The 56402-nt window shown below is 69.6% G+C and carries 55 protein-coding genes and 4 tRNA genes (2 of these 59 running past the window's edge); 42 read left to right on the top strand and 17 right to left on the bottom strand.

Annotated features, from left to right (window positions below):
* Positions 1 to 983 carry the 5' portion of an HRDC domain-containing protein gene (locus J2Y42_RS14935; protein ID WP_309860087.1) on the bottom strand. The gene continues 214 nt to the left of window position 1, outside the view, so only the first 983 of its 1197 coding nucleotides appear in the window; its start codon is at positions 981 to 983; its stop codon lies beyond the left edge, outside the window.
* Complete coding sequence (locus tag J2Y42_RS14930; RefSeq protein WP_309860085.1) at positions 976 to 1587, bottom strand: DUF3000 domain-containing protein; 612 nt, start codon at positions 1585 to 1587, stop codon at positions 976 to 978. The genes J2Y42_RS14935 and J2Y42_RS14930 overlap by 8 nt, the downstream gene beginning before the upstream one ends.
* A 100-nt stretch (positions 1588 to 1687) precedes the next feature.
* Between J2Y42_RS14930 and J2Y42_RS14925 the strand changes: the two genes are divergently transcribed.
* On the top strand, positions 1688 to 2911 hold the full coding sequence (locus tag J2Y42_RS14925) for an alpha/beta fold hydrolase (protein ID WP_309860083.1): 1224 nt from the start codon (positions 1688 to 1690) through the stop codon (positions 2909 to 2911).
* On the opposite strand, the gene zapE is transcribed toward J2Y42_RS14925, so the two are convergent.
* A complete protein-coding gene (gene zapE / locus J2Y42_RS14920) occupies positions 2908 to 3960 on the bottom strand; it encodes a cell division protein ZapE (protein ID WP_018191275.1) in 1053 nt (350 codons plus the stop codon). The genes J2Y42_RS14925 and zapE overlap by 4 nt on opposite strands.
* Before the next feature lie 138 nt (positions 3961 to 4098).
* Here zapE and J2Y42_RS14915 point away from each other — a divergent pair, with 138 nt between their 5' ends.
* From J2Y42_RS14915 to J2Y42_RS14880, 8 genes are all read left to right on the top strand, one after another.
* A complete protein-coding gene (locus tag J2Y42_RS14915) occupies positions 4099 to 4998 on the top strand; it encodes a sulfurtransferase (protein WP_309860080.1) in 900 nt (299 codons plus the stop codon).
* A 34-nt stretch (positions 4999 to 5032) separates the two neighbouring features.
* On the top strand, positions 5033 to 5467 hold the full coding sequence (locus J2Y42_RS14910) for a SufE family protein (protein ID WP_309860078.1): 435 nt from the start codon (positions 5033 to 5035) through the stop codon (positions 5465 to 5467).
* Positions 5468 to 5982: 515 nt separating this feature from the next.
* Complete coding sequence (locus tag J2Y42_RS14905) at positions 5983 to 7896, top strand: alpha/beta hydrolase (protein ID WP_309860076.1); 1914 nt, start codon at positions 5983 to 5985, stop codon at positions 7894 to 7896.
* Between the two features lie 89 nt (positions 7897 to 7985).
* Positions 7986 to 8564, top strand: coding sequence for a hypothetical protein (locus tag J2Y42_RS14900; RefSeq protein WP_309860074.1), 579 nt, complete (start codon positions 7986 to 7988; stop codon positions 8562 to 8564).
* Between the two features lie 640 nt (positions 8565 to 9204).
* Complete coding sequence (locus J2Y42_RS14895) at positions 9205 to 10479, top strand: ammonium transporter (protein WP_309860072.1); 1275 nt, start codon at positions 9205 to 9207, stop codon at positions 10477 to 10479.
* 102 nt (positions 10480 to 10581) lie between these two features.
* Positions 10582 to 11826 (top strand): ammonium transporter, encoded by a 1245-nt coding sequence (locus J2Y42_RS14890; RefSeq protein WP_309860070.1) that lies wholly within the window; start codon positions 10582 to 10584, stop codon positions 11824 to 11826.
* Positions 11750 to 12223, top strand: a complete 474-nt coding sequence (locus J2Y42_RS14885; protein ID WP_396427164.1) for a type II toxin-antitoxin system PemK/MazF family toxin — start codon at positions 11750 to 11752, stop codon at positions 12221 to 12223. The genes J2Y42_RS14890 and J2Y42_RS14885 overlap by 77 nt, the downstream gene beginning before the upstream one ends.
* Before the next feature lie 47 nt (positions 12224 to 12270).
* A complete protein-coding gene (locus J2Y42_RS14880) occupies positions 12271 to 12561 on the top strand; it encodes a hypothetical protein (RefSeq protein WP_309860065.1) in 291 nt (96 codons plus the stop codon).
* A 69-nt stretch (positions 12562 to 12630) separates the two neighbouring features.
* Here the strand turns inward: J2Y42_RS14880 and J2Y42_RS14875 are convergent, their stop codons facing one another.
* Genes J2Y42_RS14875 through J2Y42_RS14865 form a run of 3 tightly spaced genes read right to left on the bottom strand, consistent with a single transcriptional unit; the run spans position 12631 to position 16698 of the window.
* Positions 12631 to 13179 carry a hypothetical protein gene (locus tag J2Y42_RS14875; RefSeq protein ID WP_309860063.1) on the bottom strand — a complete coding sequence of 183 codons (549 nt, stop codon included), beginning with the start codon at positions 13177 to 13179 and terminating at the stop codon, positions 12631 to 12633.
* Positions 13176 to 15185: a primary-amine oxidase gene (locus J2Y42_RS14870; protein WP_309860061.1), complete on the bottom strand. Its 2010-nt coding sequence runs from the start codon at positions 15183 to 15185 to the stop codon at positions 13176 to 13178. The genes J2Y42_RS14875 and J2Y42_RS14870 overlap by 4 nt, the downstream gene beginning before the upstream one ends.
* A gap of 10 nt (positions 15186 to 15195) precedes the next feature.
* Complete coding sequence (locus J2Y42_RS14865; RefSeq protein WP_309860059.1) at positions 15196 to 16698, bottom strand: APC family permease; 1503 nt, start codon at positions 16696 to 16698, stop codon at positions 15196 to 15198.
* A gap of 197 nt (positions 16699 to 16895) precedes the next feature.
* Here J2Y42_RS14865 and J2Y42_RS14860 point away from each other — a divergent pair, with 197 nt between their 5' ends.
* From J2Y42_RS14860 to J2Y42_RS14850, 3 genes are read left to right on the top strand one after another with little or no spacing between them, the layout of a single operon-like run.
* Complete coding sequence (locus J2Y42_RS14860; protein ID WP_309860058.1) at positions 16896 to 18395, top strand: APC family permease; 1500 nt, start codon at positions 16896 to 16898, stop codon at positions 18393 to 18395.
* Positions 18392 to 19066: a helix-turn-helix domain-containing protein gene (locus J2Y42_RS14855; RefSeq protein ID WP_309860056.1), complete on the top strand. Its 675-nt coding sequence runs from the start codon at positions 18392 to 18394 to the stop codon at positions 19064 to 19066. Before J2Y42_RS14860 ends, J2Y42_RS14855 begins: the two co-directional genes overlap by 4 nt.
* 49 nt (positions 19067 to 19115) lie before the next feature.
* Entirely contained in the window at positions 19116 to 19568 is a 453-nt protein-coding gene (locus tag J2Y42_RS14850) for a hypothetical protein (RefSeq protein ID WP_309860053.1), read from the top strand.
* An 18-nt stretch (positions 19569 to 19586) separates the two neighbouring features.
* Here J2Y42_RS14850 and J2Y42_RS14845 read toward each other — a convergent pair whose 3' ends face one another.
* Together J2Y42_RS14845 and J2Y42_RS14840 are read right to left on the bottom strand one after the other, a co-directional pair.
* Positions 19587 to 20024, bottom strand: a complete 438-nt coding sequence (locus J2Y42_RS14845; RefSeq protein ID WP_309860051.1) for a hypothetical protein — start codon at positions 20022 to 20024, stop codon at positions 19587 to 19589.
* Positions 20025 to 20120: 96 nt separating this feature from the next.
* On the bottom strand, positions 20121 to 20510 hold the full coding sequence (locus tag J2Y42_RS14840; RefSeq protein ID WP_309860049.1) for a hypothetical protein: 390 nt from the start codon (positions 20508 to 20510) through the stop codon (positions 20121 to 20123).
* Positions 20511 to 20604: 94 nt separating this feature from the next.
* On the opposite strand from J2Y42_RS14840, the gene J2Y42_RS14835 reads away from it, so the two are divergent.
* Positions 20605 to 20982 (top strand): hypothetical protein, encoded by a 378-nt coding sequence (locus J2Y42_RS14835; protein WP_309860047.1) that lies wholly within the window; start codon positions 20605 to 20607, stop codon positions 20980 to 20982.
* 157 nt (positions 20983 to 21139) lie between these two features.
* Here J2Y42_RS14835 and J2Y42_RS14830 read toward each other — a convergent pair.
* Positions 21140 to 21215: transfer RNA gene (locus tag J2Y42_RS14830), tRNA-Val, on the bottom strand.
* Between the two features lie 169 nt (positions 21216 to 21384).
* Between J2Y42_RS14830 and J2Y42_RS14825 the strand changes: the two genes are divergently transcribed.
* The 3 genes from J2Y42_RS14825 to J2Y42_RS14815 all read left to right on the top strand — a co-directional run bounded on the left by J2Y42_RS14825 (position 21385) and on the right by J2Y42_RS14815 (position 21693).
* Positions 21385 to 21457, top strand: a tRNA-Gly gene (locus J2Y42_RS14825).
* A 67-nt stretch (positions 21458 to 21524) separates the two neighbouring features.
* Positions 21525 to 21595 (top strand) — tRNA-Cys (locus J2Y42_RS14820).
* A 26-nt stretch (positions 21596 to 21621) separates the two neighbouring features.
* Positions 21622 to 21693: transfer RNA gene (locus J2Y42_RS14815), tRNA-Val, on the top strand.
* Positions 21694 to 21796: 103 nt separating this feature from the next.
* Here J2Y42_RS14815 and J2Y42_RS14810 read toward each other — a convergent pair.
* From J2Y42_RS14810 to J2Y42_RS14800, 3 genes are all read right to left on the bottom strand, one after another.
* The gene (locus J2Y42_RS14810) at positions 21797 to 22150 is read right to left on the bottom strand and encodes a DUF952 domain-containing protein (protein WP_309860045.1); all 354 of its coding nucleotides are present in this window, start codon (positions 22148 to 22150) and stop codon (positions 21797 to 21799) included.
* A gap of 77 nt (positions 22151 to 22227) precedes the next feature.
* On the bottom strand, positions 22228 to 23472 hold the full coding sequence (locus J2Y42_RS14805) for an FAD-dependent oxidoreductase (protein WP_309860043.1): 1245 nt from the start codon (positions 23470 to 23472) through the stop codon (positions 22228 to 22230).
* A gap of 62 nt (positions 23473 to 23534) precedes the next feature.
* Positions 23535 to 24128 (bottom strand): GNAT family N-acetyltransferase, encoded by a 594-nt coding sequence (locus J2Y42_RS14800; RefSeq protein ID WP_309860041.1) that lies wholly within the window; start codon positions 24126 to 24128, stop codon positions 23535 to 23537.
* Positions 24129 to 24329: 201 nt separating this feature from the next.
* Between J2Y42_RS14800 and J2Y42_RS14795 the strand changes: the two genes are divergently transcribed.
* The 3 genes from J2Y42_RS14795 (at position 24330) to J2Y42_RS14785 (ending at position 28110) form a co-directional block, all read left to right on the top strand.
* A complete protein-coding gene (locus tag J2Y42_RS14795; protein WP_309860039.1) occupies positions 24330 to 25403 on the top strand; it encodes an alkene reductase in 1074 nt (357 codons plus the stop codon).
* A gap of 104 nt (positions 25404 to 25507) precedes the next feature.
* Positions 25508 to 27490 carry a threonine--tRNA ligase gene (thrS, locus tag J2Y42_RS14790; protein ID WP_309860037.1) on the top strand — a complete coding sequence of 661 codons (1983 nt, stop codon included), beginning with the start codon at positions 25508 to 25510 and terminating at the stop codon, positions 27488 to 27490.
* Complete coding sequence (locus J2Y42_RS14785; protein ID WP_309860035.1) at positions 27478 to 28110, top strand: HIT domain-containing protein; 633 nt, start codon at positions 27478 to 27480, stop codon at positions 28108 to 28110. The genes thrS and J2Y42_RS14785 overlap by 13 nt, the downstream gene beginning before the upstream one ends.
* Before the next feature lie 79 nt (positions 28111 to 28189).
* Here the strand turns inward: J2Y42_RS14785 and pdxY are convergent, their stop codons facing one another.
* Together pdxY and J2Y42_RS14775 are read right to left on the bottom strand one after the other, a co-directional pair.
* Positions 28190 to 29041, bottom strand: a complete 852-nt coding sequence (pdxY, locus tag J2Y42_RS14780) for a pyridoxal kinase PdxY (RefSeq protein ID WP_309860033.1) — start codon at positions 29039 to 29041, stop codon at positions 28190 to 28192.
* 28 nt (positions 29042 to 29069) lie between these two features.
* The gene (locus J2Y42_RS14775; RefSeq protein ID WP_309860031.1) at positions 29070 to 30380 is read right to left on the bottom strand and encodes an aminotransferase class I/II-fold pyridoxal phosphate-dependent enzyme; all 1311 of its coding nucleotides are present in this window, start codon (positions 30378 to 30380) and stop codon (positions 29070 to 29072) included.
* Positions 30381 to 30483: 103 nt separating this feature from the next.
* Here J2Y42_RS14775 and pdxS point away from each other — a divergent pair, with 103 nt between their 5' ends.
* The 12 genes from pdxS to J2Y42_RS14715 all read left to right on the top strand — a co-directional run bounded on the left by pdxS (position 30484) and on the right by J2Y42_RS14715 (position 41602).
* A complete protein-coding gene (gene pdxS / locus J2Y42_RS14770; protein ID WP_018191241.1) occupies positions 30484 to 31389 on the top strand; it encodes a pyridoxal 5'-phosphate synthase lyase subunit PdxS in 906 nt (301 codons plus the stop codon).
* Positions 31390 to 31391: 2 nt separating this feature from the next.
* Positions 31392 to 32006: a pyridoxal 5'-phosphate synthase glutaminase subunit PdxT gene (gene pdxT / locus J2Y42_RS14765; protein WP_309860029.1), complete on the top strand. Its 615-nt coding sequence runs from the start codon at positions 31392 to 31394 to the stop codon at positions 32004 to 32006.
* Positions 32003 to 32527, top strand: coding sequence for an AAA family ATPase (locus tag J2Y42_RS14760; RefSeq protein ID WP_309860027.1), 525 nt, complete (start codon positions 32003 to 32005; stop codon positions 32525 to 32527). Before pdxT ends, J2Y42_RS14760 begins: the two co-directional genes overlap by 4 nt.
* Before the next feature lie 77 nt (positions 32528 to 32604).
* Positions 32605 to 33369: a YebC/PmpR family DNA-binding transcriptional regulator gene (locus J2Y42_RS14755; RefSeq protein WP_158864487.1), complete on the top strand. Its 765-nt coding sequence runs from the start codon at positions 32605 to 32607 to the stop codon at positions 33367 to 33369.
* Positions 33370 to 33384: 15 nt separating this feature from the next.
* Positions 33385 to 33975 (top strand): crossover junction endodeoxyribonuclease RuvC, encoded by a 591-nt coding sequence (gene ruvC / locus J2Y42_RS14750; RefSeq protein ID WP_309860365.1) that lies wholly within the window; start codon positions 33385 to 33387, stop codon positions 33973 to 33975.
* On the top strand, positions 33972 to 34580 hold the full coding sequence (gene ruvA, locus J2Y42_RS14745; RefSeq protein ID WP_309860024.1) for a Holliday junction branch migration protein RuvA: 609 nt from the start codon (positions 33972 to 33974) through the stop codon (positions 34578 to 34580). The genes ruvC and ruvA overlap by 4 nt, the downstream gene beginning before the upstream one ends.
* Positions 34577 to 35614, top strand: coding sequence for a Holliday junction branch migration DNA helicase RuvB (gene ruvB / locus J2Y42_RS14740; RefSeq protein ID WP_018191236.1), 1038 nt, complete (start codon positions 34577 to 34579; stop codon positions 35612 to 35614). Before ruvA ends, ruvB begins: the two co-directional genes overlap by 4 nt.
* A 56-nt stretch (positions 35615 to 35670) precedes the next feature.
* Entirely contained in the window at positions 35671 to 36093 is a 423-nt protein-coding gene (yajC, locus tag J2Y42_RS14735) for a preprotein translocase subunit YajC (RefSeq protein ID WP_309860021.1), read from the top strand.
* Positions 36094 to 36155: 62 nt separating this feature from the next.
* Complete coding sequence (gene secD, locus J2Y42_RS14730; protein ID WP_309860019.1) at positions 36156 to 37886, top strand: protein translocase subunit SecD; 1731 nt, start codon at positions 36156 to 36158, stop codon at positions 37884 to 37886.
* Positions 37886 to 38905, top strand: coding sequence for a protein translocase subunit SecF (gene secF, locus J2Y42_RS14725; RefSeq protein WP_309860017.1), 1020 nt, complete (start codon positions 37886 to 37888; stop codon positions 38903 to 38905). Before secD ends, secF begins: the two co-directional genes overlap by 1 nt.
* 9 nt (positions 38906 to 38914) lie before the next feature.
* A complete protein-coding gene (locus J2Y42_RS14720; protein WP_309860015.1) occupies positions 38915 to 39283 on the top strand; it encodes a rhodanese-like domain-containing protein in 369 nt (122 codons plus the stop codon).
* Between the two features lie 69 nt (positions 39284 to 39352).
* Positions 39353 to 41602 (top strand): bifunctional (p)ppGpp synthetase/guanosine-3',5'-bis(diphosphate) 3'-pyrophosphohydrolase, encoded by a 2250-nt coding sequence (locus J2Y42_RS14715; protein ID WP_309860014.1) that lies wholly within the window; start codon positions 39353 to 39355, stop codon positions 41600 to 41602.
* Here the strand turns inward: J2Y42_RS14715 and J2Y42_RS14710 are convergent.
* The 3 genes from J2Y42_RS14710 to J2Y42_RS14700 all read right to left on the bottom strand — a co-directional run bounded on the left by J2Y42_RS14710 (position 41589) and on the right by J2Y42_RS14700 (position 44434).
* The gene (locus tag J2Y42_RS14710) at positions 41589 to 42221 is read right to left on the bottom strand and encodes a type IV toxin-antitoxin system AbiEi family antitoxin (protein WP_309860012.1); all 633 of its coding nucleotides are present in this window, start codon (positions 42219 to 42221) and stop codon (positions 41589 to 41591) included. The two genes, J2Y42_RS14715 and J2Y42_RS14710, sit on opposite strands and share 14 nt — an antisense overlap.
* Positions 42222 to 42353: 132 nt before the next feature.
* A complete protein-coding gene (locus J2Y42_RS14705) occupies positions 42354 to 43583 on the bottom strand; it encodes a DUF349 domain-containing protein (RefSeq protein ID WP_309860011.1) in 1230 nt (409 codons plus the stop codon).
* Between the two features lie 77 nt (positions 43584 to 43660).
* Positions 43661 to 44434, bottom strand: a complete 774-nt coding sequence (locus tag J2Y42_RS14700; RefSeq protein ID WP_309860009.1) for a peptidylprolyl isomerase — start codon at positions 44432 to 44434, stop codon at positions 43661 to 43663.
* A gap of 141 nt (positions 44435 to 44575) precedes the next feature.
* On the opposite strand from J2Y42_RS14700, the gene J2Y42_RS14695 reads away from it, so the two are divergent.
* From J2Y42_RS14695 to aroB, 11 genes are all read left to right on the top strand, one after another.
* On the top strand, positions 44576 to 45916 hold the full coding sequence (locus tag J2Y42_RS14695; protein WP_081630431.1) for a replication-associated recombination protein A: 1341 nt from the start codon (positions 44576 to 44578) through the stop codon (positions 45914 to 45916).
* 174 nt (positions 45917 to 46090) lie between these two features.
* A complete protein-coding gene (rpsD, locus tag J2Y42_RS14690; RefSeq protein ID WP_018191226.1) occupies positions 46091 to 46714 on the top strand; it encodes a 30S ribosomal protein S4 in 624 nt (207 codons plus the stop codon).
* A 151-nt stretch (positions 46715 to 46865) separates the two neighbouring features.
* Positions 46866 to 47249 (top strand): DUF948 domain-containing protein, encoded by a 384-nt coding sequence (locus J2Y42_RS14685; RefSeq protein ID WP_309860005.1) that lies wholly within the window; start codon positions 46866 to 46868, stop codon positions 47247 to 47249.
* A gap of 57 nt (positions 47250 to 47306) precedes the next feature.
* The gene (locus tag J2Y42_RS14680; RefSeq protein WP_309860004.1) at positions 47307 to 47498 is read left to right on the top strand and encodes a hypothetical protein; all 192 of its coding nucleotides are present in this window, start codon (positions 47307 to 47309) and stop codon (positions 47496 to 47498) included.
* A 45-nt stretch (positions 47499 to 47543) separates the two neighbouring features.
* On the top strand, positions 47544 to 50198 hold the full coding sequence (alaS, locus tag J2Y42_RS14675) for an alanine--tRNA ligase (protein ID WP_309860002.1): 2655 nt from the start codon (positions 47544 to 47546) through the stop codon (positions 50196 to 50198).
* Between the two features lie 6 nt (positions 50199 to 50204).
* Complete coding sequence (gene ruvX, locus J2Y42_RS14670) at positions 50205 to 50672, top strand: Holliday junction resolvase RuvX (RefSeq protein ID WP_026307193.1); 468 nt, start codon at positions 50205 to 50207, stop codon at positions 50670 to 50672.
* Position 50673: 1 nt separating this feature from the next.
* A complete protein-coding gene (gene mltG / locus J2Y42_RS14665; protein WP_309860001.1) occupies positions 50674 to 52398 on the top strand; it encodes an endolytic transglycosylase MltG in 1725 nt (574 codons plus the stop codon).
* Entirely contained in the window at positions 52391 to 53659 is a 1269-nt protein-coding gene (locus tag J2Y42_RS14660; protein ID WP_309859999.1) for a shikimate dehydrogenase, read from the top strand. The genes mltG and J2Y42_RS14660 overlap by 8 nt, the downstream gene beginning before the upstream one ends.
* A 282-nt stretch (positions 53660 to 53941) precedes the next feature.
* Positions 53942 to 55150: a chorismate synthase gene (gene aroC / locus J2Y42_RS14655; protein ID WP_309859996.1), complete on the top strand. Its 1209-nt coding sequence runs from the start codon at positions 53942 to 53944 to the stop codon at positions 55148 to 55150.
* A gap of 4 nt (positions 55151 to 55154) precedes the next feature.
* Entirely contained in the window at positions 55155 to 55673 is a 519-nt protein-coding gene (locus J2Y42_RS14650; RefSeq protein ID WP_309859994.1) for a shikimate kinase, read from the top strand.
* A protein-coding gene (aroB, locus tag J2Y42_RS14645; RefSeq protein ID WP_309859992.1) for a 3-dehydroquinate synthase crosses the window boundary here: on the top strand, positions 55670 to 56402 show its 5' portion. It continues 347 nt past the right edge of the window; only the first 733 of its 1080 coding nucleotides appear in the window; its start codon is at positions 55670 to 55672; its stop codon lies off the right edge, out of view. The genes J2Y42_RS14650 and aroB overlap by 4 nt, the downstream gene beginning before the upstream one ends.

Below are 56402 nucleotides of genomic sequence, written 5' to 3'. Positions count from 1 at the left end.
TCGTCCGAGACCGCCGTCAGCGCCGTGCGTGCGGCCTTCAGCCGGGCGTCGGCGTCCGGGTTGCGGTCGGACCACGCCCGCGGCGGGGGCAGTGTGTCGCCGTTGCCGCGCAGCACGGGGAGGTCGTCGGTGGTGCGCCCCGCCTCGATGGCCGCCCACCAGCGGTCGATCTCGGTGCGGCTGGCACGGCCGGTGAACTCCCGCATCGCCGCGAGGGCGCGCTTCGACTCCGGCATCGCCTTGGCGGCGGCGGTCAGCGAGGCGTCCGGCACCAGGCGGCCGGGCGCGGTGTCGATCTCGCGGGCGAGCGCATCCCGCGCCTGCCACAATTCGCGCGCGACGGCGAGGTTGCGGATGCCGCGGATCGAGTGGATGCCCGACAGTCGCCGCCACGGCTCGTTGCGCACGGGCACGAGGTCGCGGACCAGCTCGTCGGCGAACTCCTGGTGCGCGATGTCGGTCTTGCCCGCCTCGTCGAGGAGCGCCGCGATGGCATCCCGCAGGTCGGGCAGCAGCTGCACGTCGAGGGCGGCGTAGTCGAGCCACGGCTGGGGGAGCGGACGCGTCGACCAGTCGGCCGCGCTGTGCTCCTTCGCCAAGTGGATGCCGAGCAGCTCCTCGACGACCGTCCCGAGCCCGACGCGCGGCATCCCGAGCAGACGTGCGGCGAGTTCCGTGTCGAAGACGATCGACGGGTCGAGGCCCACCTCGCGGAGGCAGGTGAGGTCCTGCGTCGCCGCGTGCAGCACCCACTCGTCGTCGTGGATGGCGTCGTTCAGCTCGTCGAACCGTCCGACCGCCGGCGGGTCGAAGAGGAAGGTGCCCGCTTCGCGCCGGAAGACCTGGATGAGGTAGGCCCTCTGTGAATACCGGAAGCCGCTCGCACGCTCGGCGTCGACGGCGACCGGGCCGGTTCCCGCGGCGATGCGCTCGACCGCCGCCAGGTAGTCGGCACGGGTCTCGATGACCGTGTATTCAGCCACGCGGCGCCTTCCTGGGCGTGGCCGCCCGGGCGCTGAGCAGGCTCACCCCCTCGCCGGTCGGGGGGAGGCCGGCGAGCATGCAGAGCAGCTCGCCCCATCCCTCGACGTGGGCGGAGACGTCCGCCTCGAGCGGGCTCCACGAGGCGCGCAGCTCGATCTGGGAGCCGTCGCCCTGGGCGGCCAGCTCGCCGAAACCGGTGGAGATGATCTTGGTGGCGGTTCCGCTCGCGGCCGTGTAGTGCGCGTGGCGCGCATCCAGCGCATCCACCAGCCACGACCAGGCGACATCGGCGAGGAACGGGTCGAGCCCGATGTCGGTCTCGAGCGGCGCCTGCGCGAAGCAGACGATGCGGAACGGGCCGCCCCACGCCTCCGGCTCGTCGGGGTCGTAGAGCAGGATGAAACGGCCGGTGCCGAGGTCCGAGTCGCTTCCGTGCCGTGCGGGCCGGACGTCGGCCGCGAGCGCGACGGAGTACGGCGCCAGCTGCGCGGGCGCGGGGATCTCCTCGATCACGAGCTCCGGACGCGACACTGCGGTGCGGATGGACTGCAGCGCCGTGGCGAACTCCGCCGGGTGCTGCGGTGGGGATGTCGGTGTCGGCACGCTTCGAACACTAGAAGCCTTTCGCGTCCGGCGGCAGTAAGGCACGCCGCCTGGGGAACTCCTGAGTCCGCGTGCAGGCCGCCGCCGGTACGCTGCCGTTATGGCGGCAGGCGGCTCGGATTCGGCGTGGGGCAAGGCACTCGGAACGGCGGCGTTCGTCGCGGGAGGGCTGGTGGTCGGCACCGCCCTGATCGCCGGATGGGCGACGGCCCGCGTCGCGCGCACCGTGATCACGCCGGTGCGGCGCCGGCCGCAGAACCAGACCATCCGCTCGTTCGACGAGAGCGTCGGGACGGTGACCCTGCGGGAGACTCCGGACGCGACCATGCCCGGGCGCCTCGGCCTCTGGTGGGGCGGCGACACCGGCTACGCCAAGCTCGGCGGGCTCATCGAGCGTGCTGACGGCTCGGTGACGCGCGAACTGGAGCGCGTGGAGTTCGGCGAGCTGCGTGCGGGACGCTCGCGCATCAGCGGCTACTACTACCTCCAGCCCGGCGAGCTCGGGCTGCCGGTCACCTCCGTCGAGATCTCGACCGAGCTCGGCGAGGCGCCTGCCTGGGTGTTCCCGGCTCCGGAAGACGCAGGCGACGAGCGCTGGGTCATCCAGGTGCACGGCTGGGGCGCCAGCCGCCAGGAGGGCCTCCGGGCCGTGCAGGTGTTCCACGACGCCGACTTCACCTGCCTGCTCGCCTCCTACCGCAACGACGGGGATGCGCCCGAGAGCGCCGACCGCCGCTACGGTCTGGGCGGGACGGAGTGGCGCGACATCGAGGCCGCGATCGACTACGCGGTGTCGCAGGGTGCGCGATCCGTCGTCCTCATGGGCTGGTCGATGGGCGGCGCCGTTGTGCTCCAGACGATCACCCGGTCGCCGTCGGCGCAGCACGTCGCCGGCATCGTGCTCGAGTCTCCCGTCATCGACTGGATCGACACCCTCGGCTACCAGGGCAACCTCCTGCACCTCCCGGACATGATGACCCGCGCTGCCATGCGCCTCATCGAGTCGGAATGGAGCGGCCCGATCACGGGTCAGGGCGCGCCGATCGACCTCCGCAGCATGGACTTCGTCGCCCGGGCCTCCGAGCTCAGCCTGCCGATGCTCATCCTGCACAGCGACGACGACGGGTTCGTGCCGTCCACCGGGTCGCGTGCGCTCGCCGAGGCGCGGAGCGACATCGTCACGCTCGTGCCGTTCGACGTCGCGCTCCACACCAAGCTGTGGAACTACGACGAGGCCAAGTGGACGGGCGCCATCGCCGAGTGGCTGGGCGCGAACATCCCGGCCGAGGCTCCCGCCGCCGCTACCGCATCCAGCGCTGACTAGTCGTGCGGTGGTAGCTCGCCCGCGGTGAGGGCGATCATGCGCGAGGTCGAGCGCAGGTACTTCTTGCGGTAGCCGCCGCCGAGCATCTCGTCGTCGAAGACATCGCTGAGCGGAACGCCGGACTGCACGATCGGGATCTCGGCGTCGTACACGCGGTCGATGAACGCGACCAGACGCAGGGCGGCCATCTGGTCGTGCAGCACCTCCACATCCCGGAGGCCGATCACATCCACGCCGTCGATGATCTTGATGTAGCGCGAGGGGTGGACGGTCGCGAGGTGCGCGATGAGGTCCTGGAAGCCGTCGCTCGTCACGGTCTCGCCGCGGCCGGCCAGCGCGGTCACGACGCGCTCGTACTCCGCCGGTTCCACCGTGATGGCGCTGCCGGTGGTGTCGCGGCGGCGGTAGTCGAGGCCGTCGATGCGGACGGTCTGGAAGTTCGACGAGAGCGACTGGATCTCGCGCAGGAAGTCGCTCGCCGCGAACCGGCCCTCGCCGAGCGCGTTCGGCGGGGTGTTGCTCGTGGCGGCGATGCGCGTGCCCGAGGCGACCAGCTCGCCGAGCATCCGGGTCATCATCATCGTGTCGCCCGGGTCGTCGAGCTCGAACTCGTCGATGCAGATCAGGGTGGACCCGCGCAGCAGGTTGACGGCGCCCGCGTAGCCGAGCGCGCCGACGAGCGCGGTGTACTCGATGAACGTGCCGAAGTACTTGGGGCCCGGAGCCTCATGCCAGAGCGCCGCGAGGAGGTGCGTCTTGCCGACGCCGAACCCGCCGTCGAGGTAGACGCCCGGCTTCATCGCCTCCACCTTCTTGCGGCTGCGGCTGAACAGGCCCGCCGGGCGCTGCGGCTCCCACGTCTTCGCGAACAGCTTCAGAGTGGCGACGGCCTCGGACTGCGACGGGTAGTCGTGGTCCGGGCGGTACGAGTCGAACGTCGCGTGCTCGAACTGCGACGGCGGCACCAGGCTCTCGGCGATCTCCGCACCCGTGATCTCGGGGGAGCGGTCGGCGAGACGGGGGAGGGCGCCGGTCTGTTCGAGGGTCATGGCGGGTTCTGCACCTTTGTGTCGAAGTCTTACCGCGGCTGTTCCGAGCCGCTTACGCTGGACGTAGATTCCAGCTTGTCGCAGGCCTCCCAGCCTAGTCCTGCGCCACCGACCGATTCCCTGGAGGGCATCACAGACATGACCATCGAGACCGACCCGTCGCCCGAGTTCGCCGGCTACGCGCACCCCGAGCGCCTCGTGAGCACCGACTGGCTCGCCGCGCACCTGGGCGAACCGGGACTCGTCGTGGTGGAGTCGGATGAGGACGTGCTGCTGTACGACACCGGGCACATCCCCGGGTCGGTCAAGATCGACTGGCACACCGACCTCAACGACCCGGTGGTCCGCGACTATGTGAGCCCGGAGCGCTTCGCCGAGCTGCTCGGATCGAAGGGCATCGCCCGCGACACGACCGTCGTCATCTACGGCGACAAGAACAACTGGTGGGCCGCCTACGCGCTGTGGGTGTTCACGCTGTTCGGGCACGAGGATGTGCGCCTCCTCGACGGCGGCCGCGACAAGTGGATCGCCGAGGGCCGCGAGCTCACCCGCGAGGTGCCGCAGCCGGCCCCGGCTGAATACCCCGTGGTCGAGCGCGACGACACCGTCGTGCGCGCCTTCAAGGACGACGTGCTCGCCCACCTCGGCCAGCCGCTGATCGACGTCCGCTCGCCCGAGGAGTACAGCGGGGAGCGCACCGAGATCCCCGGGTACCCGACCGAGGGCGCCCTGCGCGCCGGGCACATCCCGTCGGCGAAGTCGGTGCCGTGGGCCCGCGCTGCCGCTCCCGACGCCACCTTCAAGCGGCGGGCGGAGCTCGAGGAGGTCTACCTCGACGGCGCTGGGCTGAAGCCGGGCGACGACGTGATCGCGTACTGCCGCATCGGCGAGCGTTCCAGCCACACCTGGTTCGTGCTCACCCACCTGCTCGGGTTCGAGAATGTGAAGAACTACGACGGCTCGTGGACGGAGTGGGGTTCGGCCGTGCGCGTCCCGATCGTCACGGGGTCCGAGCCCGGCGAGGTGCCGACCCGCTGACCGTGCGCGGCGCAATCGGACGTAGCCTTAAGGGATGACCGAACTGACGGGAACCCTCGCCGAGATCCGCGACGACTTCCAGGCGCTGGAGCAGAACGACCGGCTCCAACTGCTCCTGGAGTTCTCCGACGAGCTTCCCGACCTGCCCGAGCGCTACCGCGACCACCCGGACCTCCTGGAGCGCGTCGAGGAGTGCCAGGCGCCGGTCTACATCTTCGTGGAGGTCGACGGCGACGGGATCGTGCACCTCTACGCCACCGCGCCGGCGGAGGCTCCGACGACCCGCGGCTTCGCCTCCATCCTCGTGCAGGGCCTCGCCGGTCTGACCGCCGACGAGGTCCTCGCGGTGCCGGACGACTTCCCGCAGACCCTCGGCCTCACGCAGGCGGTCTCGCCGCTCCGGCTGCGCGGGATGTCAGCCCTCCTCGGCCGCGCCAAGCGGCAGGTGCGCGAGAAGCTCGCCGCCTAGGAGTGTCACTGCGCTCGCCGAGCACATCGGCAGCATCCTTCGCGCCCTCCATGGGGAACCACTGGTCGGTCGCGCGCTCTATTGCGGCCACGATCGGATTCGCGCTCGACCGGAACTGATACGGTCTGCGAGAAATACCGATTGAAATGTTGGAGCGCAGATGGTCAGGGCTGTCGGGGTCGATACGGCCATGTTGAGGGCGGGGGCGGCGTCCTTGGAGGGGGCTGTGATGGGCCGTCGCCCGTCGGCGATGGAGGGGATGGGTTTCGGGTCGCCGGTGGGCTTAGCTGCCGTTGAGCGGTTCGAGTCGTATTGGGTTCCGGGTCAGACGGCCGTCGATGATCTGATCGGGACGTTGGCCGGGGCTCTGGAGCAGGCTGCCGCGTCGTATGAGCGGCGCGATGCCGAAGATGCCCAGAGCCTGACGGGTCGTGGGGGTCAGTTCGTTGGGTTCTAGGGCGGAGGACTGGTCGCCGGTCGGGTTCGAGGCGGATCCGACGCCGGGTGATCGGGAGATGGTGGAGGCGCTGGGCACCCATCTTCGGACGTGGTCGGAGCGGTTGGATCGTCAGGCGGAGGTGTCCCGGAACGTGCTGGACACCCGTCTGGGTGCGGCGTCGTGGTCGGGTTTGGCCGCGGACGTGTTCTCGGACAGGTTGCGTTCGTTGACGGCGTCGGCCTCGGATGCCGCTGCGCGGCATGCTGAGGGGGTTGCGGCGGTGACCCGGTGGTCGGGGTCGATGGGGCTGGCGCAGAGCGACGTGGATCGGGCGTTGCGGGACGCGGAGGACGCGTTGGCGGACCTGGAGCTGGCGCAGGAATCGGTGGCCGCGCTGGGGGTCGAGCATGCCGCCCTGCTGTCGGCGCTGAGTGCGCTGCAGAAGGCATACGCCTCCACCGAGAAGCCGCCGCCAGGCAAGAGCGCACCCTCGGCCGGGGATGTCTCGGTTGCCCGCCGGCGGGAGCAGGAGGCCAGCGCCGACCTCACGACGGCGCGGTTCGCGGTCGAGGACGCGCAGGAGCGGCTGGAGGATGCGAAGCGTCGAGCCCGGGATGCGAAGCGTGAGTATGACGCGGCCGAGAAGGTGTTCGCGGACGCGCTGGATGCTGCGTTGCACGGTGCACTGACGACCGTTGCGAAGCCCGAGCTGCAGGCGTTCGCGTCGATGGTCGGAAAGCTGTCGAAGATCTCACCGACGGCGAGCGTGAACGCCACCCTGATGGACACGCTGAAGAGCCTGACGCCCCAGGAACTGGCCACCCTGGTCGCCGACGACCCGCAGCTCCTGCAGCAGTTCTGGCAGCACCCGCCGTCCCCGGACCAGGTCGCCAAATGGTGGTCGGGCCTCGGGCCCGAGGCGCAGGGTGCGTTTGAGGTGGCCGCGCCGGCGGTTCTGGGCAATCTGGCGGGGTTGCCGTACGCGGTGAGAAACCGCTGCAACCGCTCGGCCTATGAACAGGCGCAGCTGCATCCGGGCAGTTTGACGCCCCAGCAGCGAAAAGTGCTGGCCGCCCTCGGAGATGTGCTTGCCGATTCGTCAGCGTCGCTAGTCTGCTTCAACCTGGGCGCGCCAGTCCCGATGGTCGCCGTCGGATACGGCGATCTCGACACGGCCGACACGGTGACCTGGGCGGCACCCGGCATGCTCTCCGACGCCGCCGACGCGACCAAAGGGTGGTCGCGGTCCGCGAAGAACCTGTACACCCAGCAGAACCTTGTCGACGATCGCACGCATGGGGTTGTGGCCTGGTTGGGATATGACACCCCGGACCTGGTGACGGTGAACAATCCGGCGGCAGCGCAGGACGGTTCATGGCGATTCGCGAACGAGCTGGACGGCACCCACGCCACTCGCGCCGCCAAGCCCGCGTACGTATCGGTGGTGGCGCATTCGTATGGCACGACGATGGCGGCGGATGCGTTGACCCGCACCAAACATCCCGTCGACTCGTTCACGATGCTCGGATCTGCCGGAATCGACACGCAGGTGGTGACGTCGTTGTCGGACCTGCACGTGAAACAAGCAAGTGGTTCTGCTGCCATCTACACGACGGCGGCCGAGTTGGACTATCTTGCTCCCTTCGGGTCGACGGTCGGAGGTCGCGCCGAACCGAACCCGGAAGCGGCCTTCTCTCCGGCAGCCGCCGCCGCGAACGCGGTATTGGCGATGCCGCCAAAAGTCATGGGCGGCGCGCAATCGTTCTCCTCCGAAGGCGCCGTCCTCCCCGGCGGTGACGTGCTGGAACCGACGAAGGGTCATAGTGCGCTTGGCGGGACCCCGGACGAGAACGACCCGAACCTGATGAACGGGACAGCACCCGTCGGCCACGGATACCTCGATCTGAAGACAGAGTCGCTGCACAACGCCGCCTATACGACGATCGGGTTGCCCGGAGAAGTCGTGGGCGGATTAAGGCCCACCGGATGAGCGGTGTCTCAGGATCTCTGGGCTCTGTTGCAAGACGGTCAGCCGTGGTCGCCGTCGCAGTACTAACCGTGTCGTTGTTAGGAGGATGTATGTCTGTTCCCGCTCTGAGTGACCCTGTCCCGCACAGCCCGGACGGTCCGGAGAAGACCATCACGCAATTGCTGACCCAGTGGGAGAACCTCACCAACGCCGCGATCGCGGCCACCGGGCACACCGAGGGCTGGTTCCGCGGCCCGATCCAAGACAAGAAGCCATGGGACCCGGCCGCCGAAGACGTGAGCCTGGCACCGTGCGCCACAACAACGTCGGACGACGCTTCTCAGGTCTCTGCAATTGTTACCCACGTCGCATTCGAGCATGATCCGCATCCCATCGCGGATAAGCTCACGGCGTACTGGGAGAGCCAAGGCTTCACCGTCACCCGAACCATTGACTGGACCTCTCCCTCGGGCAAGACAAGCGTTGAGCTGCGCGCGGAGCGGTCTGACGGGGTCTTTTACGGTCTCACCGCCACGACGGAGCAGGTAGGAATCGATGTACTGACGGAGTGTTCCGCGGATCAATCGATCCATGAGTGGGCCCGTGAGCGATCTCTACGTGACCTGAACGCGCCGTCGCCGTCGCCGTCGGCCAGCACGGAGGTCGACGACCATGGGTGGCCGTGGTGATCTTCGCCGGGCGGGAGTGATCCGCGGCAGGCGGTTGCCTGGTGACGTCGTGAGGAGATGCGGCGTCGCGGTCGCAGTGATCGTGGTGGTATCCCTGTTCGGAGCGTGCGCGTCTGTTCTGCTCTGCGTGATCCTGTCCCGCACAGCGCGAGTGGTCCGGAGAAGACCATTGCGGAGTTATTGATTCAGTGGGCTGGCCTCACGGACGCCGCGATCGCCGCCATCAGGCCCAAGGTCGGCTGCATGGACGACACACCGTTGAAGAGCGAGCAGTGGACCCGGCGGGATCGACCGTAGGCCTGGCACCGTACGCCACGACCACCTCGGACGACGCATCCCAGGTCACAGCTGGGCACGCGAGCGGTCGGTGCGTGACCTCAACGCGCCTTCCACTCCACAACCGCGGCACCCTCCGACACCCCCGCGCCTCCCGGCCGACTCCCTACGCCGACCGAGCACATCGGCAGCATCCCGAAACACAGTGTTTACACACCGCCGGGATGCGTAACAGTCGCGAAACACGAGCATCCCTCTCACGAAACCTCTCGCATCGAGACTGGCTCCACCCCGAAAGCGCCCCCCACCCGGATCGGGATCGCGTCACCCCGCGGGGCTATGCACAGAGAGGTAGACAATTCGCATGGTGCTCCACACAGCAGCGGACTACGCGGAGGCAGGGACGGTCAACGCCCTCTGGCTCCTTGTCGCCGCAGCCCTCGTCCTGCTGATGACCCCCGGTGTCGCCTTCTTCTACGGCGGCATGGTTCGGGCCAAGAGCGTCATCAGCATGATGATGATGAGCTTCGGCGCGATGGCCCTGGTCGGCGTCCTCTGGGTGCTCTACGGCTACGGTCTCGCCTTCGGCCCCGCCTCGATCCCCGGCGTGCTGGGAACCCCCGACTGGTTCCTGTCGAGCCTGATGGGCAAGGACGGGATCACGCCCGACCTCGGCGGTCTCGCCTTCGCCGGCTTCCAGGCCACCTTCGCCATCATCACCGTCGCGCTGATCTCCGGCGCGATCGCCGACCGCGCCAAGTTCAGCTCCTGGATGGTGTTCGCGGGCATCTGGGTCACGGTCGTCTACTTCCCGGTCGCGTACTGGGTCTTCAACCTGCAGCACGGCTGGATCGCCGCGGGCCTCCACGTGAACGACTTCGCGGGGGGCACCGCCGTCCACATCAACGCCGGTGCTGCAGGTCTCGCCCTGGCCCTGGTGCTCGGCAAGCGCGTCGGCTTCCAGAAGGGCATGAACAAGCCCCACAACGTCCCGCTCACCCTGCTCGGCGCCGCCCTGCTGTGGTTCGGCTGGTTCGGCTTCAACGCCGGGTCTGAGGCCGCGGTCGACGGTGTCGCAGCGCTCGCCTGGGTCAACACCCTCGCCGCTCCGGCCGCCGCGACCATCGGCTGGCTGATCGTCGAGAAGATCAAGGACGGCAAGCCAACGTCCATCGGCGCCGCATCCGGTGCCGTGGCCGGTCTGGTCGCGATCACCCCGGCCTGTAACATCCTCACGCCCGGCTGGGGAATCGTCCTCGGCCTCGTCGCCGGTGCGGTCTGCGCCCTGGCCATCGACCTGAAGTTCCGCCTCGGCTTCGACGACTCGCTCGACGTGGTCGGCATCCACCTCGTCGGCGGCATCATCGGAACCCTGTGGATCGGCGTCTTCGGCTTCACCCACGTGGACGGCGACGCGGAGAAGCCGTTCTCGAGCCTCCTCTACGGCGGCAGCTTCCAGCAGCTCGGTGTGCAGGCCCTCGGCGCCTTCGCAGTGCTGATCTACTCCTTCGTCCTGGCCTACGCGATCGGCTGGGTCATCCAGAAGACCATGGGCTTCCGGATCAAGAACGAGGACGAGCTCGCCGGTGTCGACACCGTCGTGCACGGCGAGGAGGGCTACTCGCTCGAGACGGTCTGATCGAACCGTCACTCGACCGCAACGGACGGGGCGTCGCCGGAAGGCGGCGCCCCGTTCTGTCGTCGCTAGGGTGAGTGCAGGCATTTTCGACCGAGGGAGCCCATGGCACACGCCACGCCGGATCAGGTGGATGCGCTGCTGCTGTTCTTCTGCGGCGCGCTGGTGCTGCTGGCCGCGTTCGGCCTGGCGTTCTTCGCCGGCGGCATGGCCGGCCGCGCCCGGGCTGCCCGGGCGCTGCGGTTCGTACTGGTCGGCGCGGCCGTCGTCGTGCTGCTCGCCGTTCTGAGCGGGTATGGCATGATCGTCGGCGACCCGCTCATCCCGCATCTCGTCGGCCGTCCGGACGTCGGGCTGGCGTCGATGGCCGGCCCGGACGCGGCCGACGCGTCGCCCTACCCACTCGCCCGCGCCGGATACGTGATGGCCGTTCTGGTGCTCTGCACGGCGATCGTCGGGGTCGCGGTCGCCTCGCGGCTGACCCTGCGGGCGTGGATCGTGTTCACGGTGCTCTGGTTCCCGGTGGTGGTCGTGCCGGTGGCGTACGGCGTCTTCGCCCTCAACGACGGCTGGGCGGTCGCCGGGCTCAAGGTCGTGGACTTCGGGGGGTCCCTGGTGGTGCTCGCCGCGGGCGGGAGTGCTGTCGGCATCCTGCTCGCCTGCGGTAGGGGTGAGCACCTGCCGACGCATGCGAGCCGGCCGTCCCTGGTCGCGATCGGCGGCGCCCTGGTCTGGGTCGGCTGGCTGGGTCTGATCGTCGGTTCGGAGGGCGCCCTCGATGCGTACGCGCCACTGATGGCCTTCGGCGGGTTCCTCGCGTCGGCGACCGGAGTCCTGATGTGGATGCTCGTGGATGCGGTGGTGCTGCGCCGTCCGACGCTGACGAGCGCGGCGTGCGGGGCGCTCGCCGGTCTGGTCGCTGCCACCGCCGCCTCGGGTGTGCTCACGCTCGGCTGGGCGATGCTCGTCGGCGCGCTGTCCGCCCTGGCGTGTGCCACGATGGTCGACCTGGCCGCCCGCGCCCGTTTCGGGCCGGCCCTGACGCTGTCCGTCGTGACGATCGTCGGAAGCCTGGTGGGACTCCTGTTCCCCGGCCTGTTCGCGATCGGCGGCGGCATGGTCGACAGCGGCAACTTCGACCTGTTCATTGCCCAGGGGATCGCGGGGATGTCCGTGCTGCTCTACGCGACGACCGTCTCTCTGCTGCTCGCCCTCGCCTTGCGGTTCACGGTCGGGCTCACGCGGGTCCGCTATGGTGCCGTTCGTGGCATCCGTGAGAAGCGTCCTGTCGGCCCTGGGCGCACTGTTCCGTCCGTCGCGAGCGGATCGGACTCCGAGCCGGCCGGCTGAGACCGTCCAGGTCGATCCGTCTCGGCTTGGCCGCATCCGCACGTCGTACAACCCCAGCCTCGACGGCGACGCCGACCCCGGCGAGATCGTGTGGACGTGGGTGCCGTACGAGGAGGCGGACGGCCGCGGCAAGGACCGCCCGGTGCTCGTGGTCGCCAGCGAGCCGTCCGGTTCGGTGCTCGCGGTCGCGCTGACCAGTCAGGAGCATCCCGGACGCCCGGAGTACCTGCCGATCGGCTCGGGGGAGTGGGACGGACGCCACCGCCCCAGCTTCGTCCGGCTCGACCGGGTGTTCCGGGTGCAGCAGGGTGGCATGCGCCGCGAGGGCGCTGCACTCGATGCGCGCCGGTTCGACACCGTGCGCCGGGCGCTTGCCTCGCGTTACGGCTGGCGGTGAGCCGGTGGGCTGACGGGCAGCCGATAGGACGCTCCCCACTGACGGCCATGACCATCCAGACCTTGAGTGCGAAGAGCACCCGCCGCGTCGCGCGGGAGACCGGCATCCCGACCATCACCCGGGCGTGGGTCGACAACGAGACGGACCACCATCTCGTCCTGTTCGCCACCTGGGATCACCTGCACGGCTGGTACGACCGTCGCACCGGCGAGGCGGAGGAGCAGACCGCGGACGACGACGTGAAGCACCTGCCGTCGTGCTTCCGCCAGGACGGCACACTGCTCATCGAGCTCGAACCGTTCGTCGACGACGGCCGCTGGCCGACGCTGCGGACCTGAGCGCGCCGACATTCGTGCCGAATGTGCGTTTTGGGGGCGTCTTTCCGCACATTCGGCACGAATGTGGCGCTACACGAGCAGCGGCAGCGACATCAGCGCGACGGAGGCCGCCCCGAGTGCCGCCTCGGCGCGCGGGAGGAGCGGAAGCCGCCGGCGGAACACCAGGAGCCCGGACGCCACCGCGAAGGCGAGCGCGGCGACTCCCAGCGCCGCGATGACGTTCACCCCGTGGGCGGAGTGTCCGCCGCCCGCCGCAGCGTGGTGCGCACCCGCCGCGACGATCAACCCGCCCATCAGGATCGCCTGCAGCGCGCGGTGCAGCGCCATCGCCCGAGCGGGATGAGCCGGATGCGCCGCCTGCGCGTCACCCGCCCCGCGCCGCCCCGCCGGCCACAATCGCAGCGCCACAGCCGTCGCGACCCCCGTCGCCACCAGCAACGCGGCCCACACCACGGGAGCTACGAGGGGATGCGGCAGCAGCATCGTGTCCGCCATCGCCGCGAGCATGGCGAGCATCCCGAACCACGCAAGCGGGGAGCGGCGGTCGGCACTCCCCGCCACGCAGCATGCCCCCAGCGTCGCCGGGAGCATGCTGCCGAGGTGCAGGGCCTCGATCATCCGTGGTGCGGGTGGTCGCCGTGGCCGCCGTGGGCCTCCCCGTGCCCGTGGTGCCCCGGCGCGCAATGCGAGGGTGCCTCCGCCGGCACGTTGAGGGCGGGGTTCCGGCCGAAGAAGCCGTACGGCTTGAGCGTGAACTTGGCGTAGTCGACCGGCATGACCGGCCAGTCCTCCGGGCGCGGGAAGTGGGTCGGCCCGAAGGTGTGCCAGAGGACGATGTCCTCCCCGTCGAGCGGCCGGTCCGCCGCCATGTAGGCGGGCAGTCCGTCGCCTCCCGGGTTCTGGTTGACGAACTCACCGGCGGGGTAGCGCTCGTCGCTGGCGTACTGCGTCACCCACAGCTGTTTCGTCGTGAACGCGGCCCGGGCGGTGACGGTGGCGGAGGGGTCGGCCATCAGCGTCGGGTTCTGCTCCGCGTGGAGCACGTATCCGGTGGGCCGGCCGAGCCGGTTGGTCTTCTCCGTGTTGACGATGTGCCAGGTGCGGCCGACGGACGCGTCCGCCTCCCGTGCGCCGTCCGCCTCGCTCAGGATGCGCGTGGCGCGCTTCGTGAAGGCGTTGCCGTACGGGTTGCTCTCGCTGACCGGCAGGCGCACCGCATCCACCTCTTCCACGGCGTTCGCCAGCCCGTCCACCATCATGTCGAGCCGTGCCGAGAACAGGTGCTGGTGGTAGGGCGCACCGAGCCCGGGCGCCACCTCGCTCGCGGTGGCCGAGCCCTCGACGTAGGACGACGTGAAGAGGATGCCGGTGAGCTTGGCCTCGCATTCGATCGTGCCGTCGAGGTACAGGTACCAGTAGAAGCCGTAGTCGTAGTTGCCGACCGTGGTGAAGAACGAGATCACGAGCCGCCGCGACCGTCGCACCTCATTCGCCGAGGTGAACAGGTCCGTGTGCTTCCAGAGCGTCCCGTAATCCTCTTCGTGCATGCAGATCGCGTTCTCGATCGTCTTCGGCCGGCCGAACTCGTCGGACAGCACCGCGTCGAAGTAGCGGATCTCGCCGAGGCAGTCGCAGCCGAGTGTCAGCGAGTTCGCGAACCGGCCGAACAGGTATTCGCCGGTGTCGAAGTAGTTCTGCCAGTACCGCGTCGGGGAGGGGTCCGCATAGGGCACGACCATTTCGGCGATGGATGCGCGGTAGACCACCGGACGCACCTCGCCGCCCTGGTCGGGGTCGGCGAAGCCGAGGTTCCGCAGGATGAGTCCCTCCCGGGCGTCGAACCCGAGGGAGAACGACCAGTTCGCCCAGGTGACCGTGTCTCCGTCCACCGCGAAGCTCGGTCCCTCCGGCTGGGTGATCGAGATCGGCTTGAGCGTGTCGAGCGGGGCGGGGCGCTCCGACTCCAGGTGGAAGTTGCCCGGCTCCTCGGGGACGGGGAGTTCGAACGCGTCGACCACCTGGGTGACCTCTCGGGCGATGACGTCGACGTAAGCGCACAGCCCGTCCACCGGGTGCGCCCACGGGTGGTCCTCGGCGTGGTCCATCCGGAAGGCGAAGACGCGGATGATCCGTCGGCCCTCCTCGCCGGGGATGTCGTACGAGCCGGGGGAGAGGGGAGCGTAGACGACCTGCTCGCTCACCAGCCCGCGCTTCTCGAGGGCCGCCAGCCAGCCGGCGTCCGCGGCGAGGATGCCGCCGATCGCCTCGAACTCCTCCTCGAGGATGGGCACCTGGCCGCGCGAGCCGTCGATCGGCACGAGCGCGATGACCTCGTCGCGGGTGAGGGAGACGGCGGCGTCGACGCTCTCGCCGGTGGCGACGTCGAGCAGCAGGATGCGCGCCTCGCGGTCCGGCGTCGGTGCGTCGCCCGCCACCGCGGCCAGCACATCCGCCTTGTCGGGCTCCAGCAGCCCGACGTAGACGAAGCGGGTCGTTTCCGTCACGGCACCGGCCGAACGGAGGATGCGCGCCACGGCCTCGATCTCGGCCGCCGTCAGGCTGGAGAGCGGACCGGGAGTAGTCGTGTCGTCGTCGGGGAGGGTCAGGGGCAGTTCGGTCGTCATGTCAGGTCTCCTAGGCGCTGATGGTGTCGATGATGTTCTCGTAGGCGGCGCGCTTGCTGCGGCGCAGGATGAGTGCCTGCACCACGCCGATCACGGGGACGGCGAGCATGGCGGCGAAGAAGGCGATGGACAGCGGGCCGACCACCGGGGTGCCCTTCGCATCCACATCGCCGATGAGCAGGGGGAAGTTGTCGACGATGATGAGCGTCACACCGATCAGACCGAGCAGGCCGATGACGGGGGCGATCACCGTGCGCCAGAGTCCGGCTCCGGTCTTCTTCCGGGCGAAGTAGACGATGACGGCCAGGCAGGTCAGCGCCATGAGCACGACGATCGCCAGGGTCGCGATGCCACTGAACCAGGTGAACACCTGCAGCACGGGGTCGAGGCGGAACAGCGCGAACGCCACGATCAGGACCGCCGCGGTCGCGGTCTGCACCAGCGACGACACGTACGGAGACGAGTGCTTGCCGTGGACGCGCCCGATCGCCGCCGGGAACACCGACGCGTTCGACATCGAGTGCTGGTAGCGCGTGACCACGTTGTGGAACGAGAGCACGCAGGCGAACAGGCTCGTGATCAGGAGGACGTTGACGATGACGCCGCCGACGGATCCGAGGTAGTGGACGGCCGTGTTCACGATGAAGCCGCCCGTGTCGGCCGCGACCACATCCACGATCTTCGCGGGGCCCCATCCCATCACCAGCGCCCAGGAGGCGAACGTGTAGAAGACGCCGATGGCGATGACCGCGATGTAGGTCGCCCGCGGGATGGTCTTCTCCGGCTCCTTGGCCTCGTCGCGGAAGATCGCGGTCGACTCGAACCCGATGAAGCCGGCGAGCGCGAACATGAGCCCGATGCCGGGGGAGCCCGACAGCACGGTGCTCGGCTCGAACGGCACGAGCGACAGGCCCGCCGCGCCGCCCGTCCCGATGATCACGAAACTCAGGACGATGACGATCCCGACCTCCGCGATGAGCAGGATGCCGAGCACGCGGGAACTCAGCTCGATGTGCCGGTAGCCGAGGACTCCGACCAGCGCGATCATCGCGAGGGAGTAGACGTACCAGGGGATGTCCGGGCCGTGCAGCGCAACGACCGACGATTCCAGCGTCGCGCCCAGGTAGCCGTACACCGCCACCTGGACGGTCGTGTAGGTGAGCAGCGCAAGATAGGCGGCGGCGAGGCCGAGCGGGCGCCCCATCCCGTAGCCGACATAGGTGAAGAACGCGCCCGGTCGGGGGATGAACCGGCTCATCGCACTCAACCCGACGGCGAAGAACAGCAGGATGACGGCGCCGATCGCGAACATGCTCGGCACGCCGGCGCCGTTGCCCAGCAGCACGGCGACGGGGAAGCCGCCGCCGATCACGGTGAGCGGCGCCGCAGCGGCGACCACCATGAACACGATCGAGCCGACGCCGAGCCGGCCGGAGAGCTGGCGCGCGGCGCCGGGACCACGGATGGCGATCGGATCGCCGAGCAGAGCCTGAGGCTCCTGTGCAGCCGTCATGGGTTCCTCCAGGGGGGATGAGAGGGCGGGTGCCGCCAGTCTCGCGAGACGGTGTTGCGCGGTCGTTCCGCCGCTGTGAAGAGTCCGCGCTCGCCGAATGGGACGGACCGAGTCGCATTCGGGGGTCACCTGCCCGTGACGCCGACGAAACGCGGACGCAACACGCCCGCCGTAGCCTCGCGGGCGAGGAGCACACCGTGACAGCACAGCCCCCCGTGACGGCCCTGAGCCGAGCGATCGCCGACCCGACACCGGTCGACGGCCTGGCTGCGCGCTCGCCGATGGCCGGTCTCGACCGCCGCAGTCTCGGTTTCGTGGATGTGCTGGCCCAGTCGGTCGGCGCCGTCGCGCCCTCCGCTGCCGCGGCCACCTGCCCTGTGCTCGTCGCCGCGCGTGCCGGATCGGGCACGCTGCTCGCGTTCCTCCTTGCGGGCGTGCTGATGGCGCTTGTCGCGTACGCCGTCAACCAGTTCACCCGGCGGATGGCCGCCACCGGCTCCCTCTATACGTTCGCCGCACGCGGCCTGGGGGTTCGGGCCGGGTTCGCGACCAGCGCCGCAATGATCGTCGGCTACGGATTCGTCGCGATGTTCGCCCTGCTGGGCGCTGCCTACTACGGGCTGACGCTGCTCGCTCATGCCGTCCCGGGTGTGACCGGCTCGCGCGGGCTGGTGCTCCTGCTGCTGGCCGGGTTCGGTGCCGTCTGCCTGCTGGTGCTGTGGCGTGGCATCCGGCTGTCGACCCGGGTCACGCTCGTCATCGAGCTGCTGTCGATCGCGGGCATCCTGGTGCTGATCGTCGTGCTGCTCGTCCGCGTGCCCGGCTCGTCGTTCGCGGCCGTCGCGCTGCCCCGCTCGGTCGGCATCCCGGAACTCGCTGCCGGAACGACCGTCGCCGTCACCGCCTTCGTCGGCTTCGAGAGCGCTGCGACCCTCGGCGTGGAGTCGCGGCGACCGTTCGCGACCATCCCGCGCACCATCCGCTGGACCGTGATCGCGGCGGGACTGCTGTACCTGCTCTCCGCCTACACGCAGCTGGCGGGTTTCGAGGCGCTCGGCGGCGACCTGGTGGCCAGCGACAGCCCGGTGAACGACCTGGCGGCCCGTGCGGGGGTCGAGTGGATCGGCCTGCTGTTGGATGCTGCGCTCGCCTGCTCCTTCCTGGCCTGCGCCCTGGCCTCGACGACGGCGCTCGCCCGCGTCCTGTTCTCCCTCGGCCGCGAGGGGATCGCGCCGCGCGCCCTCGGGCGCACGCATCGCCGCTTCCGGACCCCGTACGTCGCACTGGCGGTGGGAGTCGCGGTCGAGGTCGCCATGCCCGCTGTCCTCGTGCTGGCCGGAATGGGGGCGTGGCAGGCCATGGGCGTCGTGGTCGTGTGCGCCGCGGCCGGGTACATGACCGCGTACGCGCTCGTCTGCGTCGCGACGCCGTTCTTCCTGCGCCGGATCGGCGAGTTGACCGCCGGTCCTGCCGTCGCCGCTGCGGTCGCGGCCGCGGGTCTCGTGGCAGCCCTCGCGCTCGACCTCTGGCTCGAGGCTTCCGGCGACCGCGCCCTCGCCGTCCTGCTGCTGGCCGGGGTGGCGGTCGTCGCGTTCGCGCTGTGGGCGCTGTGCCGGCGCCGGAGGCCGGACGCGCTTCGGCGCATCGGCCTGTACGACGAGCCGACGATGGGGGACGTGCTCGGCGGGGCGCCATGAACGCCATCCCAGAGCTGAGCGGACGACAGCCGGGCGCGGTGCACAGCGCGTTCGCGGTGCTGGAGGAGGTCGCGCGTGCGGGGCCCGGGATCACCGCGCAGCAGTTGTCCGCGCGCTTGGGCCTGCCGCGGGCGACGGCGTACCGCATCCTGAATCTGCTGGTGCAGGACGAGTACCTCGTGCGCATGCCCGACCTCCGCGGCTTCGCCCTGGGCCGCAAGGTCGCCGAGCTGGCCGATGTCGCTCACGCGCAGGATGCGGCAGCGACCGCGCGCGAGGCGGTCGCCGACCTGCGCGGGCGCATCCGCGGTGGCGTGCACCTGGCCGTCTACCGAGCCGACCGGGTGGTGCCCGTGGATGTGGACCCGGACTTCCCGCTCTCGGACCCCAAGCGCATCCAGTCGGACCTCAGCGTCTCCGCCCTCGGCCGGCTCCTCTTGGCGGAGCAGGCCGCGCGGGCCGTGCCGTCACCCACCCGGTTCACGACGCAGGAGGGCGAGCTGGTCCCGGGTTTCGGCTGCCTCGCCGTCCCGGTGCGCGGCGACGACCAGCGCCTGGTCGCCGGCCTCGCGCTGGCGCTCCCTGCCGCGCGCCTGGCGGACCGCGACGGGCTGGTGTCGCTGGTCGCCGACACCGCGGTACGGCTGGGGCCGCTGCTCAGCCGGGTGTGAGCCGGGGTCGCTGGTAGCCTTCGGGAGCAGATTCTTACGGGAAGGCAGCATGACATCGCGCGATACCGATCACCAGAGCGCCGACGTGACCTGGTCCCAGCCGGTCCTTCAGATCGCCTTCGTGCTGTTCGTGATGACCGTGTTGGTGATCGCCGGGATCTTCCTCGCGGTTCGCACCATCAGCGGGCAGCCCGGGCCACCGGTGTGGTTTGCCGCTTTGTGGTTCCTTGCGCTCGGCTGGAGCATGTACTGGTGGCTTTTCCGAGTCGCGTTCCGGGTCGAACTCGTCGGCCGCACCCTGAACTGGCGAGCGCCGCTTCGGCGCGGCAGCATCCCCGTGGATGCGATCGAGCGCGTTGGGCGATACGTCGGTGCGTCGTCCATGTGGGTGCTGCGGGGGACTGGGCACGCATCTGTCGTGGTTCCCACCCAGCGCCGAGACTTCACGCCGATGCTCGAGGCGCTCAACCGACTCAACCCGACGGTTCCCGACCACCTGTAGTGCGTCGGCGCGCGCTGCTCAGCTCACGCCGCCGATGATCGCGAAGATGGAGAGGATGAGGATGACCATGTCTAGCCAGACGAAGGCGATGGACAGCGCCGCGATCAGGAGCACGACGAAAGCAAGCTCCACGATCCGCCACGCCAGGCTGGTCGAATCCTTCGCGAGTTCGAGGGAGAAACGGCGGAGCATCAGCCCGGAGCAGGCGAGAGGAGCCGCCATCGCGGTGAGCAGATACCCGGGCGGGGCGACGAACGCGGCGATCTCGCGGTTCGGCACGAGCGCCAGACCGACGGGACCCAGGAGTGCGAACGCGGCCGCGAGGAAGAGTTGCCCGTGCCCGGCCCACCATACGGTCCGCGCGAATGGCGGCATGCTCGCCGGTGGCCGGCGTCGATACCAGCGGACCTTCGCGGTCGGCTGTGCCGCGAGCTCGGAATCCGCTTCAGTGGTCATCGCAGCAGCCACGCGGTGAGCGATCGCGGCGACCTCGGGCAGACTCTCATCGAGACCCATCCTGCTGGAGAAATGCACACGCGTCCAGCGCCCGCTTCACCAGCTGATGTCGTCCAGCTCCGTCCGGAAGTCGACGAATTCGGTGGACTCGCCGTGGGCGATCTCGACCGTCGTCCAGGCATGGGCCGGTAGGTGCCGCTGGATCGCCCGGCCGAGCGGCAGGAATTGGGCTTTCGTGGCGCTGTCGGGCACGACGGCACGCACAGTGAGGTCGCAGCTGTCCGTGTCGACGACCGCCTTCGCTGAGACGACGGTCGCGGAGGTCACGAGCGGCTGGTCGGCGAGCCAGCGGGTGAAGGGCTCGGCGATGGCTTCGCAGTCACGAGGAACGGCGGTGTAATCGCCGAGCTGGCATCCGGACAGGGCGCACGCGAGCGACGCCGCAAGCACAGTGGCACCGGCGACCCGGCCACGAAATCCATTCATCGATGTCCCCCATCGAACAAAGTACCGGGGGATCGGGTGGAGACACGAATGGCCCGGCGCGGGGACGAGCGATAGCGTCTGGAGGATGAGTAACGTGCCCTCACGTCGATCGAACGCGGAACTCAATCGTGCCCGCGCGGCCGCATTCATCTTCGGAGCCGCAGCCGTCGTCCTCGTCGTCCCGGCCGCGTCCGCGTACGGGGAGTGGCAGCATGCGCTCCGCTACGGCTGGCCCGGCCCCTACCGGAGCAGCATCGCCGAGGCCAACGGTGGCGAGACGATCTTCAAGGCGCAGGTTTGGGGACTCATGTCGCTCGTCGTGCTTGCCGGAGCAGCTGTTGCTTCCGGGTTCGCGGCCCGCACGGCCGGGCAGCGGGTGTGGCTGGTGGTTCTCACCGGAGTGATTGTCACGGTGGCAGCGCTCGCGGTCGTCGCGGTGCTGCTCACACCGCCGCTCGCATCATCCGGGTGATTCAGTACCTGCGGGGCGGGCGCGGAAACCGTCGACGTTCATCCCGAACGCGTGCGGCCGACGTCGCTATACGCACGCGGTGTCGCGAATGCGGGCACTCGACGGGGCCAGCCCAGGACAAGAAATGAAAAACCCCCGGCGGACCGGGGGTTTTCTCTGGTGGGCGATACCAGACTCGAACTGATGACCTCTTCCGTGTGAAGGAAGCGCGCTACCAACTGCGCCAATCGCCCGTGTGCTGCGAGATTCGATACTAGCCGACTCCGGCGCCCCGATGCACATCGACACGAAGCACCCGAACGCGGCCGTAGGCGACACACCCGGCGGGCGTAATCGGTTTTGTCTTGCGCCTCCGGATCGGCTAGAGTCTTTCAAGTGCCGCAGGGAACTGCGGGGCGAAATGCGGATGTAGCGCAGTTGGTAGCGCATCACCTTGCCAAGGTGAGGGTCGCGAGTTCGAGTCTCGTCATCCGCTCGAGTCGGCCCGGTCTTCGGATCGGGCCTCTCAGGTACGGTACGGGTTTTTCCGTGTTGTGGCGTTCGGTGGATTGGCCGAGAGGCGAGGCAGCGGCCTGCAAAGCCGTATACACGGGTTCGAATCCCGTATCCACCTCGATCCTGAGCTTCGCGTTCAGGCTCGGGCGATTGGCGCAGCGGTAGCGCGCTTCCCTGACACGGAAGAGGTCACTGGTTCGATCCCAGTATCGCCCACAGAGAGAAACCCCCGGATTTCCGGGGGTTTCGTCGTTTCTGGTCCGCTATGCCGACAGAGACGGCTGCGGAGTTCAGGCGCAAACAGGATCGCGGGCGGAGTTCAATTCGTCCAGTGAAATGTGCCATCTGCGTCGAACCCAGCCGCGCGAACGTCTGTCACCCAGGCCGGTCGGATCGATCCGTAGATGTGAGGGAACAGTTCGCCCTCCCCACCGTCTTCCTCGATCACTTCGACGTTGTCGGCGCGGACGAGCTCCTCGTCGATAACCAAGACGCACAACTCCGAGGGGTCGTCGGCGTGAAGAGCCTCTGCCACTCGCGCCAACTGATGCGCATAAGAGGCGTGGATGAAACCGACTTCGTCAATCGACGCTCCGCGTGTCGACGTGCGATATTCGCCTGACTGTAGAGCCGAATCCCAGTCGGATCGATGTGCCAGGTGCAGGAAGGTCACACCATCAGCTTGGCACTGGAAAGGTCTAGGTAGGGCGCAGCCCGAGAACCGCGCAGGCACCACGGCTGCCTAGCCCGCTATCGCCCGGCAACCACCGATCTCGCCGCCCGCAGTCCCGAGTGCAGGGCGCCCTGGATCGACGGGGACTCGCGGTGATCGCCCGCGAGATGCAGGCCGGGGCCGATGCGAGTGGGCGACGAGCGCCGCAACGGCGGCGGCAGAGAGGGGAGCGCGTGCGGGACGTCGTCACGACGCAGGAGCCGCCACGATGACGAGGCCGGGCCGTACAGCCGTGCGAGCTGGGCACGCACGTCGGCCTCGCTCGCTGCGCTGCCAGGAGTCAACAGGCAGGTCGCCTGCACGAGGTGGTGGCCGGGCGGCGCCGCCTCCGGGATCGTGGCGGAGATCGCCAGTGCGTTGACGATCGGGCCTTCGCGACTCCCATCAATCGTCAGCAACCCGGAGACCGGAGCTTCCTCCGCCGCGAACCACCAGGTCTGCAATCCCCGAGTGGATGGCGCAGGCACGTCCACGAGTCCTTCGACTGCGTCCGCCGCCACAGCCACGACGACGTCGCGTGCCCGCAGTGTGTGCTCGCCGAGCGCATCCACCTCCCATCGATCGTCGCTCCGCCGCAGCCGGCTCACGGCGCGGCCGAGCCGGATGTCCGCTCCCGCCGCACGAGCGCGCGACGCGACTGCGTTCGGGAGCGCGGCGATGCCGTCGCGGGGCAGGCCCGCGGCGGCCGGGAGGAACGATCGGGCGAGCAGGCGCACGTACGTGTCTGACGTCGACTCCCACGAGTCGGCGAGAACTCCCGCGAAGAAGGGCGACAGCACCTCGGTGCGGAGCGCGCCGGTCAGGCCGGCCTCGTCCCAGCCCCGCCCGACGGTGCGATCCGGCCGCGCGACCGTAGCGCGCGGACGGAAGACCATGGGACCGAGCCACCGGGCGAGCCCGACGAGGTCGCGTGGTGTGACGAGACCGCTGGCGAGTGTCGCCGGAATCAGGCCCGGATGCCGAAGTGGATGCGCGAGGGTGGCCATCGAGCCGTCCGTGCGACGGACGCTGACCGCCGTCGGGAACGCCGCGACGGAGAGGCTGTCGACGTCCACCGCCGCACGGACCGCCGGGTACGCGGTGTTCAGCACATGGAAGCCGCGGTCGAGCGTGAAGCCGTCGACGCGGTCGGTCCGTTGGCGGCCGCCGACACGGTCCGAGGACTCCAGCACGACCACCTCGCGGCCCTGGGCGGCCAGCTCGGCGGCACATCGCAGCCCCGCGAGCCCGGCACCGATCACGATCACGTCATGCGTCCGCATGTGCCGAGTGTACGAGCGCATGATCGACGGTGAGCGCAGAGACCTCGTCGCAGGTGCCGGTGTCAGCCCGCCGACGGCGGGACCGTGATGCGCATCACCGTCTTGCTCTTTCCGATGTGCCGCTCGAAGGTGAACCCCGCCTTCTCGAACATCGCCCTCGTGCCGTTGTGGAGGAACGACGACGACGTTCGCTTCCCGGGTGCGAGCTCGTTGGGGAACGACACCACCTCGCCGCCACCGGCCTGTCCGATCAGTTCGAGCGCCCCATCCAGTGCCTCTCGCGCCACCCCGATACGACGGTGGTCGCGGTCGACGAAGAAGCACGTGATGCGCCACGGCGCGGGCCGGGTCTCGCCTGCGTCGTACTGCTTGCGGTGATAGATGTTCGGCAGTTCGGCGGGACTTCCGTATTCGCACCAGGCGATCGCATCGTCACCATCGAAGACGAGTGCTGCGTGGGCCACGCCCTCCGCCACGAGCCGCCGCTTGAAGGTCGGACCGTCGTACTCGCGCTTGACGGTGTTCTCCGTGTCGCCGTGGAAGTACGAGCAGTAACACCCGCCCCACACGCCGTTGTGCTTCTGCGCGAGCGCCAGCCACGCCGGATACGTCTCCAGAGTCAGCGGCTTGATCGCATGTCGAGCGGTCGCGGTCATCCGGAACCTCCCTCGTCCACCTCCGTCAAGTGTGACGGGACCGATTCCTGCGCACCAGGGGTACGCATTCCGCGTGAGAGTCTCCTGGGCGACGGAATACGTCGACGAGAACGCCCGTTGCCGCCAAGGTCGCGCTCCGACCGCGCACCTGCTGACCCCGACCCGGTCTCACGCATCCGCACCCCGAAAGGCATCCCCTCAATGGATCTGTTCTCTCCCGTCTCGCTCGGAGACCTCCACCTTCCCAACCGCGTCGTGATGGCGCCCCTCACGCGCACCCGCGCGGGCGAGGCGGGCATCCCGGGGCCACTGGTGGCGGAGCACTACGCGCAGCGGGCGAGCGTGGGTCTGATCATCTCCGAGGGCACCTATCCGAGCCACGAATCCCGCGCGTACCCGGGCCAGCCGGGCATCGTCACGGACGAGCAGATCGCCGGGTGGCGTGCAGTCGCCGACGCGGTGCACGCCCGAGGCGGCCGCATCGTCATGCAGCTGATGCACGGCGGCCGGGTCTCGCATCCACTCATCACCGACACCGAGCGCGTCGTCGCCCCGAGCGCGGTCGCGATCGACGGCCAGGCCCGCACCGCCGCGGGTAAAGTCGCGTACCCGGTGCCGCACGCACTCACGACGGAGGAGCTCGCCACGGTTCGGGATGAGTTCGTCGCCGCGGCGGAGAACGCCATCGCGGCCGGCTTCGACGGGGTCGAGCTGCACGGTGCGAACGGCTACCTGCTGCACCAGTTCCTCTCGCCGGTCTCGAACGTCCGTGCCGACGAGTACGGCGGTTCTCCGGAAGCGCGCGCTCGGTTCGTCGTCGAGGTCGCGAGCGCGGTTGCCGCGGCCGTCGGCGCCGGGCGGGTGGGCATCCGCCTGTCGCCGATGCACAACATCCAGGATGTGTTCGAGACCGACCTCGCCGACGCGACCGCAACGTATCGAGCCGTGGTCGACGGGATCGCCCCGCTGGGCCTGGCCTACGTGAGCGTTCTGCACGGAGAGCCGACCGGCGAACTCGTGCAGGACCTCCGACAGCGTTTCGGCGGCCCGTTCATCGTGAACAGCGGGTTCGGCTCGATCACGACGCGAGACGAGGCGACCGCACTGGTCGAGGACGCGCACGCGGACGCTGTCGCCGTCGGCCGCCTCGCGATCGCCAACCCGGACCTCGTGGAGCGATGGAAGGGCGAGCACCCGGAGAACCAGCCCGACCCGGCCACGTTCTACGGAGACGGTGCCGAGGGCTACACCGACTACCCGCGCCTCAGCGCGTAGGTGCGGACCGCGCGGCGGACCAGCGGCCGCCGGTCATCGGCTCCTCTGCGCACCCGGCTAGAGTTGGAGGGTTCCCAATCGACCCACGAACAAGGAGTGGACAGGTGGCCGACGGCTTCGAGCTCTTCACCGACCGTTCCGTTGTCGCGATGCGCGTCAACGGTGAGCTGAAGGACCTCGCGACCACCGTCACGACGACCGACGAGGTCGAGCCGGTCACCATCGACTCGCCCGACGGCCTCAGCATCCTGCGCCACTCGACGGCGCACGTCCTCGCGCAGGCCGTGCAGGCCGTGAACCCGGAGGCGAAGCTGGGCATCGGGCCGCCCATCACGGACGGTTTCTACTACGACTTCGACGTGCTCGAGGCGTTCACCCCGGAGGATCTGAAGGCTCTCGAGAAGGAGATGGCGCGCATCCAGCGGGCGGGCCAGCGCTTCGTCCGTCGCGTCGTCACCGACGAGGAGGCACGCGCGGAGCTCGCCGACGAGCCGTACAAGCTGGAGCTCATCGGCCTCAAAGGTGGCGTCCAGCACGGAGACACCGCCGCCTTCGACGAGAGCGAGTCGGTCGAGGTCGGCTCCGGCGAGCTGACCATCTACGACAACGTCGACCCGAAGACGGGGGAGACGGTCTGGAAGGACCTCTGCCGCGGTCCGCACCTCCCGAACACCCGCATGATCGGCAACGGCTGGGCGCTCACCCGCGTCGCGGCCGCCTACTGGCGCGGCAACGAGAAGAACAAGCAGCTGCAGCGCATCTACGGCACCGCCTGGGCGAGCAAGGAGGAGCTGCGCGCCTATCAGACCCGCATGGAGGAGGCCGCCAAGCGCGACCACCGCAAGCTCGGCGCCGAGATGGATCTGTTCAGCTTCCCCGACGAGATCGGTTCGGGCCTGGCGGTGTTCCACCCGAAGGGCGGGATCATCCGCAAGGAGATCGAGGACTTTATGCGCGACCGGCTCATCGCCAACGGCTATGAGCTCGTCAACACACCGCACATCACCAAGGCGCACCTCTTCGAGACCAGCCAGCACCTCAACTGGTACAAGGAGGGGATGTTCCCGCCGATGCACCTCGACGAGGAGCGCGACGCGGAGGGCAACATCACTCGGCAGGGCCAGGACTACTACCTGAAGCCGATGAACTGCCCGATGCACAACCTGATCTTCCGCGCCCGAGGCCGCAGCTATCGCGAGCTCCCGCTCCGGTTCGCCGAGTTTGGGACGGTGTACCGGTACGAGAAGTCGGGCACCCTGTCGGGGCTGACGCGCGTCCGCGGCCTCACTCAGGATGACGCTCACATCTACGTGACGGAAGACCAGATCAAGGACGAGGTCGCCCGCCAGCTCGAGTTCGTGCTCGAGACCCTGCGCGGCTACGGCCTCACCGACTTCTACCTGGAGCTCTCCACCAAGGACCCGGACAAGTACGTCGGCAGCGACGAGAGCTGGGAGACCGCGACGGAGACGCTGCGTGAGGTCGCGATCGAATCCGGTCTGGAGCTCGTGGACGACCCGGGCGGGGCGGCGTTCTACGGACCGAAGATCTCGGTGCAGGCGCGCGACGCGATCGGCCGCACCTGGCAGCTGTCGACCGTCCAGCTGGACTTCAACCAGCCGGAGCTGTTCGAGCTGGAGTACAACGCGGCGGATGGCACGCGCAAGCAGCCGGCGATGATCCACCGGGCGCTGCTCGGCTCGATCGAGCGGTTCTTCGCGATCCTGCTGGAGCACTACGCCGGCGCGTTCCCGGTCTGGCTGTCGCCGGTGCAGGTCGTGGGCATCCCGGTCGCCGACCAGTACGCGCCGTTCCTCGACGACGTGATCTCGCGGCTCCGCGCCCGCGGCGTGCGCGCCGAGGTCGACCACTCCGACGATCGCATGCAGAAGAAGATTCGCACCCACACCAAGGCCAAGGTGCCCTTCCAGCTGATCGTCGGCGAAGAGGATGCGTCGGCGGGCACGGTCAGCTTCCGGTTCCGCGACGGCACGCAGCGCAACGGCGTGACCGTCGACGAGGCGATCGAGCGGATCGTCGAGAGCATCCGCTCGCACGAGCTGGTCGACACGGCATGGCACGACTGAACCTCGACTCGTACGGGACGTCCGACGACCCGAACGGAGCCGGCGCGGCCGACGGGGCGATCCGGGACAGCGTGGACGCTGATCGCGTCCGGGTCGACGACCCGTCGTACCTCGTCGGCGTCCCGGACGAGTTCCAGCGGCTCTGGACCCCGCACCGGATGGTCTACATCCAGCACGGCCAGCAGCCGGGCAAGGACGACTGCCCGTTCTGCGTCGCCCCGAGCATGAGCGACGAGGATGCGCTGATCGTCGCACGCGGAACGCACACGTACGCGCTGCTGAACCTGTTCCCCTACAACAGCGGCCACCTGCTCGTGTGCCCGTACCGCCACATCGCCACGTACGACGAGGCGACGCCGGAGGAGGTCGCCGAGATCGGCAGCCTCACCCAGACGGCGATGCGCGTCATCCGTCAGGTGTCGAAGAACGACGGCTTCAACATCGGCATGAACCAGGGCGAGGTCGCTGGCGCCGGGATCGCGGCGCACCTGCACCAGCACGTGGTGCCGCGCTGGGCTCAGGACGCGAACTTCCTGCCGATCATCGCCAAGACGAAGGCGCTGCCCCAGTTGCTCGGAGAGGTCCGCGCGGCCATCGCAGACGCCTGGCCGCGTCCCTAGCCGACAGCTCCTGAGTTTTTCGCCGTTCTAGCGGCGATCTGCGCGAAAAACTCAGGAGCTGTTGGTGCGGGGAGGCGGGTCAGCGCACGCGCGTCACCGCGAACTGCTCGCGCGGGTTGGCGTACGAGTCCTGCGACTCGACAAGCTGCAGTTCGCGCTCGCCCGACTCCAGGGTGCGCGTGAGCAGGTCGAACACGCTCGACACGGTCTTCCGCAGGGCCAGCTCCGCGTCGCCGGTCCGCACGTAGTGCGCGGTGAACAGCGCGGCGGTGACATCGCCCGAGCCGTTGGCCTTCATCGGGAGGCGCGGCGTCTGCACGATCCACGCGCCCGCGTCGTCGACGGCGAGCATCTCGATCGTGTCGGCCGGAGCATCCGGTCGCTCGACACTCGTCACCAGCACGGTCTTCGGGCCCATCGCGCGGGCCGCATCCACCGATTCCAGCGTCGACTCGAGGGTGTCGGGCGACGTCTCGGTCAGGAACCCGAGCTCGAACTGGTTCGGCGTGATGATGTCGGCCACCGGCACGACGCGCTCCCGCAGCAGCACCGGGATGGCCGGAGCGACGAAACAGCCGGACTTCGCGTTGCCCATCACCGGGTCGCAGGCGTAGACCGCGTCCGGGTTGGCCGCCTTCACGCGGGCGACGGCGTCGATGATGACGTCGCCGATGCCCTCGCTGCCCTGGTAGCCCGAGAGCACGGCGTCGATCTGGCCGAGCACGCCGCGCTCCTCGATGCCGGTGATGACGTCGCGGACGTCGTCGGGGGAGATGAGCGGTCCGCGCCACGCGCCGTAGCCGGTGTGGTTGGAGAAGTTCACCGTGTAGACGGGCAGGACCTCGACGCCGATGCGCTGCAGCGGGAAGACGGCGGCGGAGTTGCCGACGTGACCGTAGGCGACCGCGGACTGGATCGAGAGGATCTTCATCCTTCGATCCTCTCACCTGATCCGGGGCTCAGCGCGCCGCATCCACCAGGTCGTCGAGCAGTCGCGCGCTCTCCTCGGCGGCGAGGTCGTGCACGGTCAGGCGCAGGTGGTGCGACGGGTCGGGATGCTCGGCGAGCTGGAACTCGTCGCCGGTCCGTGCCAGCCAGCCGCGCCGCATCAGGCGTTCCGCCACCGTCCGTGCCTGCACCGGCAGCTCGACCCACAGGTTGAGCCCGTCCGCCGCCTCGGCGGGGAGCCCGCGCGCGGTCAGCTCCGCCGCGAAGGCGCTGTTCCGCTCGGCGTAGTGCCGGCCCGCGTCGGCGATCTCGGCGAGAGCCGCCTCGTCGGTCAGCTGGGCGAGCACGAGCCGCTGCAGGATGTGACTGACCCAGGTCGTGCCCGGGCTCAGCCGGAAGGCGAGGCGCTCGGCCGTCTCCGGGTCGGTGGCCGCGACGGCGAGGCACATGTCCGGCCCCAGGAACTTCGACACCGAGCGGATGAGAGCGAAGCGCCGGTGCCCGGGGCCGATCAGCGTCTCGTAGCGCCGCTGCGAGAGCATCGAGAAGTGGTCGTCCTCGATGACGAGCACGTAGGGATGGTCGGCGAGCACCGCGCGGAGTTCGGCGGCGCGTGCGGGGGAGAGGGTCGCGCCGGTGGGATTCTGGGCCCGCGGCGTGCAGATGACGGCACGGACGCCCGCCGCCAGCGCCGCACGCAGGCCGTCCACGGTCATGCCCTCCGCATCCACCGGAACCGGGACGGCCCGATACCCGCCGAGCCGGACGGTGTGGATGCTCGCCAGGAAGCACGGATCTTCCAGGGCCACGGCGTCGTCGCGGAGCAGCGCCTGGGCGAGCAGACGCTCGACCGCATCCACCGCCCCGTTGGTCACAGTGATGCGCACCGTCTGGTCGGGAAGGTCGTCGCGCACCCAGGCGAGCGCGCGCTCTTCGAGGGCCGGGTCGATGACGGGCTCGCCGTAGAGGACGGGTCGTCCGATGGCGCCGGCGAGCGCCGCGGACGGCTGGGGGATGCGGCGCGGGTCCGGATTGCCCGTCCCGATGTCGCGGAGGACGCTGTCCTGCGCGTAGCCCTCCTGCGCGACCGCCTCGACCCCGGCGATCACGGTGCCCGCCCGGCCGCGCGCCGTGACGACGCCGGCCTGCGCCAGCAGACGGTAGGCGGCGACGGCGGTGTTGCGGTTGACCTGCAGCTGCGCCGCGAGTTCGCGCACCGGCGGCAGGGCGTCGCCCCGGCGCAGTGCACCGCGCTCGTGCAGCGCGCGCACGCTCGCCGCGATCTCCGACGCCGTGGCGCCGGTGATGCCGTTTCCGTTCATTACGCTCCCCGCCGGTGGTCCCGCGGTCGAGTCTATCCAGCCGCGGGCGGGATGCTATCGTTCGGCATAGGCCAAAACATTCTTTGTTCCGCACGAGAGGGCGATGATGACAGACAACGTACAGGGCAGCGCGACCGGATCGAGCCGGGTCAAGCGCGGCCTCGCCGAGATGCTGAAGGGCGGCGTCATCATGGACGTCGTCACCCCCGAGCAGGCCCGCATCGCCGAGGACGCCGGCGCGGTCGCCGTCATGGCGCTGGAGCGCGTTCCCGCCGACATCCGCGCCCAGGGCGGCGTGGCCAGGATGAGCGACCCGGACCTGATCGAGGCCATCATCGCCGAGGTGTCCATCCCCGTCATGGCGAAGGCCCGCATCGGCCACTTCGTCGAGGCCCAGGTGCTGGAGGCGCTCGACGTCGACTACATCGACGAGTCCGAGGTGCTCTCGCCCGCGGACTACGTCAACCACATCGACAAGTGGCGCTTCACCGTGCCGTTCGTGTGCGGCGCGACGAACCTGGGCGAGGCGCTCCGTCGCATCAACGAGGGCGCGGCGATGATCCGCTCGAAGGGCGAGGCCGGCACCGGCGACGTCTCCGAGGCGACCAAGCACATCCGCAAGATCACCTCCGAGATCAACGCTCTGAAGTCCATGACCAAGGACGAGCTGTACGTCGCGGCCAAGGAGCTGCAGGCACCGTACGAGCTGGTGGCCGAGATCGCCGAGACGGGCAAGCTCCCGGTCGTTCTGTTCACCGCAGGCGGCGTGGCCACCCCGGCCGACGCGGCGATGATGATGCAGCTGGGAGCGGACGGCGTGTTCGTCGGCTCGGGCATCTTCAAGTCCGGCAACCCGGAGCAGCGCGCAGCGGCGATCGTCAAGGCGACCACGTTCTACGACGACCCGAAGGTGATCGCGGAGGTCTCCCGCGGTCTCGGCGAGGCCATGGTCGGCATCAACGTCGGCGACCTCCCCGCTCCGCACCGTCTGGCCGAGCGCGGCTGGTAAGCGTGACCGGAACGACGACGCGGGTCGGCGTCCTCGCCCTGCAGGGGGATTTCCGCGAGCACATCGCGGTCCTGCGTGGCCTGGGCGCCGACGCCGTGCCCGTACGCCGAGCGTCCGAGCTGGAGGAGATCGACGGCCTGGTGATCCCGGGCGGCGAGTCCAGCGTCATGGACAAGCTCTCCCGCGCATTCGGCGTCGCGGAGCCGTTGCGCCAGGCCATCTCCGACGGTCTGCCCGTGTACGGGACGTGCGCCGGGCTGATCATGCTCGCCGACCGCATCCTCGACGGCATCACCGGTCAGCAGAGCCTGGGCGGCCTGGACGTGTCGGTGCGGCGCAACGCGTTCGGCTCGCAGGTGGACTCGTTCGAGACCGACCTCGACATCCCGGCGGTCGGCGATGAGCCGATGCACGCGGTGTTCATCCGCGCGCCCATCGTCGAGAGCGTCGGCGAGAAGGCGACTCCGCTCGCCCGCGTCGCCGACGGCCGTGTGGTCGCGGTCGAGCAGGGCAACCTGCTCGGTACGTCGTTCCACCCCGAGATCACCGGCGACACCCGCTTCCACGAGTACTTCCTCGGCAAGGTTCGCGCCGCCGGCTCCCTGCGCGCCGCGTGAAACTGATCGTGCTGCGCGGGCCGTCGGGCTCGGGCAAGTCGACCGTCGCCCGCCTGCTGCGCGATCGGTTGGGCACGGGGATCGCGCTGGTCGAGCAGGACTACCTCGGGCGGACCGTCCTCGGCCGACGCATGACCGACGATGGCGCGAACGCCGGGCTGATCGAGGCGCTGACCCGAGCGGCGCTCGCGGCCGCTCCCGCGGTGGTGCTGGAGGGCATCCTCACGTCGGCGCGCTATGGAGACGTCATCGAGCGGCTCCGCAGCCTCCCCGGTGTGGAGTCGTGGTTCTACGCCTTCGACCTCCCGTTCGAGGAGACCGTCGCACGGCATGCGACGCGGGCGAAGGCCGGGTCGTTCGGGGAGGACGAGTTGCGGCAGTGGTGGGCGGGGAGCGACCCGTTGCGCGGGCCGGCCGGGTGGATGCCGGAGCAGCTGATCGGTCCGGCGTCGTCCGCGGCCGACACCGCCGACCGGATCGTCGCGGACGCCCGGCTGTCACCGGGCAAGTTGCTCCCGTAGCGGGCGTCGTGCGGGAGCGGGGCGGGCAGTCGTCCTACAATGGTCAGGATCTTCAGACGTGAGACGAGGGAGCACCAGTGTCCGGGCATTCCAAGTGGGCAACGACCAAGCACAAGAAGGCGGTGATCGACGCCCGCCGCGCGAAGTCCTTCGCGAAGCTGATCAAGAACATCGAGGTGGCGGCGAAGACCGGCGGTGCCGACCTGTCGGGTAACCCCACGCTCGTGGATGCGGTCCAGAAGGCCAAGAAGACCTCGGTCCCGAACGACAACATCGACCGCGCCATCAAGCGCGGCGCCGGCCTCACCGGCGAGTCGATCGACTACACGACGATCATGTACGAGGGCTACGGCCCCGGCGGCGTCGCCCTGCTGATCGAGTGCCTCACCGAGAACAAGAACCGTGCGGCGGCCGAGGTCCGGACCGCGATGACCCGCAACGGCGGCACCATGGCCGACCCGGGCAGCGTCGCCTACAACTTCCACCGCAAGGGCGTCATCGTCGTGCCGCACGCCGACGGTGTGGATGAGGACACGGTCCTCGCCGCCGTGCTCGACGCAGGCGCGGAGGAGGTCACCGACCGGGGCGAGAGCTTCGAGGTGCTGACCGAGGCCTCCGACCTGGTCGCGGCGCGCACCGCGCTGCAGGAGGCCGGCATCGACTACGACTCGGCCGACGCCGAGTTCGTGGCGACCGTCAACGTCGAGGCCGACGCCGAGGTGGCCCGCAAGGTGTTCCGTCTCATCGACGCCCTCGAGGACTCCGACGACGTGCAGAACGTGTACACGAATCTCGACATCAGCCCTGAGGTGCAGGCACAGCTCGACGAAGACGACGAGTAGGTCGCGGCCGTGACGATCCGGGTGCTCGGCATCGACCCGGGTCTGACGCGCTGCGGTGTCGGGATCGTCGACGTGCAGGCGGACCGTCGCGCCACGTTGGTGGATGTGACGGTCATCCGCACCCCGCCGGGCATGGCCCTGGAGGAGCGGCTCCTCGCGGTCGGCACCGGCATCGAGCGCCTGCTCGACGAGCACCTGCCCGCCGTCGTCGCGATCGAGCGCGTGTTCGCACAGCACAACCTGCGCACCGTGATGGGAACCGCGCAGGTCAGCGGCGTCGCCCTGCACTCGGCGGCGAAGCGCGGCCTCCCGGTCGCGCTGCACACGCCGAGCGAGGTGAAGGCGGCGATCACCGGCTACGGCTCCGCGGACAAGCGGCAGGTCCAGGCGATGGTCGCGCGCATCCTCGGGCTCGCGGAGGCGCCGAAGCCGGCGGATGCGGCGGACGCCCTCGCGATCGCCATCTGCCACGCCTGGCGCGGCGGCCCGGTGGCGGCCGACGCCGGGGGAGCGACGGACACCGCGCTCACCCCCGCGCAGCAGGCGTGGCGCGCCGCGGAGCGCTCCAGCCGCACGTCGGCGGTGCCCCGTAGGCTTGCACGGTGATCTCCTCCCTCCGCGGTACCGTGCTCTCGGCGAGCGGCGGCACCGCCGTCGTCGAGGTGGGCGGCGTCGGCTTCGCCCTGCAGCTGACGCCCGACCACGTGCTGTCTCTGCGCGTGGGTGAAGAGACCTTCCTGCACACCTCGCTCATCGTCCGGGAGGACGCCCTGCAGCTGTTCGGGTTCGCCGACCGGGAGCAGCTGGAGGTGTTCGAGCTTCTCAACGGCGTGTCGGGCGTCGGTCCCAAGTCGGCCATCGGCGTGCTGTCCGTGCTGTCGCCGGACGACATCGCCACCGCGGTGGCAGCCGACGACGACGCCCCCTTCCGCAAGGTGTCCGGGATCGGGCCCAAGACCGCAAAGCTCATCGTCGTCTCCCTGGCCGGCAAGCTCACCGCCGTCCGCCGTCCGGCGCCCGCGGTGAAGGCATCCCGAGCCCCGTCGTCGGTCGGCGACAGCGTGCTCGTCGCCCTCGTCGGGCTCGGCTGGCCGGAGCGCGTCGCCGCAGAGGCGGTCGCCGAGGTGACGGCCGAGACCGAGGAGAAGGAGCGCGACAGCGTCCAGTCCCTCCTGCGCCTCACCCTCTCGCGGCTCGGACCGGCGCGATGAGCGACGATCTGACCACCCCGGAGCTCGAGTCGGAGACCGAGCTCGCCTTCGAGGGAGCCCTGCGGCCGCGCACGCTGTCCGAGTTCGTCGGGCAGGCGAAGGTGCGCGGCCAGCTCCAGTTGCTGCTCACCGCGGCGAGGATGCAGGAGCGGACGGCCGACCACATCCTGCTCGCCGGCCCCCCAGGCCTGGGAAAGACGACGCTCGCGATGATCGTCGCGCACGAGAGCGAGCGGCCGCTGCGCCTCTCCAGCGGTCCGGCCATCCAGCACGCAGGCGACCTCGCGGCGCTGCTGTCGTCGCTCACGCCGGGCGAGGTGCTCTTCATCGACGAGATCCACCGCATGGCCCGCTCGGCGGAAGAGATGCTGTACCTTGCGATGGAGGACTTCCGCATCGACATCATGGTCGGAAAGGGCGCGGGCGCCACGTCCATCCCGCTCGATCTGGCCCCGTTCACGCTGGTCGGCGCGACGACCCGGTCGGGCCTCCTGCCGAACCCGCTGCGCGACCGATTCGGCTTCACCGCGCACCTCGAGTTCTACGACGAGGCCGAGCTGACCCAGGTACTCACCCGAGCGGCGACGATGCTCGACTTCGAGGTCGACCGGGAGGCGCTGGCCGAGATCGCCGGGCGCTGCCGCGGGACGCCGCGCATCGCCAACCGGCTGCTGCGCCGGGTGCGCGACTACGCGCTCGTCCACGGCGGCCGGGCCGACGTCAACGCGGTGCGCGCGGCGCTCGAGCTCTACGATGTCGACCCGCTCGGCCTCGACCGCCTCGACCGCGCGGTGCTGCAGATCATCCTCGAACGCTTCGACGGCGGACCGGTGGGGTTGAACACACTGGCCGTCTCCGTCGGGGAGGAGGCGGAGACGATCGAGTCGGTCGTCGAGCCGTTCCTCGTGCGCATCGGGCTGCTCTCCCGAACGCCTCGCGGCCGCATGGCGACCGCTGCGGCATGGCGTCATCTCGGAATTCCGAGCCCGCGGCGGGATTCCTCCCAGCCTCCGACGCTCGTCGATGACATATAATCCAAGCTGGCCGTTCGGCCAACCCCCTTGCCCCCATCGAAAGGTTCGGCAGCTTCATGGTCTTTGACCCGTTGACCATCCTGATGGTCGTCATCCTGGCGGCCCTCGTGTTCTTCATGTTCCGGAACAGCCGCAAGCGGCGCAAGGAGCAGGAGGAGACGCGTTCGAAGATGGTGCCCGGCGCCGAGGTCATGACCAACTTCGGTCTCTACGGCACGCTCCTGTCCGTCAACGAGGACGACAACACCGCCACCATCGAGACGAGCCCCGGCCACGTCGTCAAGGTGCACCGCCAGGTGCTCGCCCGCGTCGTCGAGCCCACGAACGCGGAGGCCACGAGCGACGACGCCGAGGCGACCGGTGTCGAGCTCAACGAGGACCACGCGATCACCCACGACGCGTCCGACTCCACGACGCCGGAGTACGGCGAGCGTCTCGACGACTCGCCCAAGAAGCCCGGCTCGAAGAGCGACGACTGACACATCCCCTGTGCTCCGGCGCCCACGCGGCGTCGGAGCGCTCGTAGAAAGCTGAGTTCCTGGTGGCAAAGTCGACCCCGGTCAAGAAAGCCTGGCGTTCGCTGACGTGGCTCGGCGTCATCGTGGTGGTGCTCCTCGGCACCCTCACGGCAGGCGTCCTGTTCAGCAATGCCACCTGGCTGCCGAAGCTCGCCCTCGACCTCGAGGGGGGAACGCAGATCATCCTCGCCCCGCAGGTCGAGAACGGCCAGTCGGTGCAGCAGCAGCAGCTCGACCAGGCGGTGTCGATCATCCGGCAGCGCATCGACGCGTCGGGCGTGTCCGAGGCGCAGATCTCCACCGAGGGCTCGAAGAACATCGTCGTCTCGCTGCCCGGCAAGCCGGACCAGGCGACGCTCGACCGCGTGAAGTCGAGCGCACGTCTCGACTTCCGCCCGGTGCTCATCGCCGGCGGGCCGACCAACGAGGTCGTGGGTGCGGACGGCAAGGCCACCCCGGCACCGTCGCCGGCGCCCGGCCTGCAGGCGACCCCGTCGACGAAGCCGACGAACGGCAGCGACCTCGCCTGGGTGACGCCGAAGCTGCAGGCCGACTTCAACGCCTACGACTGCAAGGCCAACAAGAACAAGACGACGAGCTCCGCGCCGACGGACCAGCCGCTGATCACGTGTGACGACCAGAACACGGTCAAGTACCTGCTGGGTCCGGTCGAGGTCAAGGGTCAGGACATCAGCGACGCGAACGCCGGGCTCGTGCAGAGCTCGCAGGGCGTGACGACCGGCCGGTGGGCCGTCAACATCATCTTCAACGGAGCGGGCACGAAGGCCTTCTCCGACGTCACGACGCGCCTCGTCGGCCTCCAGGGATCGCAGAACCAGTTCGCGATCGTGCTCGACGGCAAGGTGATCTCCGCGCCGACGACGCAGGCCGCGATCACGGACGGCAAGCCGCAGATCACCGGTAACTTCACCGAGACGACCGCGAAGGCCCTCGCCGATCAGCTGAAGTTCGGCGCGCTGCCGTTCAGCTTCAAGGTGCAGAGCCAGGACACCATCTCGGCGACCCTCGGTACCGCCCAGCTGCTCGCCGGTCTGATCGCGGGTCTGATCGGCCTCATCCTGGTCGCCATCTACACGTTCTTCCAGTACCGTCTGCTCGGTCTCGTCACGATCTTCTCCCTGGTCGTGGCCGGCGTGCTGACATGGCTGACGATCTCGCTGCTCTCGTGGCACTACGACTACCGGCTCTCCCTCGCGGGTGTCGCGGGTCTGATCGTCGCGATCGGCTTCACGGCCGACTCCTTCATCGTGTACTTCGAACGCATCCGCGACGAGTTGCGCGACGGGAGGGGTCTCGAATCCGCCGTGGAGGCCGGCTGGGGACGCGCCCGCCGGACGATCTACGCGTCGAAGGCCACCAACCTCCTCGCGGCCGTCGTGCTGTACGTGCTCGCGGCGGCGAACGTGCGCGGGTTCGCGTTCACGCTCGGACTCACGACCATCATCGACGTCATCGTCGTGCTGCTCTTCACCCACCCGACGCTGCAGCTGCTCGCGCGGACGCGCTTCTTCAGCTCCGGTCACCCGCTGTCCGGCCTCGACCCGCAGGCGCTCGGCGCCGTGTACCGGGGTGCTGCGCAGTTCCGGGCTCCGACGGCAGCCGTCAAGGCGGGAACGGCCGCGCGAGCGGGCAAGGAGGCGGCTCGCCGCCAGACGATCGCCGAGCGCAAGGCGGCAGAGCTCGCCGGCGCCTCGACGTCCTCGGATCGATCGACCGAGGGGAAGGACTCCTGATGGCCAGCCGTCTCGTGCAATTCGGTAACGACCTCTACACCGGCGCGCGGTCGATCGACTTCGTCGGCCGCCGCAAGATCTGGTACTCGATCGCGGCCGTCATGGTCGTGCTCTCGATCCTCGTGCCGATCGTCCGCGGCGGATTCAACTTCTCGATCGAGTTCCGCGGCGGTTCGCAGTTCCAGGTGAGCGACGTGTCGAGCACCGACACCGGCAAGGCGCAGGATGCTGTCAGCAGTGTCGTGCCGAGCGCCGTCTCGCACGTCAGCGTGGTCGGCGACAACGCCGTGCGCGTGCAGACCGACCAGCTGTCGGAGACGCAGACGCGCGATGTCTCGGATGCGCTGGCGAAGGCGTACGACGTCGACGCCTCGGAGGTCTCCGCGACCTTCATCGGGCCGTCGTGGGGTGCGGATGTGACGCAGCAGTCCATCCAGGGCCTCGTGGTGTTCCTGCTGCTGGCCTTCATCGCCATGGCGCTCTACTTCCGCACCTGGAAGATGTCCGCCGCCGCGATCATCTCGCTGTTCCACGACCTCATCATCACGGCGGGCGTGTATGCGCTCGTCGGGTTCGAGGTGTCGCCGGCGACCATGATCGGCTTCCTGACCATCCTCGGCTACTCGCTGTACGACACCGTCGTGGTGTTCGACAAGATCCGCGAGAACACCAAGGAGGAGATGGAGCTGACCCGACGCACGTTCGCCGAGTCAGTGAATCTGGCGGTCAACCAGACCCTGGTGCGGTCGATCAACACGGCGGTCGTCGCGGTGCTTCCTGTCGCGTCCATCCTGTTCATCGGTGCCTACGCGCTCGGTGCGGCGACGCTGCGCGACATCTCGCTCGCGCTGCTGATCGGCATCATCGTCGGCACCTACTCGACCATCTTCCTGGCCGCGCCGATGTACTCGCAGTTCCGTGAGAAGGAGCCGGCGATCCGGAAGCACGACCAGAAGGTGCTGTCGATCCGACCGAAGGCCGAAGTCAAGGCCGACGCTGTCGCAGCGGCCGCGGAGTAGCCTGGCCGGATGACCGACGCCGCCCCGCAGACGCCTTTCCTCCCCGAGGACGAGATCTCCGTCGCGCGTGCGCGCGAGCTGACCGACGCGGGTGACGCGTGGCTGCTCGACGTGCGCGAGCCGTTCGAGTGGGAGGCCGGGCATGCTCCCGGCGCGCACCACATCCCCCTCGGTGAGCTGGGGGAGCGGCAGCATGAACTTCCGGAGGACCAGCAGCTGCTGGTCATCTGCCGGAGCGGGGCCCGGTCGCGAATGGTCACCGATGCGCTCATCGAGGCCAACTATCCGGTCGCCAACGTCGCGGGCGGGATGAGCGCCTGGCACGCCGAGGGCGGTCCCGTCCTGCGCGACGACGGTACGCCAGGAGCGATCGTCTAAGACCGAGATCCCGCACCGTGACAGAACGGTGTTCCGGAGCGGTCATAATGGACGACAGGAGGCGCGCGAATGGTTGATACGACGACATCGCAGAGCGCTTCCCTGCGCCGTCTGGTGCCGCGCATCTTCTCGCGAGCGCAGCCGTCCGGCGGTGCTGTCGAGACGCTGATGCGTACGGTGCGGATGCACCACCCGAAGGCCGACCTGTCGTTGATCGAGCGCGCGTACTCCGTCGCGGAGCGGGCGCACCGCGGCCAGAAGCGTCGTTCGGGCGAGCCGTACATCACGCATCCCGTCGCCGTCGCGCAGATCATCGCCGACCTGGGCATCGGCGCCAAGACCATCGCAGCCGCGCTCCTGCACGACACGGTCGAGGACACCGAGTACACCCTCGACGAGTTGCGGGACCAGTTCGGCGACGAGATCGCGATGCTGGTCGACGGCGTCACCAAGCTCGACAAGGTCAAGTACGGCGACAGCGCCCAGGCCGAGACCGTCCGGAAGATGATCGTCGCGATGTCGAAGGACATCCGGGTGCTGATCATCAAGCTCGCCGACCGCCTGCACAACGCGCGCACGTGGGGGTTCGTCCCGGCCGCATCGGCGACGCGCAAGGCGACCGAGACCCTCGAGATCTACGCACCGCTCGCGCACCGTCTCGGAATCCAGGCGATCAAGTGGGAGCTCGAAGACCTGTCGTTCGCGGTGCTCTACCCCAAGCTGTACGCAGAGATCGAGAGTCTCGTGAAGCAGCGCACCCCGGAGCGCGAGCGCCTGGTGCAGCAGGTCATCGACGCCATCAACGACGACCTGAAGTCCGCCAAGATCCGCGGCAAGGTCGTCGGCCGGCCCAAGCAGTACTACTCGATCTACCAGAAGATGGTGGTCCGGGGCCGCGAGTTCGACGACATCTACGACCTCGTCGGCATCCGCGTGCTCGTCAACACGGTGCGCGACTGCTACGCCGTACTCGGACAGATCCACGCGCGCTGGACCCCGATGCCCGGGCGCTTCAAGGACTACATCGCGACGCCGAAGTTCAACCTGTACCAGTCGCTCCACACGACCGTGATCGGTCCGCAGGGCCGCCCGGTCGAGATCCAGATCCGCACCGAGGAGATGCACCAGCGTGCCGAGTTCGGTGTCGCCGCGCACTGGAAGTACAAGGAGCAGACCACCGGCAAGAGCTCGGGCGGCCCCGCGAAGGTGGACACCGACCTGGCCTGGCTCGCCCACATCTCGGACTGGCAGGCGGAGACCGCCGACCCGAGCGAGTTCCTCGACTCGCTCCGCTTCGAGATCGGCGCGAAGGAGGTTTACGTCTTCACGCCGAAGGGACGCGTGATCGGCCTTCCCGCCGGCGCGACCCCGGTCGACTTCGCGTACGCCGTTCACACGGAGGTCGGCCACCGGACGATGGGCGCGAAGGTGAACGGCCGCCTCGTCCCGCTGGAGAGCAGCCTCAACACAGGTGACGTCGTCGAGATCTTCACCTCGAAGAACCCGGACTCGGGGCCGAGTCAAGACTGGCTCAACTTCGTCAAGAGCCCCCGTGCGCGCAACAAGATCCGCCAGTGGTTCACCAAGGAGCGTCGCGACGAGGCGATCGAGCAGGGCAAGGATGCGATCGCGCGCGCGATGCGCAAGCAGAACCTGCCGCTTCAGAAACTGATGACGCAGGACGCCCTGGTCGAGGTCGCCTCCTCGCTCAAGTACCCGGACGTCTCTGCCCTGTACGCGGCCGTCGGTGAGGGGCATGTCTCCACCCAGTCGGTCATCGAGAAGATCGTCGCCTCGCTGCAGACGGAGGTCGAGTCGGACGGCGAGCTCGAGATCCCGGTCAAGGGCCGCCGTCAGCTGCGCAACAGCGACTCCGGCGTTCTCGTCCGCGGTGCCCCCGACATCCTCGTCAAGCTGGCGAAGTGCTGCACGCCCGTGCCGGGCGACCCGATCGTCGGGTTCATCACCCGCGGTCAGGGCGTCTCGGTGCACCAGGCGAACTGCCACAACGTGCAGTCGCTGCTGCAGGAGCCCGATCGCATGATCGAGGTCGAGTGGGCGCCGAGCTCCAAGAGCGTCTTCCTCGTGCAGATCCAGGTCGAAGCGCTCGACCGCTCCGGGCTCCTCAGCGATGTCACTCGCGTGCTGTCCGAGCATCACGTCAATATCCTTTCCGCCACGGTGACCACCTCCAGTGACCGACTGGCGCTCAGCCGCTTCGTCTTCGAGATGGGAGACACCACCCACCTCGACCGCGTCCTCAACGCGGTGCGCCGCATCGACGCGGTCTACGACGTGTACCGCGTCAGCGGCGGCTGACCGGCGGGCCGACGGCCGAGCCGGCCGCAGAACCGACCGTGGAACCGACCGCAGCTGCGGTCGCGAGCGGAACTCGGGCGCGCGCCACGGCGGGCAACCGCTGCCGCGCCAGGCCGCATCCCTTCTGGCGACTGCTCCGCAGCCGGTCGTCAAGTTCTGCGGGGGAGACGTCGGCGAGCAGCAGGAGGTGCCGGACTTCGAGCGCCTCGCCGTCGCCGAATCGTGTGCCGGAGCACAGCAGGTCGACGGCCGTGCGCAACGGGCTCGTCACCCGCACTCCGTCGTAGACGACGGTCTCGTCATCGCCCAGCAGGCGGTGCGACGTGTCGACAGCGGGGGAGAGGGCCCCTCCCCGGCGACGAGGCGGGACGCAAACCTGCGGCACCGGTGGCGCCATGGCGCGTGTGCCGTGGATCCAGGCCGCCGATCCACGATCGGCGACGGCCCAGCCGGGCGCTGTGCGGGCGAACGCCTGCGACCGCAACGCCGGCCCGTCGACGGCGTCGGCCGGGGCGAAAGCGTCACCGACGCGGAACAGGTGACCGTCGAGACAGAGGGAGAGCAGCTCGACCACGGGCAGGATGTCGGCGTCGAGCAAGGGAGCGGAGATCGTGTTCATGTCTCCAGCCTCGTCCGGGACGGCGCCGGTCGGGCCGCCGTCCGCGGAACGGTGGAGAACGTCTTCCTCAGGCTCGCTGTGGAGAACTGCGACTCGGCGGCGAAATCACCGCCGCCGCGTCGTCACGACCGATCAACCGAGCGCGTCGAGCCAGATCTTGCGCGCGTCGAGGGCCTCCTGCGCCGCCTTCACCTTGGCGCTGTCGCCGGTGGCCTGCGCATCCGCGAGCTCTTGCTCCAGCTTCGCGATGGCAGCGTTGAGCTGGCTGGCCAGTCCTTCGGAGCGAGCCTTCTTCTCGGGGTTGTTCTTCTCCCAGTGCTCTTCGTCGAGGCGGCGGACAGCGGCCTCGACCCGGCGGAGGCGGTCTTCGATCGGCCGCACCTGCTCGCGCGGCACGCGGCCGATCTGGTCCCAGCGCTCCTGGATCGACAGCAGCTGCGCGCGAGCCGTCTCTCGGTCGGTGGCCTTGAGCAGCGGCTCGGCCTCGTCGAGGAGCGCGAGCTTCTGCTGGAGGTTCGCCTCGTACTCGGCGCTGTCGCGCGCATCCACTTCGGCCTTCGCCGAGTAGATCGCGTCGCCCGCGGCCTTGAAGCGCGCCCACAGCGCGTCGTCGTTCTTCTTGCCCGCGCGGCCTGCGGCCTTCCACTGGTCGAGCAGGCGGCGGTACTCCGGCACGCCGTCCGCACCGAGCGGGATGAGCTTCTCGGCCTCCTCGATGAGCGCGTTCTTGCGGTTGCGCACGTCGCGGTGCTGCGTGTCCAGCTCGGCGAAGAACGCCTTGCGGTTGTGCTCGATCGTCGAGCGGGCGGCACGGAACCGCTTCCACAGCTCGTTCGCCTCGTTCTTCGGGATGCGCGGGCCGTCGTGCTGGTGCGCCTGCCACCGCGCGAAAAGGGCGTCGAGCTCGGCGCTCGTCGTCTTCCACTGCGTCCGCGCCGGGTCCTGCGCCGCGAGGGCCTCCGCCTGCTCCACGATCGCGGTGCGCTCGGCGATTGCGGCCTCGAGCGCAGCCTTCGCCTCGGCGCTCTGCTGCTCGGTGAGCTCCTCCACGGTGCCGCCCAGTGCATCCAGGCGCGTCAGGAGGGATGCGAGATCACCGACCGCGTTCGCGCCCTCGACGGCCGACCGCAGGTTGGCGACGGACTTGGCGACGTCACTCGCGGGGGCTCCCCGCCGCGCACGCTGCTCCAGCAGCCCGACCTGCCCGGCGAGATCGGTGTACTTGCGCTCGAAGTACGCGAGCGCCTCCTCCGCCGTACCGTCGGGGTACTCGCCGACGACGCGTTCGCCGTCGCCCTCGCGGACGTACACGGTGCCGGTGTCGTCGACACGTCCCCAGGGGTGCTGTTCAGAAGTAGCCAAGAGCCTCACCTTGCTGCTGCGCGATCGGGCGGGATGCCGCCCCTCGTTTGGGAATCAGCCTATTGCACGTGCCGCGGTCACTGCAGGGTGAAGCTGTCGATGGTGGTCTTGACCGCGGGCGTGCCGTCGGTCTTCCCTCCCTCGATGCCCTTGTCGGTGACCTGCGCCTTGAGCTGGTCCAAGCCGCTCGTGACGGAGCCGATGACGGTGTAACCGCCCGCGTCGTCCGAAGGGATCTTCGTGTCCTCGTAGACGATGAAGAACTGGCTGCCCTGGCTCTCGGCGTTGTTGCCCTGACGCGCCATGGCGATCGTGCCCGCCTTGTAGACGTCGTCGGAAGGCGCGTTCTCGATCGGGCCGTACTCGTAGCCCGGTCCGCCGGTGCCGTCGCCCTTCGGATCGCCGCACTGCAGCACGTAGAAGCCGCCGTTGGTCAGGCGGTGGCAGGTCAGGCCGTCGTAGAACTTCTTCTCCACCAGCGACACGGTCGATGAGACGGCCTGCGGAGCCGCGGCGCCGTCGAGCGAGACCCCGAGCGGGACGCCGTTGATCGTCATCGTGCCCGTCCAGGTGCGGTCCTCGGCGAGCGTCTTCGGCGGGACGCCGCCCGCGGAGGGCGAAACCGAAGGCGACGCGGACGACGAGGCCTTCGCCGCGCCGGGTCCTGCGGAGAAGTAGAGGAGCTGCGTGCCCACCGCCAGGGCGACGATCACGACGGCCGCGATTCCGGCCACCCAGTTGTCACGCTTGCGGCGCTTTACCTTGTGCTCGTGCACGGTCTGCCGCGCCTGGTAGGCGCGCAGCCGCTCGCGTGCCTGTCGCGCTTCGCGGTCGTTCTGCTTCGGTGCCACGTGTGTCCTCCGGAGTCGGTACGGGGGATCTCCGCGAGGCGTGCGCCCGCTGGATCATGGAGAACCCTATCCGGCGGCCCTATGGACGACAAACTCGCCGCTCCCAGGCGGACTGTCGGTGGTCGCGACTAGCCTGGACGGGTGGTCGACGTGCAACCTGGGCTCCGCACCGGAGCGACTCCTCTCGCGGTGCGCATGCGCCCGAAGTCGCTCGACGAGGTGGCCGGTCAGCGTCACCTCCTCAAGCCGGGTTCGCCGCTGGTCGCGCTCGCCTCCGACAAGGAGGGGCAGTCGGGGTCGGTCTCCGTGATCCTGTGGGGTCCGCCCGGCACGGGCAAGACGACCCTCGCGCAGGCGATCGCGCACTCCTCGGGCCGCCGGTTCGTCGAGCTGTCGGCTGTGACGGCCGGCGTGAAGGATGTCCGGCTGGTGATGGACGAGGCACTCTCGACGCGCGACCTCTACGGGGTGTCGACCGTCCTCTTCCTCGACGAGATCCACCGCTTCACCAAGGCCCAGCAGGATGCGCTGCTGCCCGGCGTCGAGAACGGCTGGGTCATCCTGGTGGCTGCGACGACGGAGAATCCGTCGTTCTCCGTCATCTCGCCGCTGCTCTCGCGCAGCCTGCTCCTCACCCTGGAGACGCTGAGCGACGACGACCTCGGCGTCGTCATCGACCGAGCCGTGGCCGACGACCGCGGTCTCGGCGGCCAGTACACGCTCGACCCGGAGGCGCGTGCCGCCCTGATCCGCCTCGCGTCGGGCGACGCCCGCCGGGCGCTGACGGCGCTGGAGGCAGCCTCGGTCACAGCGGCGTCGGCAACGCCGGCGACCTCCAAGAAGAAGCCGGTCATCACCGCCGAGCTCGTCGCGCAGGCCGTCGACCGCGCGCTGCTCCGCTACGACCGCAACGGCGACGAGCATTACGACGTCATCAGCGCCTTCATCAAGTCGGTGAGGGGCTCCGACGTCGACGCGTCCCTGCACTACCTCGCGCGCATGATCGAGGCGGGGGAGGATCCGCGCTTCATCGCCCGCCGCATCATCGTGCTGGCGTCGGAGGACATCGGGATGGCCGACCCGCAGGCCCTCGGCGTCGCCATCGCCGCGGCCGACGCTGTGCAGTACATCGGGATGCCGGAGGGCCGCATCCCTCTCGCCCAGGCCGTCGTGCACCTCGCAACCGCACCGAAATCGAACGCCGCGTACATGGCGCTCGACGCCGCGATCGCCGACGTGCGCGCGGGCAAGATCGGTCGCGTCCCCAAGCACCTCCGCGACGCCCACTATCCCGGCGCCAAACGGCTCGGTCACGGCAAGGGCTACAAGTACCCGCACGACGACGCGCTCGGCGTGCTCGAGCAGCAGTATCTGCCGGACGAGCTGGCCGGCACGACGTACTACACGCCCACCGAGCACGGCAACGAACGGGACGTCTCCGCCCGCCTCGCGAAGCTGCGTCGCATCGTGCGCGGGCGCTGACTGCGATCTGTTAGACTTTCTGCGCCTAGAAGCGTGTTCGGGGTGCGGCTGCCGCGTCCACGATTCGATGGGAAGAGCCCTGTAGCCGGGCGTCCCTGGCGACAATCCCTCTCTCTGCGGGCGCACACGTATGCCCGCATCCATCACGTCAGAGAGAACTTTCGAAAGGAAACCGTGTCTTCACGTTCCCGCAGCAAGACCCGCGAGTCGCGGGCCCTGGGCATCCCGCTCACCCCGAAGGCGGCGCGCTACATGGAGAAGCGCCCCTACGCTCCGGGTGAGCACGGCCGCACCAAGCGCAAGGCCGACTCGGACTACGCCGTGCGTCTGCGCGAGAAGCAGCGTCTGCGCGCCCAGTACGGCATCCGCGAGAAGCAGCTCCGGATCGCCTTCGAGGAGGCCCGCCGTACGCAGGGCCTGACCGGTGAGAACCTGGTCGAGCTCCTCGAGATGCGTCTGGACGCCCTCGTGCTCCGCGCCGGCTTCGCCCGCACCATCACGCAGGCGCGCCAGTTCGTCGTGCACCGTCACATCCTCGTCGACGGCCAGCTCGTCGACCGCCCGTCCTTCCGCGTGAAGCCGGGCCAGCTCATCCACGTCAAGGCCCGCTCCGAGGGCACCGAGCCCTTCCAGGTCGCGGCCGCCGGCGGTCACCTCGACGTTCTGCCGAAGACCCCGGGCTACCTGGATGTCGAGATCGACAAGCTGCAGGCCCGCCTCGTGCGTCGCCCGAAGCGCGCTGAGGTCCCCGTGACCTGTGAGGTCCAGCTGGTCGTCGAGTACTACGCGGCTCGCTGAGCATCAGCACCACCCCGGACGGGGTCGCGACTCTTCGTCGCGGCCCCGTTCGTCGTTTCCGGCCACGCCATTCGTACTCCCGCCGTTCCCGCAGCCCGCGCGTGCGACTACGCTTTACCCGTATGCCTGAGGCGGAATGGAAGGAGCCCACGTGTCCGGAGGAGACATCGCAGGGTTGATCGCGGCCGTCGTGTTCGCGGTCCTCGTCGGCTTCATCGCCATCCCCCTGATCAAGATGGGGCGCGTGCTCGACTCGACGCGCGACGCCATCAAGGAGGCGAGCGACGGCATCACGCCGATCCTCGACGAGACCGCGACGACGCTGCAGGAGACCAACAAGCAGCTCGCCCGGGTGGATGTGATCACCAAGAACGTCGCGGACGTCACCGGCAACGTGTCGGCCCTGGTGGCGTTGTTCGCCGCGACGGTCGGCGGCCCGCTGATCAAGCTCGCCGGCTTCAGCGCCGCGGCGCGCGCGGCGTTCCGGGCGGCCGGAGGATTCGGCTCCAGGAAGGCACGCGGCGGCTCGCACTAGACTTGACTCTCGTGCGCCGCGCCCGCGCGCGGCGGCATCCAGAGAGGGAGGATCAGCATGAAGAGTTTCCTGTGGTTGCTCATCGGCGTGGCCATCGGCTTCGCCGTCGCCCACAAGGTCAACGAGACCCCCAAGGGTCGCGAATTCTTCAGCAACATCGACCAGAAGGCGCGCGACTTCGGGGAGGCCGTCACGGACGGATACCGTCAGCGCGAGGCCGAGATCCGTTCGGCCATCCAGGGCGACTGACGCCCCCCTTCCTTCCCACCCGCAGACTTCGATCGACCGGAACCCATGCAGACCGCTGAAATCCACCGCCGCTGGCTCGACTTCTTCGCGCAGCGCGGCCACACCGTCGTCCCCTCCGCATCCCTGGTCAGCGACGACCCGTCGCTGCTCTTCACGGTGGCCGGGATGGTGCCCTTCGTCCCGTACCTGACCGGTGTGGTGCCGGCGCCGTTCCCGCGGGCGACGAGCGTCCAGAAGTGCATCCGCACGCTCGACATCGACGAGGTCGGCAAGACGCCGCGGCACGGCACGTTCTTCCAGATGTGCGGCAACTTCTCCTTCGGCGACTACTTCAAGGAGCAGGCGATCACCTTCGCCTGGGAGCTGCTGACGACGTCGGAGGACGACGGTGGTCTCGGCTTCGACCCGAAGGACCTGTGGGTCACGGTCTATGAAGAGGACGACGAGGCGCGCGAGATCTGGCAGCGCGTCTCGACCCTGCCGGCCGACCGCATCCAGGGCCTCGGCAAGGACACCAACTACTGGTCGACCGGCCAGCCCGGCCCCGCGGGCCCCTGCTCGGAGATCTTCTTCGACCGCGGCCCCGCCTACGGCATCGACGGCGGCCCGGCGACGGACGACGACCGCTACGTCGAGATCTGGAACCTCGTCTTCATGCAGTACCTGCGCGGCGAGGGCGACGGCAAGGAGTTCGAGATCCTCGGCGACCTGCCGAAGAAGAACATCGACACCGGCATGGGTCTCGAGCGCGTCGCGTTCCTCAAGCAGGGCGTCGACAACATGTACGAGATCGACCAGGTGCGCCCGGTGCTCGACCGCGCGGCCGAGCTCGCCGAGAAGCCCTACGGCAACGAGGCGCACGAGGACGACGTGCGGTTGCGCGTCGTGGCCGACCACGTCCGCAGCGCCCTCATGCTGATGGCCGACGGCGTCACCCCGTCAAACGAGGGACGCGGCTACGTGCTGCGCCGCCTCCTCCGCCGCACGGTGCGCGCCATGCGCCTGCTCGGCGTCGAGACCGCGACCTTCCCGGAGCTCTTCCCCGTCTCGCGCGACGCGATGAAGGCGGCGTACCCGGAGGTCGACACCGAGTTCGACCGCATCTCACAGCTCGCCTACGCGGAGGAGGAGACCTTCCTCCGCACGCTCACGGCGGGCACGAGCATCCTGGACACCGCGGTGGCGACCACGCAGAAGGAGGGGCGGAAGCAGCTCGCGGGCGACACCGCGTTCCTCCTGCACGACACGTACGGCTTCCCGATCGACCTCACCCTGGAGATGGCGGAGGAGGCCGGGCTCACCGTCGATCGCGGCGCGTTCGACAAGCTCATGGCCGACCAGCGCTCGCGGGCGAAGGCGGACGCGAAGGCGAAGAAGACGGCCCTGGCCGACCTGTCGGTGTACAGCAGCTTCCGCTCGCTCGGCGAGACCGTGTTCACCGGGTACACCGAGTTGCAGACGGAGTCGAGCATCCTCGGCCTCATCGTCGACGGTCACTCGGTGAACAGCGCCCGCGAGGGCCAGGTCGCGGAGGTCATCCTCGGCGCGACCGCGCTCTACGCGGAGTCCGGCGGACAGGATGCGGACGCCGGCTCGATCGTCGGCCCCGGCTACGAGCTCGACGTGCTCGACGTGCAGAAGCCCGTGAAGGGCCTGATCAGCCACAAGGTGCTGGTCCGCAGCGGCGAGGTCGGCGTCGGCGCGCCGGCGACGAGCATCGTGGATGCGGACTACCGCCGCGGCGCGCGACAGGCGCACTCGGGCACCCACATCATCCACGCGGCGCTCCGCCAGGTGCTCGGCTCCAACGCGCACCAGTCCGGCTCGTACAACAAGGCCGGCTACCTGCGTCTCGACTTCTCCTGGAACCAGGCGCTGTCGGCCGAGACGCGGAGCGAGATCGAGGAGATCTCGAACAACGCCATCCGGCAGAACCTCGAGGTCACGACCCGCGAGCTGCCCCTGAGCGAGGCGAAGGCGCTCGGCGCCATGGCGCTGTTCGGTGAGAAGTACGGCGATGTCGTGCGCGTCGTCGACATCGGCGGCCCGTGGTCGCGCGAGCTCTGCGCGGGCACGCACGTCTCGACGAGCTCCGAGATCGGGATGATCAACCTGGTCAGCGAGTCGTCGGTCGGTTCGACGAACCGCCGCGTCGAGTCGCTGGTCGGCCTGGAGGCGTTCAAGGACCTCGCGGTCGAGCGCACGATCGTGTCGCAGCTGTCGAGCTCCCTCAAGACGCCGCGCGAGCAGCTGCCCGAGAAGATCGCCGACCTGATGGCGAGCCTCAAGGCGGCCGAGAAGCGCATCCAGGCGTTCGAGGCCCGTGCGGTGCTCGACAAGGTTCCGTCGCTGCTCGAGTCGGCGTCGCGTCGCGGAGCGGTCACCGTCGTGGCCGAGGACGCGGGCACGCTGAACAGCGCGGACGATCTGCGGATGCTGGTCACCACGGTGCGCGAGCGCCTCGGTTCGGACGCCGCGGCGGTCGCTCTCGCGGCCCGCGCCGGCGGCAAGCCGGTCGTGATCGTCGGGACCAACCAGGCGGCTCGCGACGCGGGCGTCAACGCGGGTGCGCTCGCGAAGACGGCGGCGGGCGTGCTCGGCGGCGGTGGCGGCGGCAAGGCCGACCTGGCGCAGGGCGGCGGGACCGACGCGGACGCGATCCCCGCGGCGCTGAGCGCCGTCGTCTCGGCGATCGGATAGCACCGCGTGCGCAGCGGGGTGCGGATCGGCATCGACGTCGGCAAGGTCAGGATCGGCGTGAGCCGGTCCGACCTGCACGGGATGCTGGCCACCCCGGTCGAGACGGTCCCTCGCTCCGAGGACGCTGCGGATCGTCGGCGGATCGCCGAGATCGTCGGCGAACTCGGAGCCTTCGAGGTTATCGTCGGACTACCGTTGGCGCTCTCGGGCGCGCACACTGCATCCACGGCGGACGCGATCGGTTTCGCCGAGTCTCTGGCCGTCGAGGTCGGGATCCCGGTGCGGCTGGTCGACGAACGCCTGTCGACCGTGTCGGCGGCCTCGGCGCTCCGCGCGTCGGGCAGGAACGCGAAGAAGGCGCGTCCGGTGGTGGATCAGGTGGCCGCCACGATAATTTTGCAGCACGCCCTCGATGCGGAACGGGCCACAGGCCGTCCGCCGGGTGACCCCGTCGAATCGAGCATTGGACAGTAGCTTGGCTCAGAACCACCCAGAGCGGCCCGAGCCGCCCGCCTTCCCGGCCGTGAACCGGCCGCCGTCGCCGCCGCAGACGCCGGCGACGGACAGCGGCGAGCGTCCGCCGATGACGCGCCGCGAGGCGCGGGCCGCCCGCGAGGCGCAGCAGCGCCAGGCGGAGGAGTCGCAGACGCGGCCCGAGCAGGTGCAGTCGACGGCCCCGGAGAAGCCGGCGCCGCAGCAACCGCTGCCGTCGCAGCAGGAGCCGCCGCAGGCGGAGCCGCCGCAGCAGGAGCCGTCGTCGCAGCAGGAGCCGTCCGCCCCCGGAGCTCCCGTCTCGGCCGCGCAGTCCCCGTCCGCGACGCCGTGGTCGCTGTTCGACGACAGCACGCCGATCTCCTCCCCGATCCCGTCGCAGGAGACCCCGGCCGACCGTGCGGCCCTCGCCGGCCTCGACTTCGACGCCGTGATCACCGGGCCGATCGCTCACGTCGAGGAGCCCGAGACGGTCTCCGTCGCCGCGCGCCATGGGTCCGACGACCAGACGCCGTCGCACCACGACCACCCTGCGCGTACCATCTTCGGCGTGCTGGAGGATACCGAGGACGAGACCGCAGAGAACGATCATCCCCTCGTCTGGCGGCAGCAGAACTATCTGTCGCATGACGAGCCGCCGAAGAAGCGCCGGTGGGTCAAGCGGCTGATCGTCACCATCGTCGTGCTCGGCATCCTGGGCGGCATGGCCGGCGCCGCGTACGCCATCTTCCAGCCGCAGATCGCCAAGGTGCAGAACGCGCTTTTCCCGCCCGAGAACGACTACAAGGGCAACGGGACGGGCGAGGTGATGTTCACGATCAAGTCCGGCGACGACGGCTCCACCATCTCGGAGAATCTCGCGAAGGCGGGCGTCGTCAAGACGTACGACGCGTTCTATTCGCTGCTGCTGCGCCAGAAGCCGGATGTGGAGTTCCAGCCCGGCGTATTCAAGCTCGCGAAGCAGATGAGCGCGGCAGCGGCGCTTGCCGCCCTGAAGGATCCGTCCTCGCGCGTCGAGAACACCGCGGTCATCCCGGAGGGGACCCCGGAGAAGGACATCCTGCAGACGGTGTCCGACGCGACCAAGATCCCTCTTGCCGACCTCCAGAGCGCCGCCGCGAACCCGGCCGCGTACGGGCTCCCCGCCGAGGCCAAGTCGCTCGAGGGCTTCCTGTTCCCGGCGACCTACACCTTCGCACCGGGGACGACGGCGCAGCAGGCGATCAAGACGATGGTCGACCGGATGTTCCAGGCGCTCGACGAGGCGGGCGTCGCCCCGCAGAACCGCTGGAACACGGTCGTGCTCGCGTCCGTCGTGCAGCGCGAGGCCGGCCTGAAGGACGACTACCCCAAGGTCGCCCGGGTCTTCCTCAACCGGCTGGCCCAGGGATGGGACCTGCAGTCGGACGCGACGGTCGCCTACGGCACCGGCCACACCGACCGAGTGGAGACGACCGACGCCGAGCGCGAGGACGCCGCGAACCCGTACAACACCTACGTGCATCCCGGTCTGCCGGTCGGCCCGATCTCGAACCCGGGCGACCTGGCGATCAACGCGGTGCAGCATCCCGCCGACGGCACTTGGATGTACTTCGTGACCTGGAACCTCCAGACCGGAGAGACGATCTTCTCCACCACGCAGGCCGAACACGAGGCAGCGGTGGAGAAATGGCAGCAGTGGATGAGGGACAACCCCGGCTATGAGTGACACGAGCAAGCAGCGGCGCGACGAGGACCTGGCGGAGCCCGCGGTGCTCGAGGACGACACGGTCGAGGACTCGCAGGCAGACGAGGCCGACGAGCAGGCGGCCGTCGAGGACGGCGTGTCCGAGGCATCGGCGGAGGCGTCGATCGCCGCGCTCGTCGAGGCTGAGCGGGAGCGCCAGGCCGAGGAGGCAGCGGTCGAGGATGCGGAGGAGGCCGTCGAGCGGGAGGCGCCGCACGACGAGCCGGAGGACGAGGCGGAGGGCGAGGACGAGGCGGAGCCGGAGTCCGAGCCCGAGACTGCGGCAGAGCCGGAACCCGCGCCCGAGCCGGCGAAGGCTCCCGCGAAGCAGCCGACCAAGATCTCCGCGAAGTCGACAGCATCCAAGCCCCGCAAGCCGAAGGCCCCGAGCCGCAAGCTCGCGGTGCTCGGGTCGCCGATCGCCCACTCCAAGTCGCCGCAGCTGCACCAGGCCGCGTATGAGGCGCTCGGGATGGACTGGTCGTACGAGGCCATCGATGTCACCGAGGACGCACTGCCGGAGTTCATCGCGGGCCTCGGCCCGGAGTGGCGCGGGCTGTCTCTGACCATGCCGCTGAAGAAGGCCGTACTCCCGCTCCTCACCGAGACCGACCGCATCGCGGAGCAGACCGGGGGAGCGAACACCGTGCTCCTCGACGGCGAGGCGGTCCGCGGCTTCAACACCGACGTCGCCGGCATCGTCCGAGCCCTGCAGGCGGCCGGGCTCGAGCAGGCGCACTACGTCCACATCCTGGGCGGGGGAGCGACCGCAGCGTCGGCGCTCGTCGCGGCGGCGGAGCTCGGCGCCGACCGGGTGGACGCGCACGTGCGCGACCTGGAGCGCAGCGCCTGGATCGAACCGCTGGCGAACCAGCTCGGCCTGCGGGTGCGCATCCGTCCGTTCTCCCAGGCGGACCGCTCGCTGGACGTGCCCGACCTCGTCATCAGCACCCTGCCGGGCGGCACCACCACCGAGGCGGTCTACACCGACTCCACGCGGCGCCGGTCCATCCTGTTCGACGTCGCGTACGAGCCGTGGCCCACGCCGCTGGCCCGCCAGTGGGAGTCGGTGGGCGGCCGCGTCGTTTCCGGCCTCGCCATGCTGGCCCACCAGGCCCTTCTGCAGGTGCGGGTGTTCGTCTCGGGCGACCCGCTGCAGCCGCTGGAGGACGAGGAGGCCGTGCTCGCGGCCATGCTGGACGCGGTCGGCATCGACGCGCAGGGCGCTCCGCTGGAGGCCTGAGGGCGCGTCGAGCGCCCCTCCATTCGCTCGTCGGTTCATGCCGACGGCACGATCTGTGTAGAATCCGGGGAATGCGCTGAAGGGTGCAACGTAGGGGAATCTGCCCGAAATCTCCGACTGACCGCGGTGGCGATGGAGATTCGGCGCTCGATCGCCGCACTTCCCGACGTCGGCCCGCGATACTCCGACGGTGGGTGACCGGGCTGACGGCGAGCTGGTGACCGGGCTGCTGAGCGGGCACCGGCGGCGGCCCCGCCGCGCGCGCTGTGCCAGAATCGAATCATGCTTCGTTGGCTCACGGCCGGGGAATCCCACGGTCCCGAACTCATCGCCGTCCTGGAGGGTCTTCCCGCCGGGGTCCCGGTCTCGCTCGACGCGATCCGTGCCGATCTGGCGCGTCGCAAGCTCGGGTACGGCCGCGGTGCGCGCATGAAGTTCGAGCAGGATGCGCTGGAGGTCTCCGGCGGCGTCCGCCACGGTCTGAGCCTCGGCAGCCCGATCGCACTGCGCATCGGCAACACCGAGTGGCCGAAGTGGGTCGACGTGATGAGCCCGGAGCCGATCGACCCGGAGGTGCTGAAGTCGGGCCGTGGCGCCGCGCTCACCCGTCCGCGTCCCGGTCACGCCGACCTCGTCGGCATGCAGAAGTACGGCTTCGACGAGGCCCGACCGATCCTGGAGCGCGCGAGCGCCCGCGAGACCGCCGCCCGCGTGTCCCTCGGCGCCGTCGCGCGCTCGTTCCTGAATGAGCTGGGCATCACCCTGGTCAGCCACACCCTTTCCATCGGTCCGGTCCGCGTTCCGGAGGGCTCCCCGCTGCCGCGCCCGTCGGACGTCGACACGCTCGACGCCGACCCGCTGCGCTGCTTCGACCCGGCCACCTCCGAGCGCATGGTCGCCGAGGTGGATGCCGCGCACAAGGACGGCGACACGCTCGGCGGCGTCGTCGAGGTGCTCGCGTACGGCGTCCCGCCGGGGCTCGGCTCGCACGTCCACTGGGACCGCAAGCTCGACGCACAGCTCGCCGCGGCGCTCATGGGCATCCAGGCGATCAAGGGCGTCGAGATCGGCGACGGGTTCCTCACCACGACGCGTCGCGGGTCGGAGGCGCACGACGAGCTCGTCGCGGGCGACGGCGCGATCGCGCGCACCAGCGACAAGGCGGGCGGCACCGAGGGCGGAATGAGCACCGGTGGCGTGCTCCGCGTCCGTGCCGGCATGAAGCCGATCGCGACCGTCCCGCACGCGCTGCGCACGGTGGATGTGGCGACCAGCGAGGCCGCACCGGCGCACCACCAGCGCTCCGACGTCTGCGCGGTTCCGGCCGCCGGAGTCGTGGCGGAGGCCATGGTCGCTCTCGTCCTCGCGAACGCCGTGCTCGAGAAGTTCGGCGGCGACTCGATCGGCGAGACGGCCCGCAACCTCCACGCGTACCTGGCCAGCATCCCGGAGAACCTCACGACCGAGCGCGTCAGCGCCCCCTACGCCTGACGCCGTGTCGTCCGAGCTCACGACGCCCGTCGTCCTGATCGGCCCGCCCGCGGCCGGCAAGACGCGGGTCGGCAAGCGTCTCGCGCGCCGGCTGCACCTGCCGTTCGTCGACACGGACGCCGTCGTGGTGGCGCAGCACGGCCCCATTCCTGCGCTGTTCGCCGAGCACGGGGAGCCGTACTTCCGCCAGCTGGAGCGGGCGGCGGTCGCCGAGGCGGTGCGCGAACCGGGCGTCGTGTCCCTCGGCGGGGGAGCCGTGCTCGATCCCGCGACCCAGGCCGACCTGGCCGAGACCCGCGTGGTGCTGCTGACCGTGCGACCGGAGGCGATCGCCCGCCGCATCGACAACGGCAAACGGCCGCTGGTGACCGACCTCGAGTCGTGGAAGCGGCTCGTCGCCGCCCGCAGCGACCTCTACCACTCGCTCGCCGACTACACGGCCGACACCTCGTCGCGTCCCATCGACACCATCGTCGAGGAGATCGCGGCCTGGGTCGAGTCGCAGAAGGAAGGACACGCATGACCGACGCCCCCACCGAGATCCTGGTCCCCGGCGCGCACCCGTACCCGGTGATCGTGGGCCGCGGGCTCCGGCTGGAGCTCGCCGACCACCTCGGGAACGCGGTCAACAAGGTGCTTGTCGTGCACCCGCCGACCCTGGGCGCCGCGGCGGCCGAACTACGCGAGTCGCTCATCGGGCGCTACGAGGTGCTGCTCGCCGAGGTGCCGGATGCGGAGGCGGCCAAGCGCGTCGAGGTGGCGTCGTTCCTCTGGGGCATCATGGGGCAGGCCGACTTCACCCGATCTGACGCCGTCATCGGGTTCGGCGGCGGTGCCGTCACCGATCTGGCCGGATTCGTGGCCGCGACCTGGCTGCGCGGCGTGAAGCTGATCCAGGTCCCGACGACGCTGCTCGGGATGGTGGATGCGGCGGTCGGCGGCAAGACCGGCATCAACACCGCGGAGGGCAAGAACCTCGTCGGGGCGTTCTACGCACCGGATGCGGTGATCTGCGACCTCGACACCCTGACATCCCTCCCGAAGAACGAGATCCTCGCCGGGTTCGCGGAGGTCGTGAAGTACGGCTTCATCGCCGAGCCGGAGATCCTGGACATCATCGAGGCCGACGTCGACCGGGCGACCGACCCGGAGACGCCGGAGCTGCGCCGGCTGGTGGAGCTGTCCATCGGCATCAAGGCGCGCGTCGTGGGGGAGGACTTCACCGAGCAGGGGCTCCGCGAGATCCTCAACT

This window comes from Leifsonia sp. 1010 (genome assembly GCF_031455295.1).
GTDB lineage: Bacteria > Actinomycetota > Actinomycetes > Actinomycetales > Microbacteriaceae > Leifsonia.
This window is presented reverse-complemented; position numbering and strand designations above follow the sequence as displayed.

Excerpts from the sequence above, each read along its gene's own strand:
- J2Y42_RS14865 (WP_309860059.1), bottom strand. The coding sequence starts at position 16,698 with ATGACGGCTGCACAGGAGCCTCAGGCTCTGCTCGGCGATCCGATCGCC.
- J2Y42_RS14800 (WP_309860041.1), bottom strand. The coding sequence starts at position 24,128 with ATGACCGCGACCGCTCGACATGCGATCAAGCCGCTGACTCTGGAGACG.
- J2Y42_RS14720 (WP_309860015.1), top strand. The coding sequence starts at position 38,915 with ATGACCGACGCCGCCCCGCAGACGCCTTTCCTCCCCGAGGACGAGATC.
- J2Y42_RS14715 (WP_309860014.1), top strand. The coding sequence starts at position 39,353 with ATGGTTGATACGACGACATCGCAGAGCGCTTCCCTGCGCCGTCTGGTG.
- J2Y42_RS14805 (WP_309860043.1), bottom strand. The coding sequence starts at position 23,472 with ATGCGGACGCATGACGTGATCGTGATCGGTGCCGGGCTCGCGGGGCTG.
- J2Y42_RS14910 (WP_309860078.1), top strand. The coding sequence starts at position 5,033 with ATGACCGAACTGACGGGAACCCTCGCCGAGATCCGCGACGACTTCCAG.
- J2Y42_RS14925 (WP_309860083.1), top strand. The coding sequence starts at position 1,688 with ATGGCGGCAGGCGGCTCGGATTCGGCGTGGGGCAAGGCACTCGGAACG.
- J2Y42_RS14880 (WP_309860065.1), top strand. The coding sequence starts at position 12,271 with ATGACCATCCAGACCTTGAGTGCGAAGAGCACCCGCCGCGTCGCGCGG.
- J2Y42_RS14660 (WP_309859999.1), top strand. The coding sequence starts at position 52,391 with ATGAGTGACACGAGCAAGCAGCGGCGCGACGAGGACCTGGCGGAGCCC.
- J2Y42_RS14890 (WP_309860070.1), top strand. The coding sequence starts at position 10,582 with ATGGCACACGCCACGCCGGATCAGGTGGATGCGCTGCTGCTGTTCTTC.
- J2Y42_RS14905 (WP_309860076.1), top strand. The coding sequence starts at position 5,983 with ATGGTGGAGGCGCTGGGCACCCATCTTCGGACGTGGTCGGAGCGGTTG.
- J2Y42_RS14710 (WP_309860012.1), bottom strand. The coding sequence starts at position 42,221 with ATGAACACGATCTCCGCTCCCTTGCTCGACGCCGACATCCTGCCCGTG.
- J2Y42_RS14775 (WP_309860031.1), bottom strand. The coding sequence starts at position 30,380 with ATGAACGGAAACGGCATCACCGGCGCCACGGCGTCGGAGATCGCGGCG.
- J2Y42_RS14795 (WP_309860039.1), top strand. The coding sequence starts at position 24,330 with ATGGATCTGTTCTCTCCCGTCTCGCTCGGAGACCTCCACCTTCCCAAC.
- alaS (WP_309860002.1), top strand. The coding sequence starts at position 47,544 with ATGCAGACCGCTGAAATCCACCGCCGCTGGCTCGACTTCTTCGCGCAG.
- J2Y42_RS14680 (WP_309860004.1), top strand. The coding sequence starts at position 47,307 with ATGAAGAGTTTCCTGTGGTTGCTCATCGGCGTGGCCATCGGCTTCGCC.
- J2Y42_RS14895 (WP_309860072.1), top strand. The coding sequence starts at position 9,205 with ATGGTGCTCCACACAGCAGCGGACTACGCGGAGGCAGGGACGGTCAAC.
- J2Y42_RS14870 (WP_309860061.1), bottom strand. The coding sequence starts at position 15,185 with ATGACGACCGAACTGCCCCTGACCCTCCCCGACGACGACACGACTACT.
- J2Y42_RS14785 (WP_309860035.1), top strand. The coding sequence starts at position 27,478 with ATGGCACGACTGAACCTCGACTCGTACGGGACGTCCGACGACCCGAAC.
- J2Y42_RS14915 (WP_309860080.1), top strand. The coding sequence starts at position 4,099 with ATGACCATCGAGACCGACCCGTCGCCCGAGTTCGCCGGCTACGCGCAC.
- J2Y42_RS14850 (WP_309860053.1), top strand. The coding sequence starts at position 19,116 with ATGACATCGCGCGATACCGATCACCAGAGCGCCGACGTGACCTGGTCC.
- aroC (WP_309859996.1), top strand. The coding sequence starts at position 53,942 with ATGCTTCGTTGGCTCACGGCCGGGGAATCCCACGGTCCCGAACTCATC.
- J2Y42_RS14840 (WP_309860049.1), bottom strand. The coding sequence starts at position 20,510 with ATGAATGGATTTCGTGGCCGGGTCGCCGGTGCCACTGTGCTTGCGGCG.
- J2Y42_RS14875 (WP_309860063.1), bottom strand. The coding sequence starts at position 13,179 with ATGATCGAGGCCCTGCACCTCGGCAGCATGCTCCCGGCGACGCTGGGG.
- yajC (WP_309860021.1), top strand. The coding sequence starts at position 35,671 with ATGGTCTTTGACCCGTTGACCATCCTGATGGTCGTCATCCTGGCGGCC.
- secF (WP_309860017.1), top strand. The coding sequence starts at position 37,886 with ATGGCCAGCCGTCTCGTGCAATTCGGTAACGACCTCTACACCGGCGCG.
- ruvB (WP_018191236.1), top strand. The coding sequence starts at position 34,577 with ATGAGCGACGATCTGACCACCCCGGAGCTCGAGTCGGAGACCGAGCTC.
- J2Y42_RS14900 (WP_309860074.1), top strand. The coding sequence starts at position 7,986 with ATGTCTGTTCCCGCTCTGAGTGACCCTGTCCCGCACAGCCCGGACGGT.
- J2Y42_RS14845 (WP_309860051.1), bottom strand. The coding sequence starts at position 20,024 with ATGACCACTGAAGCGGATTCCGAGCTCGCGGCACAGCCGACCGCGAAG.
- J2Y42_RS14855 (WP_309860056.1), top strand. The coding sequence starts at position 18,392 with ATGAACGCCATCCCAGAGCTGAGCGGACGACAGCCGGGCGCGGTGCAC.
- pdxY (WP_309860033.1), bottom strand. The coding sequence starts at position 29,041 with ATGAAGATCCTCTCGATCCAGTCCGCGGTCGCCTACGGTCACGTCGGC.
- pdxS (WP_018191241.1), top strand. The coding sequence starts at position 30,484 with ATGATGACAGACAACGTACAGGGCAGCGCGACCGGATCGAGCCGGGTC.
- zapE (WP_018191275.1), bottom strand. The coding sequence starts at position 3,960 with ATGACCCTCGAACAGACCGGCGCCCTCCCCCGTCTCGCCGACCGCTCC.